Source organism: uncultured Pseudophaeobacter sp. (assembly GCA_905479575.1).
GTDB lineage: Bacteria > Pseudomonadota > Alphaproteobacteria > Rhodobacterales > Rhodobacteraceae > Pseudophaeobacter.
On the sequence record CAJQNB010000064.1, the window covers coordinates 1 to 56,339 of the forward strand.

56 protein-coding genes and 1 pseudogene (1 of these 57 running past the window's edge) are annotated in these 56,339 nt (G+C 58.7%); 19 read left to right on the forward strand and 38 right to left on the reverse strand.

Features of this window, described 5'->3' with window-relative positions; translation table 11 throughout:
- The 10 genes from radA to QZ268_RS15825 all read left to right on the forward strand — a co-directional run.
- On the forward strand, positions 1–1,087 hold a 1,087-nt coding region (radA, locus tag QZ268_RS15780), incomplete at its 5' end, for a DNA repair protein RadA (protein ID WP_295454542.1).
- 39 nt (positions 1,088–1,126) lie between these two features.
- On the forward strand, positions 1,127–1,681 hold the full coding sequence (locus QZ268_RS15785; protein ID WP_295454544.1) for a CvpA family protein: 555 nt from the start codon (positions 1,127–1,129) through the stop codon (positions 1,679–1,681).
- 392 nt (positions 1,682–2,073) lie between these two features.
- Positions 2,074–2,775, forward strand: a complete 702-nt coding sequence (locus tag QZ268_RS15790) for a Hint domain-containing protein (RefSeq protein WP_295454546.1) — start codon at positions 2,074–2,076, stop codon at positions 2,773–2,775.
- A gap of 338 nt (positions 2,776–3,113) precedes the next feature.
- Positions 3,114–4,634: an amidophosphoribosyltransferase gene (gene purF, locus QZ268_RS15795; RefSeq protein WP_295454547.1), complete on the forward strand. Its 1,521-nt coding sequence runs from the start codon at positions 3,114–3,116 to the stop codon at positions 4,632–4,634.
- A 224-nt stretch (positions 4,635–4,858) separates the two neighbouring features.
- Complete coding sequence (locus QZ268_RS15800) at positions 4,859–5,401, forward strand: DUF2199 domain-containing protein (RefSeq protein WP_295454549.1); 543 nt, start codon at positions 4,859–4,861, stop codon at positions 5,399–5,401.
- A gap of 331 nt (positions 5,402–5,732) precedes the next feature.
- Entirely contained in the window at positions 5,733–5,999 is a 267-nt protein-coding gene (locus QZ268_RS15805; RefSeq protein ID WP_295454551.1) for a hypothetical protein, read from the forward strand.
- Between the two features lie 112 nt (positions 6,000–6,111).
- The gene (locus QZ268_RS15810; RefSeq protein WP_295454553.1) at positions 6,112–6,756 is read left to right on the forward strand and encodes an SDR family NAD(P)-dependent oxidoreductase; all 645 of its coding nucleotides are present in this window, start codon (positions 6,112–6,114) and stop codon (positions 6,754–6,756) included.
- A gap of 337 nt (positions 6,757–7,093) precedes the next feature.
- Positions 7,094–7,876 (forward strand): 5'/3'-nucleotidase SurE, encoded by a 783-nt coding sequence (gene surE / locus QZ268_RS15815; RefSeq protein WP_295454555.1) that lies wholly within the window; start codon positions 7,094–7,096, stop codon positions 7,874–7,876.
- Positions 7,873–8,520, forward strand: a complete 648-nt coding sequence (locus QZ268_RS15820) for a protein-L-isoaspartate(D-aspartate) O-methyltransferase (protein ID WP_027239780.1) — start codon at positions 7,873–7,875, stop codon at positions 8,518–8,520. The genes surE and QZ268_RS15820 overlap by 4 nt, the downstream gene beginning before the upstream one ends.
- Before the next feature lie 137 nt (positions 8,521–8,657).
- Entirely contained in the window at positions 8,658–9,881 is a 1,224-nt protein-coding gene (locus QZ268_RS15825) for a peptidoglycan DD-metalloendopeptidase family protein (RefSeq protein ID WP_295454557.1), read from the forward strand.
- Between the two features lie 125 nt (positions 9,882–10,006).
- On the opposite strand, the gene QZ268_RS15830 is transcribed toward QZ268_RS15825, so the two are convergent.
- The 4 genes from QZ268_RS15830 to QZ268_RS15845 form a co-directional block, all read right to left on the reverse strand.
- Positions 10,007–10,852 (reverse strand): ATP-binding protein, encoded by an 846-nt coding sequence (locus tag QZ268_RS15830; protein ID WP_295454559.1) that lies wholly within the window; start codon positions 10,850–10,852, stop codon positions 10,007–10,009.
- A gap of 205 nt (positions 10,853–11,057) precedes the next feature.
- The gene (locus QZ268_RS15835; RefSeq protein ID WP_295454560.1) at positions 11,058–12,002 is read right to left on the reverse strand and encodes a twin-arginine translocase subunit TatC; all 945 of its coding nucleotides are present in this window, start codon (positions 12,000–12,002) and stop codon (positions 11,058–11,060) included.
- On the reverse strand, positions 11,999–12,511 hold the full coding sequence (tatB, locus tag QZ268_RS15840) for a Sec-independent protein translocase protein TatB (RefSeq protein WP_295454562.1): 513 nt from the start codon (positions 12,509–12,511) through the stop codon (positions 11,999–12,001). Before tatB ends, QZ268_RS15835 begins: the two co-directional genes overlap by 4 nt.
- Positions 12,512–12,517: 6 nt before the next feature.
- A complete protein-coding gene (locus tag QZ268_RS15845) occupies positions 12,518–12,733 on the reverse strand; it encodes a twin-arginine translocase TatA/TatE family subunit (protein WP_295454564.1) in 216 nt (71 codons plus the stop codon).
- A gap of 220 nt (positions 12,734–12,953) precedes the next feature.
- On the opposite strand from QZ268_RS15845, the gene QZ268_RS15850 reads away from it, so the two are divergent.
- The gene (locus tag QZ268_RS15850) at positions 12,954–13,265 is read left to right on the forward strand and encodes a hypothetical protein (protein WP_295454566.1); all 312 of its coding nucleotides are present in this window, start codon (positions 12,954–12,956) and stop codon (positions 13,263–13,265) included.
- Positions 13,266–13,334: 69 nt separating this feature from the next.
- Positions 13,335–14,015: a YafY family protein gene (locus QZ268_RS15855; protein WP_295454567.1), complete on the forward strand. Its 681-nt coding sequence runs from the start codon at positions 13,335–13,337 to the stop codon at positions 14,013–14,015.
- Positions 14,016–14,069: 54 nt separating this feature from the next.
- On the opposite strand, the gene QZ268_RS15860 is transcribed toward QZ268_RS15855, so the two are convergent.
- The 4 genes and pseudogenes from QZ268_RS15860 to QZ268_RS15875 all read right to left on the reverse strand — a co-directional run bounded on the left by QZ268_RS15860 (position 14,070) and on the right by QZ268_RS15875 (position 18,413).
- A complete protein-coding gene (locus tag QZ268_RS15860) occupies positions 14,070–15,197 on the reverse strand; it encodes an ABC transporter ATP-binding protein (protein WP_295454569.1) in 1,128 nt (375 codons plus the stop codon).
- Between the two features lie 75 nt (positions 15,198–15,272).
- Positions 15,273–16,322 carry a methyltransferase domain-containing protein gene (locus QZ268_RS15865; protein WP_295454571.1) on the reverse strand — a complete coding sequence of 350 codons (1,050 nt, stop codon included), beginning with the start codon at positions 16,320–16,322 and terminating at the stop codon, positions 15,273–15,275.
- A 157-nt stretch (positions 16,323–16,479) separates the two neighbouring features.
- A pseudogene (locus QZ268_RS15870) lies at positions 16,480–17,598 on the reverse strand (hypothetical protein).
- A 35-nt stretch (positions 17,599–17,633) separates the two neighbouring features.
- Positions 17,634–18,413, reverse strand: a complete 780-nt coding sequence (locus QZ268_RS15875; protein ID WP_295454572.1) for an SDR family oxidoreductase — start codon at positions 18,411–18,413, stop codon at positions 17,634–17,636.
- A 309-nt stretch (positions 18,414–18,722) separates the two neighbouring features.
- On the opposite strand from QZ268_RS15875, the gene QZ268_RS15880 reads away from it, so the two are divergent.
- A complete protein-coding gene (locus QZ268_RS15880; protein ID WP_295454573.1) occupies positions 18,723–19,733 on the forward strand; it encodes a Hint domain-containing protein in 1,011 nt (336 codons plus the stop codon).
- 39 nt (positions 19,734–19,772) lie between these two features.
- On the opposite strand, the gene QZ268_RS15885 is transcribed toward QZ268_RS15880, so the two are convergent.
- Positions 19,773–21,383: a PAS domain-containing sensor histidine kinase gene (locus tag QZ268_RS15885; protein ID WP_295454574.1), complete on the reverse strand. Its 1,611-nt coding sequence runs from the start codon at positions 21,381–21,383 to the stop codon at positions 19,773–19,775.
- A 281-nt stretch (positions 21,384–21,664) separates the two neighbouring features.
- Here QZ268_RS15885 and QZ268_RS15890 point away from each other — a divergent pair, with 281 nt between their 5' ends.
- From QZ268_RS15890 to QZ268_RS15910, 5 genes are all read left to right on the forward strand, one after another.
- Complete coding sequence (locus QZ268_RS15890) at positions 21,665–23,272, forward strand: peptide chain release factor 3 (RefSeq protein WP_295454575.1); 1,608 nt, start codon at positions 21,665–21,667, stop codon at positions 23,270–23,272.
- 141 nt (positions 23,273–23,413) lie between these two features.
- Complete coding sequence (locus QZ268_RS15895; protein WP_295454577.1) at positions 23,414–24,154, forward strand: hypothetical protein; 741 nt, start codon at positions 23,414–23,416, stop codon at positions 24,152–24,154.
- Positions 24,155–24,156: 2 nt separating this feature from the next.
- On the forward strand, positions 24,157–25,125 hold the full coding sequence (locus tag QZ268_RS15900; protein WP_295454624.1) for a glycosyltransferase family 2 protein: 969 nt from the start codon (positions 24,157–24,159) through the stop codon (positions 25,123–25,125).
- 277 nt (positions 25,126–25,402) lie between these two features.
- On the forward strand, positions 25,403–27,037 hold the full coding sequence (locus QZ268_RS15905; RefSeq protein ID WP_295454579.1) for a DEAD/DEAH box helicase: 1,635 nt from the start codon (positions 25,403–25,405) through the stop codon (positions 27,035–27,037).
- 184 nt (positions 27,038–27,221) lie between these two features.
- Positions 27,222–27,395, forward strand: coding sequence for an RSP_7527 family protein (locus QZ268_RS15910; protein ID WP_295454580.1), 174 nt, complete (start codon positions 27,222–27,224; stop codon positions 27,393–27,395).
- Positions 27,396–27,508: 113 nt separating this feature from the next.
- On the opposite strand, the gene QZ268_RS15915 is transcribed toward QZ268_RS15910, so the two are convergent.
- From QZ268_RS15915 to QZ268_RS16055, 29 genes are all read right to left on the reverse strand, one after another.
- The gene (locus QZ268_RS15915; RefSeq protein WP_295454582.1) at positions 27,509–29,179 is read right to left on the reverse strand and encodes a ribonuclease J; all 1,671 of its coding nucleotides are present in this window, start codon (positions 29,177–29,179) and stop codon (positions 27,509–27,511) included.
- A complete protein-coding gene (locus QZ268_RS15920) occupies positions 29,176–29,958 on the reverse strand; it encodes a type III pantothenate kinase (RefSeq protein ID WP_295454584.1) in 783 nt (260 codons plus the stop codon). Before QZ268_RS15920 ends, QZ268_RS15915 begins: the two co-directional genes overlap by 4 nt.
- Positions 29,959–29,973: 15 nt before the next feature.
- Positions 29,974–30,723, reverse strand: coding sequence for a biotin--[acetyl-CoA-carboxylase] ligase (locus tag QZ268_RS15925; RefSeq protein WP_295454585.1), 750 nt, complete (start codon positions 30,721–30,723; stop codon positions 29,974–29,976).
- A 71-nt stretch (positions 30,724–30,794) separates the two neighbouring features.
- The gene (gene nuoN / locus QZ268_RS15930) at positions 30,795–32,234 is read right to left on the reverse strand and encodes an NADH-quinone oxidoreductase subunit NuoN (RefSeq protein WP_295454587.1); all 1,440 of its coding nucleotides are present in this window, start codon (positions 32,232–32,234) and stop codon (positions 30,795–30,797) included.
- Positions 32,235–32,248: 14 nt separating this feature from the next.
- A complete protein-coding gene (locus tag QZ268_RS15935; RefSeq protein WP_295454589.1) occupies positions 32,249–33,796 on the reverse strand; it encodes an NADH-quinone oxidoreductase subunit M in 1,548 nt (515 codons plus the stop codon).
- Positions 33,796–35,910, reverse strand: a complete 2,115-nt coding sequence (gene nuoL / locus QZ268_RS15940; RefSeq protein ID WP_295454590.1) for an NADH-quinone oxidoreductase subunit L — start codon at positions 35,908–35,910, stop codon at positions 33,796–33,798. Before nuoL ends, QZ268_RS15935 begins: the two co-directional genes overlap by 1 nt.
- A gap of 6 nt (positions 35,911–35,916) precedes the next feature.
- A complete protein-coding gene (gene nuoK, locus QZ268_RS15945) occupies positions 35,917–36,222 on the reverse strand; it encodes an NADH-quinone oxidoreductase subunit NuoK (RefSeq protein WP_009808916.1) in 306 nt (101 codons plus the stop codon).
- Positions 36,219–36,764, reverse strand: a complete 546-nt coding sequence (locus QZ268_RS15950; protein ID WP_295454594.1) for a hypothetical protein — start codon at positions 36,762–36,764, stop codon at positions 36,219–36,221. The genes nuoK and QZ268_RS15950 overlap by 4 nt, the downstream gene beginning before the upstream one ends.
- Positions 36,761–37,363, reverse strand: coding sequence for an NADH-quinone oxidoreductase subunit J (locus tag QZ268_RS15955; protein WP_232400523.1), 603 nt, complete (start codon positions 37,361–37,363; stop codon positions 36,761–36,763). The genes QZ268_RS15950 and QZ268_RS15955 overlap by 4 nt, the downstream gene beginning before the upstream one ends.
- Positions 37,360–37,791 (reverse strand): carboxymuconolactone decarboxylase family protein, encoded by a 432-nt coding sequence (locus tag QZ268_RS15960; RefSeq protein ID WP_295454596.1) that lies wholly within the window; start codon positions 37,789–37,791, stop codon positions 37,360–37,362. Before QZ268_RS15960 ends, QZ268_RS15955 begins: the two co-directional genes overlap by 4 nt.
- A complete protein-coding gene (gene nuoI / locus QZ268_RS15965) occupies positions 37,788–38,285 on the reverse strand; it encodes an NADH-quinone oxidoreductase subunit NuoI (RefSeq protein ID WP_295454598.1) in 498 nt (165 codons plus the stop codon). Before nuoI ends, QZ268_RS15960 begins: the two co-directional genes overlap by 4 nt.
- A 2-nt stretch (positions 38,286–38,287) precedes the next feature.
- A complete protein-coding gene (gene nuoH / locus QZ268_RS15970; protein ID WP_009808922.1) occupies positions 38,288–39,325 on the reverse strand; it encodes an NADH-quinone oxidoreductase subunit NuoH in 1,038 nt (345 codons plus the stop codon).
- Positions 39,326–39,331: 6 nt separating this feature from the next.
- Positions 39,332–39,691, reverse strand: coding sequence for a hypothetical protein (locus QZ268_RS15975; RefSeq protein WP_295454626.1), 360 nt, complete (start codon positions 39,689–39,691; stop codon positions 39,332–39,334).
- A 23-nt stretch (positions 39,692–39,714) separates the two neighbouring features.
- Positions 39,715–41,745: an NADH-quinone oxidoreductase subunit NuoG gene (nuoG, locus tag QZ268_RS15980; RefSeq protein ID WP_295454599.1), complete on the reverse strand. Its 2,031-nt coding sequence runs from the start codon at positions 41,743–41,745 to the stop codon at positions 39,715–39,717.
- 3 nt (positions 41,746–41,748) lie between these two features.
- Positions 41,749–42,108 carry a DUF5333 domain-containing protein gene (locus QZ268_RS15985; RefSeq protein ID WP_295454628.1) on the reverse strand — a complete coding sequence of 120 codons (360 nt, stop codon included), beginning with the start codon at positions 42,106–42,108 and terminating at the stop codon, positions 41,749–41,751.
- Between the two features lie 167 nt (positions 42,109–42,275).
- On the reverse strand, positions 42,276–42,620 hold the full coding sequence (locus tag QZ268_RS15990) for a hypothetical protein (RefSeq protein WP_295454601.1): 345 nt from the start codon (positions 42,618–42,620) through the stop codon (positions 42,276–42,278).
- Between the two features lie 20 nt (positions 42,621–42,640).
- Positions 42,641–43,939 carry an NADH-quinone oxidoreductase subunit NuoF gene (gene nuoF, locus QZ268_RS15995; protein ID WP_295454603.1) on the reverse strand — a complete coding sequence of 433 codons (1,299 nt, stop codon included), beginning with the start codon at positions 43,937–43,939 and terminating at the stop codon, positions 42,641–42,643.
- Between the two features lie 6 nt (positions 43,940–43,945).
- Entirely contained in the window at positions 43,946–44,185 is a 240-nt protein-coding gene (locus QZ268_RS16000) for a DUF5337 domain-containing protein (protein ID WP_295454605.1), read from the reverse strand.
- Positions 44,186–44,236: 51 nt separating this feature from the next.
- Positions 44,237–45,406: an NADH-quinone oxidoreductase subunit E gene (locus tag QZ268_RS16005; RefSeq protein ID WP_295454606.1), complete on the reverse strand. Its 1,170-nt coding sequence runs from the start codon at positions 45,404–45,406 to the stop codon at positions 44,237–44,239.
- A complete protein-coding gene (locus QZ268_RS16010; RefSeq protein WP_295454608.1) occupies positions 45,406–46,617 on the reverse strand; it encodes an NADH-quinone oxidoreductase subunit D in 1,212 nt (403 codons plus the stop codon). The genes QZ268_RS16005 and QZ268_RS16010 overlap by 1 nt, the downstream gene beginning before the upstream one ends.
- The gene (locus tag QZ268_RS16015; protein ID WP_295454610.1) at positions 46,617–47,222 is read right to left on the reverse strand and encodes an NADH-quinone oxidoreductase subunit C; all 606 of its coding nucleotides are present in this window, start codon (positions 47,220–47,222) and stop codon (positions 46,617–46,619) included. The genes QZ268_RS16010 and QZ268_RS16015 overlap by 1 nt, the downstream gene beginning before the upstream one ends.
- 23 nt (positions 47,223–47,245) lie before the next feature.
- The gene (locus QZ268_RS16020; protein WP_027239745.1) at positions 47,246–47,779 is read right to left on the reverse strand and encodes an NADH-quinone oxidoreductase subunit B; all 534 of its coding nucleotides are present in this window, start codon (positions 47,777–47,779) and stop codon (positions 47,246–47,248) included.
- On the reverse strand, positions 47,770–48,135 hold the full coding sequence (locus QZ268_RS16025; protein ID WP_027239744.1) for an NADH-quinone oxidoreductase subunit A: 366 nt from the start codon (positions 48,133–48,135) through the stop codon (positions 47,770–47,772). Before QZ268_RS16025 ends, QZ268_RS16020 begins: the two co-directional genes overlap by 10 nt.
- Before the next feature lie 335 nt (positions 48,136–48,470).
- Positions 48,471–49,253: a crotonase/enoyl-CoA hydratase family protein gene (locus QZ268_RS16030; RefSeq protein WP_295454612.1), complete on the reverse strand. Its 783-nt coding sequence runs from the start codon at positions 49,251–49,253 to the stop codon at positions 48,471–48,473.
- 49 nt (positions 49,254–49,302) lie between these two features.
- Positions 49,303–50,160: a hydroxymethylglutaryl-CoA lyase gene (locus tag QZ268_RS16035; RefSeq protein WP_295454613.1), complete on the reverse strand. Its 858-nt coding sequence runs from the start codon at positions 50,158–50,160 to the stop codon at positions 49,303–49,305.
- A 62-nt stretch (positions 50,161–50,222) separates the two neighbouring features.
- Positions 50,223–52,166, reverse strand: a complete 1,944-nt coding sequence (locus QZ268_RS16040; protein WP_295454614.1) for an acetyl/propionyl/methylcrotonyl-CoA carboxylase subunit alpha — start codon at positions 52,164–52,166, stop codon at positions 50,223–50,225.
- An 86-nt stretch (positions 52,167–52,252) separates the two neighbouring features.
- Entirely contained in the window at positions 52,253–53,857 is a 1,605-nt protein-coding gene (locus QZ268_RS16045; protein WP_295454616.1) for a carboxyl transferase domain-containing protein, read from the reverse strand.
- A 13-nt stretch (positions 53,858–53,870) separates the two neighbouring features.
- Positions 53,871–54,143 (reverse strand): hypothetical protein, encoded by a 273-nt coding sequence (locus tag QZ268_RS16050; protein ID WP_295454618.1) that lies wholly within the window; start codon positions 54,141–54,143, stop codon positions 53,871–53,873.
- A 191-nt stretch (positions 54,144–54,334) separates the two neighbouring features.
- On the reverse strand, positions 54,335–55,903 hold the full coding sequence (locus QZ268_RS16055; protein ID WP_295454620.1) for an AMP-binding protein: 1,569 nt from the start codon (positions 55,901–55,903) through the stop codon (positions 54,335–54,337).
- A gap of 146 nt (positions 55,904–56,049) precedes the next feature.
- Here QZ268_RS16055 and QZ268_RS16060 point away from each other — a divergent pair, with 146 nt between their 5' ends.
- Positions 56,050–56,339: the 5' end (the start) of an OmpW family outer membrane protein gene (locus tag QZ268_RS16060; protein WP_295454622.1), read on the forward strand. It continues 313 nt past the right edge of the window; the window shows 290 of its 603 coding nt (coding positions 1–290); it begins with the start codon at positions 56,050–56,052; its stop codon lies off the right edge, out of view.

The window sequence follows — 56,339 nt, forward strand, 5'->3', positions numbered from 1 at the left end:
CGGCGGTGATCCCGGCATAGGCAAATCCACCATTTTACTGCAAGTCACGGGACGATTGGCGGCGCTCGGTCTGAAAACCGCCTATATCTCCGGCGAAGAATCAACAGGGCAAGTGCAAAGACGGGCCAAGCGGTTAGGGCTTTCCGGTAATCCGGTGTCTTTGGCGGCGGAAACGTCTCTTGGGCCTATACTGGATGCCTTGATGAAGAACCGCCCGGACGTGGTGGTTATCGACTCTATCCAAACCCTTTGGACAGATCAGCTCGGCGCCGCGCCCGGTACTGTGGCGCAAGTAAGGGCCTGCGCGCAGGAATTGACCCGATTTGCCAAGAAGACCGGGGCCTGCGTTATTCTGGTTGGTCACGTCACCAAGGACGGCCAGATTGCCGGGCCTCGGGTTGTGGAACATATGGTCGACACGGTGCTCTATTTTGAAGGCGAGCGGGGGCATCAGTTCCGCATTCTTCGGGCAGTGAAAAACCGCTTTGGCCCGGCGGATGAGATTGGCGTCTTTGAAATGACCGGCTGCGGCCTGGCCGAGGTCACCAATCCTTCGGCGCTGTTCCTGTCGGACCGCGGCGAGCCGTCAGCTGGTTCTGTCGTCTTTGCCGGCATTGAAGGCACCCGCCCGGTTCTGGTCGAAATGCAGGCGCTGGTGGCGCCCTCGCCCCATTCGCAGCCGCGCCGCGCCGTGGTGGGCTGGGACAGTTCCCGCCTGGCGATGATTCTTGCCGTGCTAGAAGCGCGGTGTGGCATTCCTTTTGCCGGGTTGGATGTCTATCTCAATGTGGCGGGTGGGATGAAAATCACCGAACCCGCAGCCGACCTGGCGGTGGCAGCTGCCCTGCTCAGCGCCCGTGAAGATGTCGCCCTGCCCGCAGATACCGCTGTTTTTGGAGAAATATCGCTGTCTGGGGCCCTTCGTCCGGCCCCACAGACCGAAAACCGGTTGAAAGAGGCGCAAAAACTTGGTTTCACCTCTGCAATAGCTCCAAGTGGTGGCAAATCCATTTCGATCAAGGGTCTTGGCCTGCGCCGAGCCTCAGATCTGGCGGGATTTGTTGGCGAATTCTTTGGAGCCGGCTAGAGTTGCCGAAATTTTATCGCAGGCTAACGGGCGAGGGTTATGGAAGGTTTCACTATTATTGACGGGGTTGTGGCCCTGGTCATCGTATTATCGGCGCTTCTGGCCTATTCGCGTGGCTTTGTCCGCGAAGCTATGGCCATTGCGGGCTGGATCGCAGCCGGCATCCTTGCCTTTATGTTCGCCCCTCAGGTCGAACCGCTGATGGCAGAGATCCCGGTTGTTGGCGAATTCATCTCTGACAGTTGCGAACTCTCGATCATTGCCGCCTTTGCCGCCGTGTTTGCGGTGGCGCTGATTGTGGTGTCCTTCTTCACGCCACTGTTCTCATCGCTGGTCCAGCGATCTGCGCTTGGCGGCTTGGACCAGGGGGCCGGTTTCTTCTTTGGCGTCTTGCGTGGCATCCTGCTCGTGGCGATTGCCTTTTTCCTCTATAATGTGGTGATGACCGGGCAGAGCTTTACAATTGTTGACGAGAGCCGCTCGGCGGTGGTGTTTGAACAGATGATTGGCAAGATCGAAGACCGCAATCCTGAGCAGGCCCTCGGCTGGGTGACCCAGCAGTACGAGGCCTTGATCGGCTCTTGCGGCAGCTAACACCTGATCTGTTTACCAAGGTAAACCAGCATGATTTTGAAAGGGCGCCTTATTGGCGCCCTTTTTCTATGGTGCTGCAAAGACTTCACAGCTTTATCCACAGACCACCCAACGACAGGTTAATGCCTCCGGTTAACCTTTAACCTTTTGTTAACCATTAAGAATCATTTTTTCTGGTCGCATTTTGAAACTTCGAATTTTCGTGATTTTCTTAAAAAATCCTCAAGCAGCCCCACTCAATGGTTAACAAAGGCGCAAAAAACGCGCTTTTGTTGCGAAAAATGGGGGCAAGAACGGAATTGGCCGCACCCCTGCCCCATTTCCGTCCCAATTCGAGGGCCAGATAGGATCAACAAAACGAACAGGCACTCTCGCTCAGAAGGATCGACACCATGCTCCTGGATCATTTCAACACTTTCGCCGATTATCAGCCGGTTGGCCTTTTGTTGGATTTCCCAATGGTGCGTCCCGAACCAGAGGTTCAGGCGCCGCAGCGGAGCAAGACTGGTGGCTTTCTGCCGCAGACACTGGTGGAAACCGATCGCGGCTTTGTGCAGGCCCGGGACGTTAAGCCAGGCGATATGGTCTACACCTTCGACGGTGGCTGCCAGGAAGTCGAGACCGTTCGCCACGCGGTGCCCCGTCTGACCACAATGATGCATGTTCCTGCCGGAGCCCTGGGCAATGACTGTGACCTGCAACTTCCAGCCGATCAAATGGTCGCGCTTGAAATCGACGCAGCCGAGCGCCTGTTTGGTCTGCCCCTGGTTCTGGTGAAACTGATTTCCCTAGCCGGCCACAAAGGTATCAAAGCCCTGAGCCCAGAACGCCTGGGCCGGATCCACATTGAATGCGCCGAAGAAGAGTTGATCTGGGCCGAAAGCGGCATGTTGATCCAGGCCGGAACAGGCGGGCCGGATGGTGCTTTCAAAGAGCTGTCCCTGGCGGAAACCCGTCAGATCCTGGCCAGCGATGAGGGCCGCGCACTAGCCCTGACCGGTGTTCAAGAAGAAGAAGCCGAGTTCCCTGACCTGCTGAAGGATCTGCTGGCTGGGTCAAAGACCGCCCCCAACACCGCGCCAAAGGCTGCCTGAGCAGACCCTTTCCCAAAGTTTTCCTCCCCCCCTCGGGCGGCCTTGTCACAAAAGGGTCGCCCATTTTCTTGTCTGCAGTGGCGCTGCTGCTGGGCACGAGCCTTGCCCGTTCTTGGCCGCAGCCGGTCCGCAGCAACTCCCCACGGTTGTGATGGGGCATAAAAACTCCCTCATTGCTGACAAAACTGTTCCCAACACCAAGAAAATGACGCAGAAAAATCCATGCTTTCTTCTGTATTCTACGGCCTATCCAAGCTAGGAAGCCTGCAGCAGTATCCAGGCTGGGACCTGGTCTGCAGCAACCGACAGCAACGCTACAGCGAAATTGGAGTCATTCAATGTGCGGGATTTTGGGGATCGCAAGCCGACAGCACGAGGTTTTTGCGGAACTTTATGATGGGTTGCTCATGCTGCAACACCGCGGCCAGGATGCATCGGGCATTGTGACCTACACGGGCGAGTTCTTTCGCGAGAGCAAAGCCAACGGTCTGGTCAAAGATGTATTCAATGCCTCCGATGCAGAGACCCTGCGCGGCAAGGTGGGCATCGGACATGTAAGATACCCCACGGCGGGGTCACTCAGCGCCTCTGAGGCGCAGCCCTTTTTCGTCAATGCGCCCTATGGTATCTATCTGGTTCACAACGGAAATATTACAAATACAGCAGAGCAGCGTGACAAGGTAACAGCCAAATACAGCCGCCATCTGCGCACCACCTCGGATTCCGAAATCCTGCTCAATGTGCTGGCTGACAAGATCTCTGACAGCATCAAGGTCAATGGCACGGTCGACCCGATCCGCAATCTTTTTGCCGGGGTGAAAATGACCATGGAGCGCATTCAGGGCGCCTATTCGGTGATCTGCATGGTCGCAGGTGTCGGCATGCTGGCCTTCCGCGACCCCCACGGTATTCGCCCCCTGTCCATTGCCCGCCGTGAGGCCGAAGGCGACGGCGATGACTACGCCTTTGCCTCTGAGGACGTGGCTTTTGGCATCAACGGCTTTGAAAAACTGCGCGATGTGGCCCCTGGCGAGGCGATTCTCATTGATCTGGACGGCAATATGCACAGCTTCCAGGCGGTCGAAGGCACCCTGACCCCCTGTATCTTTGAATATGTCTATCTGGCGCGTCCCGATTCGATGCTGGATGGTATTTCGGTCTATAAAACCCAGCTGCGCATGGGGCAGACGCTGGCAAAACAGATCATCGAGGCCGACCTGGAAATCGACTGCATCATCCCGGTGCCGGATTCCGCCCGCCCCGTGGCGCTGGAAGTGGCCAACTCCATGGGCATTCGTTACCGCGAAGGTCTGGTAAAGAATCGCTACATCGGGCGGACTTTCATCATGCCCGGTCAGGCAGAGCGGCAAAAATCGGTCCGCCGCAAGCTGAACGCCATTCCGCTGGAGATGAAGGGGCTGAATATCATGCTCATTGATGATTCCATCGTGCGCGGCAACACCATCCAGAAGATCGTCCAGATGTGCCGCGATGCCGGCGCCAAGAAGGTCTATATCGCCTCTGCCTCGCCACCGGTTAAATACCCCAATGTCTATGGCATCGACATGCCTACCAAGCATGAGCTGATCGCAGACGGGCGCAGCACCGAAGAAATTCGCGAAGAGCTGGGCGCCGATGCGCTTATTTATCAGCGGCTTGAAGATCTGGTTTGGGCAGCCAAAGAGGGCAACAAGGACATCGACACCTTTGATTGCTCTTGTTTTGACGGCCAATATGTCACCGGCAGTGTCTCAAACGACTACCTGGATTCGCTCGAAAGCAGCGGCCGGGTGAGCAAAAAGATCCAAGACATGCCAGCCCCCGGAGAATCCTGGAACAGCATGAAATTGGCAACCTGAACCAAAAGATCCCCCTGCAGGTGCCGGGCCTCGCCTCTCTGGTGACGCCCGGCAGCTGTGCCATCACACGAGGGGTTTGAACTTGCCGGCTAAGCAGGATATGAGAGCCCCAACGTCATAGGGAGAGGCGCTGATCACACAGATCGGCGCCTCTCCTGTGTTTTGCTACCTGCTCTGTTCGAGCTCTACGAAAGACCCGCCACTTGGACGCACATCTTGCCAGAATGCTGACTTCCTCGCGCCAGTGTCGCTGCTGCGGCGCGACCTTTGCGCAATTGCTCAGCCTCAGCTGCGACCGACCAGACCAGTGTCCCGAAGACCTAGTGGTACAGGATAATTCGGCGGTTCTGGCGCAGACCGGTGATGTGCTCACCGATGACTTTTGCCGCATTGGGGATCTGCGGTTTGTCCGGGCGGTTCTGGCGATCCCTCTGGCCGACAGCGATGGGCAGGAGTTCATTTTGGGCACCTGGGCCAATCTCGGGGTTGAAGATTTTGACGCCTACCTCGACCTGTTGGACATGCAGGAGACCGAAAGCCTTGGCAGTCGGCCGGCCTGGCTGGCCAATGCTATCCCGCCCGACAACGGCACCCCCGTTGCCTGCATGCTGCATATGCGCCCCGAGGGCCAATATCCTGAACTACAGGTGTCAGAGCCCAACAACCCGCTCGCTCCCCTGCAAAACCAGGGCGCGCAGCTGGAAGAGTTGTTTGAGCTGCTCCATACCTATGGCCATGATCTGGCCTCTCTGGTCTATGATTCCTGACCGACATCCGGCCAGCCCTGACCTGGGTTACACCAAGCGCTTTCAAGAGGGCTGCGGCCTGTGATCCAGACCAGCCCTGCCCCTGCAGGCCTGTCGGCAAAAGCCCGCCCGTTTTCCACCCCCTTAGCATGGCTTTGCCGATAGTCCGCTCCGCAGGATCGGCCCACTCAAATTTGCCCCTCGCCCCCAGCGGCGGCAGCCCATATCTGCGCTTAGATCCCTTTCACGGCGTGGTTCTCCCCCCTCGTCACCAGTGCCCGGCCCTCAGGCTTGTCGGCCTCCCTCCTGTTATCGTCGCTGCCCCCCGCAGCTGCGCCATAAAAAGTAAGACATGACACAAACCAGCCCAGAAACGCCTTCACGCGTTGCCAAAGAAGCCACCCAGACCAATATGATTGCATCCAGAGGCCTCAGCCTGCTTGGCCTCTTTGGGGTCGAAAATGATCTACAGGCCATGGTGCGCCTGCCCAGCGGTCGGGTAAAGACCATCAAAACCGGCAGCCGGCTGGTCCAGGGCCGCGTGCTGGGGATTGATCCGGGCGGCATTGTCCTGGAAAAATCTGGCCGCAGTAGCCGGATCGAAATGCCCGGCGGTTGAGCACTTGATCCGGGGCGGTCAGCGCCCTTCCCATGCGACGCATCCATAATCCAGGCGGCTCCTCCAAGATGGAGACTTGACCCCCTGCCTCAAGCGGATCAAAAGACGGCCCATGACACAGAAAATCGCTCTTATCACCGGCGCATCTCGCGGCCTGGGGGCTGCCCTGGCCGAAGCCTTGGCGCCAACGCATCATATCGTCGCTGTTGCGCGCACTACCGGTGCGCTTGAGGAGCTTGATGATCGCATCAAGGCGCTGGGTGGGTCGGCTACATTGGCGCCGATGGATATTACCCAGCCCGCAGCCATGGCAACCCTGTGCCGTGGGATCCATGATCGCTGGGGACAGCTGGATCTTTGGCTGCACACGGCGATCCATGCTGCTCCGCTCAGCCCGGCGCCTTCCGTCGGAGAAAAGGACTGGGCAAAATCCATCGCGGTCAATGCCACAGCGCCTTCGATCCTTATTCCCTATGTGGCCCCCCTGTTGGGACGCAGCGGTCAGGCGGTGTTTTTTGATGATCCCCGTGCGGGCGAAAAGTTCTTTGGCACCTACGGCGCCAGCAAGGCAGCCCAAATGGCGCTGGCACGCAGCTGGCAGGCTGAAACAGTCAAAACCGGACCGGTGGTGAAGATACTGCAGCCGCAGCCAATGCCCACCGCCCTGCGCGCCCGCTTCTTCCCTGGTGAGGACCGCGCACCGCTGGCCGACATCCACGCCGAAGCCGCACGCCTGCTCACGGATATTCAGGGCTAGGCCAGCTCAACAAAACCACAACGCCCCAGCGCAGCGCCCAACCCTTTGGCGGCGCGGGGGTATTGCCCAACATTACCGCCTCCCATCAGGCCAACGCCAGTTTTCAACCGCAGGCGCAGCCTGCCGGGCCCAAGGGGAGAGGGGCTTTGCACAAGCCCCGATCTGCGCGGGAGCCCCCCCTTTTTTTGTCGTTGAAGGTTTGCATTTGGCCTATCCCCGGCCAAACCTGTGGCACAGCTACCAGATCCGCCGCAGCTTCCGGTCTCCTGACGAGCCGAAACACTTGCCCCCAATTGTACCAATGCCTATTCAGATCTCAACAGCTGCGGGGGATTTTATGCGCATTCTCATCACCAATGACGACGGCATCAGTGCACCTGGGCTTGTCGTGCTTGAACAGATCGCTCAGGATCTCGCCGGACCTGATGGCGAAGTCTGGACCGTAGCGCCTGCCTTTGAACAATCAGGCGTTGGCCATTGCATCAGCTATACGCGCCCCTCCATGCTCAGTCAGCTGGGGCCGCGGCGCTATGCTGCCGAAGGCTCCCCTGCCGATTGCGTTCTGGCCGGTATCCATGTGGCAATGAAGGACAACCGCCCGGATCTGGTGCTTTCCGGCGTGAACCGTGGCAACAACTCGGCTGAAAATGCGCTCTACTCAGGCACCCTGGGCGGAGCGATGGAAGCCGCCTTACAGGGCATTCCCGCCATCGGGTTGTCGCAGTATTTTGGCCCTCATAACAAAGATCTCGATGATCCCTTTGAGGCCGCAGCCCAACACGGGGCAGAGGTTGTGCGCAAGGTCCTGGCAGCAGAGCCACAGGACCAGCAAGATTACCGGCTGTTTTATAATATCAACTTCCCCCCCGTTCCCGCCGACGCGGTCAAAGGCACCCGGGTGGTGCGCCAGGGTTTCCGCCGTGGCACTCACTTTTCAGCCGAAGAGCAGCTTTCTCCAAACGGGCGCCGCTACCTGTGGATCCGTGGCGGTGATCAGCACATTCAGACCGCGCCTGATAGCGACGCCAGCGTCAACCTGAATGGCTATGTCTCGGTGACCCCAATGCGCGCCGATCTGACCGCCCATGATATGTTATATGCGTTCACAGGAATCGAATGACCAGCCCCGACCCCGAGACAAAGATGCAGTTTCTGTTTGCCCTGCGCTCGCGCGGGGTGACCGACAGCCGGGTGCTGGAGGCCATGGAGCAGATTGACCGGGGTCCCTTTGTCCGCGGCATCTTTTCCGAACGCGCCTATGAGGACACGCCGCTGCCGATTGCCTGCGGCCAGACCATCTCTCAGCCTTCGGTGGTTGGCCTGATGACCCAGGCCCTGCAGGTCTCGCCACGCGACACCGTGCTGGAGGTCGGCACTGGCTCGGGATATCAGGCCGCCATTCTGGCGAAGCTGGCCCGGCGGGTCTATACCATCGACCGCCATGCCCGCCTGGTGCGCGAAGCCCGAATGATTTTTGATGCCCTGCAGCTGCCAAATGTGACCTCGCTGGTGGGGGATGGCAGTTTTGGCCTGCCCGATCAGGCGCCTTTTGACCGGATCATTGTCACTGCCGCTGCCGAAGATCCCCCCGGCCCCTTGCTGGCGCAGCTCAAACCCGGCGGTATCATGGTTGTTCCCGTCGGCCAGTCCGACACGGTGCAGACCCTGATCAGGGTGCGCAAATCCGAAGACGGTCTCGATTATGATGAACTGCGGCCCGTCCGGTTTGTTCCCCTGCTGGAAGGATTGGGCAAAGAAGCCTAAATTCAGGCAAACTGGCGCCGATTGCCCCCTGAGCTGCAGAAAACCATTGACCTGCAGTCGCGCAGCAGCACAAGAGGCCATAAAACCGGCAAAGATCCGGCGCGTTTAAAAACACGACACGAAATGAGGATAGCATGATGACAGGCAGCCCTTCTAGCAGCGCCAGACTTCGATTCGCGGGTCGACGCATGGCGCTTGCCTCGCTTCCTGTGCTGGCTCTTCTTGCCGGATGTGATGGACCGCTGGATTATGATCTGCGCGGACAGATCGGCGGCTTCAACACCACCGCCGCAGCCCAGACCGCCACCACCCATCGCCCGGCGGCGGATGCCCGTGGCTTGATCACCTATCCCTCCTACCAGGTTGCGGTGGCAGAGCGCGGCGACACGGTCTCGGATGTGGCCACCCGCATTGGTCTGCCCGTGGGGGAAATTTCCCGGTTCAATGGCATGCAACCCGGGGACACCCTGCGCAAGGGCGAAATCATCGCCCTGCCCCGGCGCGCCCCGGACAGCCTGCCTGCCGCAGACGGCAGCACGTCGCCTGGCGGTGTCGACATTGCCTCCCTTGCAGGCAGCGCCATTGATGCATCCCCGACAACCTCGCCCAATCCCGGCTCGGTGACCACCACCGACCTGCAACCCACAGCGCCGGAGCGCCCTGCCGCCGTTCAGGCAGGCCCCGAACCCGTGCGCCACAAGGTGGTGCGCGGTGAAACTGCCTATACGATCTCCCGGCTCTATCAGGTGCCGGTCAAATCTCTGGCAGAATGGAACGGTTTGGGCAGCGATTTTGCCATTCGCGAGGGCCAACACTTGCTGATCCCGCTCAAAGACCAGCAGCGTTCCCGCACCCCGGTGGTCCCGGCCACCACCGCCCCCGGCGAGGGCAGCGCCACGCCAACGCCGCCAAGTGCAACCAAGCCGCTGCCCGAGGAAGACCTGGCACCCGCCAATGTGGCCTCCCAAAACCTGCCCACCGTTGATGTACCAGCCCCCAGCCGCGCCAGCCAAAGCGCCATGGCCTACCCGGTTCAGGGGAAAATCGTGCAGACCTACGCCCAGGGGCGCAACGACGGGATCGACATCGCCGCCGCCTCAGGCGCACCGGTAAAGGCGGCTGAATCCGGCACCGTTGCCGCCATCACCAAGGATTCTAAAAACATCCCGATCATTGTCATCCGCCATGATCCGCAATTGCTAACCATCTATGCAAATGTCGACAAAATTCTGGTCAGCAAAGGCGACCGGGTAAAGCGCGGCCAGACCATAGCCAACCTGCAAGAGATCGAAGGCGCAACCCTGCATTTTGAGGTCCGCAACGGCTATGACAGCCTCGACCCACTGCCCTATCTAAACTAACTGCCCCCTGATCCGCAGTGCGGGCGGTTTCCCGAACAGGTCACCTGCCAAAAAAACAAAGCTCCAGCCGTGCTTAGACAGGGCTGGAGCTTTGACTGTGCGGTCTTTTTGGTCTTGCTCCGCCGCTACCCGGTCAAGGCAACCCCGTGACGCCCCGCCAAATCGGTGAAAAACTGCCAGGCCACCCGGCCAGAGCGCGCCCCGCGTGTCGCCTGCCATTCAATGGCTTCGGCGCGCATGGCCTCGGCGTCGACCGTCACACCATAGGCGCTGCAATAGCCTGAAATCATGGCAAGATATTCATCCTGATCGCAGGGGTGAAAGCCCAGCCACAGCCCAAAGCGATCAGACAGCGACACCTTCTCCTCCACCGCCTCCGAAGGATTGATGGCGCTGGAACGCTCATTTTCGATCATGTCGCGCGGCATCAAATGGCGCCGGTTAGACGTGGCAAAGAACACCACATTGTCAGGCCGCCCCTCAATGCCCCCATCCAGCACTGCCTTCAGGCTTTTGTAGTGCTGGTCATCATGGCTAAAGGACAGGTCATCACAAAACAGGATAAACCGGTACGGCGCCTGGCGCAGGTGGTTCAGCAACCGCGCCACCGAAGGCAGATCTTCACGCTGCAACTCCACCAACTTGAGATCGCCGTGATCCGGCAACAACGCCCCGTGGATGGCCTTTACCAGGCTGGACTTCCCCATGCCCCGCGCCCCCCACAACAAGGCGTTATTGGCCGCCTCGCCGCGGGCAAAACGACGGGTGTTTTCCAACAGGGTATCGCGGGCGCGTTCAATACCAACCAGCAGATCAAGATCCACCCGGTTCACCCGCTCAACCGGCTGCAGCCGGTCGGGGGCGACATGCCAGACAAAGGCCGAAGCCGTGCCAAAATCCGGTGCTGCCAGAGGCGCCGGAGACATCCGCTCCAGAGCATCAGCAATGCGTGTCAGTGTTTTTTCGTCCATGTCCTGCCTCCGTCAATAGCTGCGGTTTTGAAAGCACGTTCCTTCATTGGCGGCAAGTGGCTCTGTCGCCTGCGCCGGGTATTGCGCAAACCCACCCCTTCTGTCTCGAGAGCTCAGCGCCTAATCTTGCAGCCTCCAATCCGGCACAAAAAAGGGCGCGCCAGTTCTCACCAGCGCGCCCCTTATCTGTCAAACCATTGCGGCCCTACTTGTCTTCATCCTCGTCGAACTCAGCCATCAAAGGATCATCATACTCATCATCATAATAGCCCTCTGCCCGCAGCTTCTCTTCGCGCTTGGCCTCAACCCGGCGCACCAGGAAGATCGAGATCTCATAGAGACCATAGACCACCACAAAGAGGATCAACTGAGTGATCACATCCGGCGGTGTCACCAGCGCGGCCAGCACCAGAATGGCAACAACCGCATATTTGCGCATCGCCCCCAGCCCATCAGAACTGACCAGGCCAGCCTTCCCCATCAGGGTCAGCAACACCGGCAACTGAAAGCACAGGCCAAAGGCCATGATGAATTTCAGGGTGATATCCAGGCTCTCATTCACCTTGCCAAAGAAGGTGATTTTGACCCCATCCGTGGTGGCAGGCACGACAGCTGTATCGACGTTTACGCCATCCGGCAGGGTTACAGCCACATCTCCAGCCGCCTTGGAAATCAGGTTGGCAAAGATCGAGCTGACATCCGCAAAGCCGAGGAAAAACTGCATCGCCAGGGGGGTCACCACCAGTTGGGCAAAGGTCGCGCCCAACAGGAACATGAAAGGCGAGGCAACCAGAAAGGGCAGAAACGCGCCTTTTTCCGTCTTATAAAGGCCCGGCGCCACAAACCGCCACAGCTGGTAGCCGATCATCGGAAAGGACAGCGCAAAGCCAAAGACCATGGAAATCCGAAACAGGGTGAACAGATATTCCTGCGGCGAGGTATATTGCAACGTCGGCGAAGGATCACCCAGCGCCCGCAGGGTCTGTTCGATCGGCTGCACCAGGAATTGCAGGATCGGCTCGGCCACGACAAAGGCCAGGATGACCCCTACCGCAAAGGCGAGCACCGACCGGATCAAGCGGGTCCGCAGCTCGGCCAGATGCTCGATCAGCGGGGCGGTTGAGTCTTCAACCTCTTCGCTATGGCTCATGTTTTGGCCTCACTTCCGTCAGAGGGTGCCACTGCTGGCTCGGCGCTGCTTGGCTGTTCCGGCGCGCGATCCACCGCGGCTTCTGCCGCTTCGGCATGGGCCAGGGCTTCGGTTGCTTCCTGTGCCTTGCGTTCGGCTGCGGCACGCGCGGTTGCGGCTTGAATTTTCTTGGCGTCCTTGGCCCGTTCAGCAGCCAGTTTCCCGGTTTCTGACTCCGGTTTGTAAGAGGTCGGATCAATGGATCTTGCCATATCCTGCGCCGCCTCTTTCACCCCGTCCATAGCCGAACCAACAGGATTGGTCGCAGCCTTCAGCCCCTTGGCCACATCCCGCACGCCGCTTTCGTCAGCAGCGTCGTTCATCGCAGAGCTGAACTCGCGCGCCATGCCCTTGGCCTTGCCCACAAACCTGCCGACATTTCGAAACATCACCGGCAGGTCCTTGGGCCCGACGACAATCAGCGCCACGACGCCAATAACCAGTAGTTCGGTCAACCCAAGATCAAACATCGGCGCTTACGCCTTGTCTTTGTCAGCTTCGGGGGTCACGTCCTTGGCTTCAGTGGCCGCATCTTCTTCCAGCTCGGCGGAGCCTTCACTGACGCCTTTTTTGAACGATGTAATGCCCTTGCCGACTTCGCCCATCAGCGAGCTGATTTTACCGCGACCAAACAGCACCAGAACCACAACAGCGATGAGCAGGATGCCTGGAAGACCAATATTGTTAAGCATGTGAATCTCTCCTTCACTTTGCCAATGCGCAGTGCATCGGCTGACTATTCCTCTGACCACAGGTCTACGCAGCTCCTGTGTCGGCGCAAAGAGCCCGCAGCCGCTTTGCCCCCGGTGCAGGATGCAAAAACAGTTTTTTTCAGTCACAGGCAAACACAACTGACAGGTTTATGTCAGTTGCCCCTTGTTAGAGACCCCACATCAACAAAAGGAGTTTGATATGACACAACACGTCGCCGAAACCGTCACCTTTACCCTCAATGAAGGCGTCACGCCTGAGCAATTCGTCCAGCTGAGCAAGGCCAGCGAGGGCTTTGTGCGCGCCAATCCCGGCTTTGTCTTTCGCCGCCTCAGCTGTGGCAGCGACGGCTCCTGGACCGACACGGTGATCTGGAAAGACATGCAAACCGCGCTGGAGGTGGCGGATAGTTTTGGCAAACAGGATTTTGCCCCGGCCCTGATGGCAGCGATTGCGCCAGACAGCGTCTCCATTCGCCATGAAACCATTCTCTGGACCCTGATGCCAAACTGATCTGGAACTGTTTCTGGTGGGGGCCGCCTGTCTTGACGCGGCCCCCACCTCTGCGCCAAGGGTAGTCCCATGCGCCGCACCGACCGTCTTTTTGAAATCATCCAGATCCTGCGCGATGGCAAACTCCATCGCGCCCAGGATATTGCCGCGCAGCTAGAGGTCTCCACCCGCACTATCTACCGCGATATGGACACGCTGGTGGCCTCTGGTGTGCCGGTGGAGGGAGAGCGCGGTGTCGGCTATCTGGTGCGCGAACAGATTACCCTGCCGCCCCTGACCCTCACCCCGGCAGAGCTGGAAGCCCTGAACCTTGGCATGGCCATCGTGGCAGAGGCGGCGGATGCGGATCTGAAAGCCGCGGCACAGGCCCTGGCCGCCAAGGTCGATGCGGTTTTGCCAACCGAGGTGATTGCCGAGGCCGACGCCTGGAAATTTGCCGTCTACCCCTTTGCCGATGTGGCCCGTGGCTTTGCCCATATGCCCACCCTGCGCGCCGCGATCAAATCCCGGCAAAAGCTGGCGCTGCGGTATCGCCGCCTTGATGGCACCCTGACGGATCGCACCATCCGGCCGCTGCATATGGAGTATTGGGGGCGTGTCTGGACCCTGACGGCCTGGTGCGAGACACGCGGTGATTTCCGGGTGTTTCGCGTTGATCTGATCGAAGAGGTGCGCGCCCTGCCCGAACTGTTCCTGGATGAACCCGGAAAAACCCTGGCGGATTACGACCCCCACCGCGACAAGAGCTGAAGCCAGATCTCGACGATTCTTAACGGGTCTTGCCTTGGCTGATCTTGCCTTGGCTCAGGCAGGGAAAACGAAACAGCGGTTGCGCGGCACGGTTAGCCACATCACCCGGCCCACCTCTGGCAGGAACACCCGTGGCACCGTCACCTTAAGCACCGATCCATCATAGTCCATCTGGAATTCCACCAGGCTTTCATGGCCAAGATAGCGCGCCCGTTTCACCACAGCGCGGGCTGGTACACCGTCGGTGGCGGTGGGCAGCGGTCCCCTGCCAGCGCGGTCAAAATCGATCCGAACATGTTGCGGGCGAAAGACAATTTCCACATCCGTGCGATCTGCGATGCCCGGCGCCAGGAATTGACCAAAGGGCGTATCGGCTAACGCTCCGTTAACTTGTGACTTCAACACATTGATATCACTAAAGAACGCGACTGATGCCTTGTCGCTGGGGCGGGTATAGACATTATATGGCGCGCCCTGCTGGACAATCTTGCCACCACGCATCAGCGCGATCTCATCCGCCATTCGCATGGCCTCTTCCGGCTCATGGGTGACCAGCAAAACGGCGGTGTCTTCTTCTTTCAGCAGGGTCAGCGTCTCGTCGCGGATGCCATCACGCAACCGGTTGTCCAGCCCAGAAAAAGGCTCATCCATCAGCATGATGCGCGGACGTGGTGCCAGCGCCCGCGCCAAGGCGACACGCTGCTGCTCCCCGCCGGACAGCTGGTGAGGATAGTCGTCAATGAACCGCGTCAGCGATACCTTTTGCAGCAACTCCTCGACCCGGAGGCGTTTTTCATCCTTGCTGCCCTTCAGCCCAAAGGCGACGTTATCGGCGACGCTGAGATGGGGAAACAAGGCAAAGTCCTGAAACATCAGGCCAATCTCTCGCCGCTCTGGGGGAACCCTAAATACCGTGTCGCAGATCAGCTTGCCATCCACGTAGATCTCGCCGCTGTCCTGCATCTCAACCCCGGCGATCATCCGCAGGGTGGTGGACTTACCGCAGCCCGAAGGCCCAAGCAGGCAGGTCACCTGCCCCGCCTGAATCTGCAAGGACACATCATCCACCACCGCGCGGCCATCAAAATAGCGATGGATATTGCGGATCTCCAGCCGCGGATGCGACTTAGGCCCAGTCGCAACGGACTGGGAACCCTGAGAGTGGGGGGATGCTGTGCTCATGCGGCCTCGCAAGCTGCGCCGGTTAACGAACGGCTTTAGCGGCAAATACCAACCAGGCGCGCGCCGCGCAAGTGCTCAGCAGCAGGCCGCGGCTGTGCCTTCGGGATCCAACCCAGTAAAGGGAGAATTGCCACCGCAGCCTGCAAAGATACCGTAGTGATTGGAGAAATCACCAATAAAGTCAAAATGCGGTTCCAGCCGCGTGTCCTTGAGCATCATCCAGGTATTGCCGCAGACCGGAAAGACCTTCCCCGCCTCGATCACGTGATGATCATCCAAACGCAGGGCATGGGGCGCATGGGGAATTGTGCCTTTATAGATCACCGCCTGGCCGTAGTCTTCGCAGTCAGTTTCCAACGCCGGCAACTTGAACAACCGATAGGTCGCCGACAGGAAGCTGAGCGGCGCCACGCGGGCTTCCAGCTTGGGGTTTTCTATGGTCAGGGGCCGCGCCGTCACCATGCGCGGGTCATTGAATCCCGCTCCCTTGGCCAGGGTCAGGAAATCATTCCAATACAGCGCCCCGGACAAACATTCCCCGTAGAGCACCTCATCCCGAGCCATGGCTTCGGGCACCCGGCGGTCAGCATAGACATCGGAGAAATACATCTCTCCGCCGTCTTTCAGTAGATGATAGGCGCCACGCAGCACCGCGGCCTTATCCGTGGCCAGATTAATCACGCAGTTGGAAACGATAATATCAAAAGAGCCCGGCTCCAGGTCCAGCTCTTCCAGTGTTTCGATAAACCCGTGGTGGAACTCCACGTTTGAGCTGTCATGGCCAAAGGCCTCGGCGTGGAAATCCTGATGGCGGCGGGCCACATCCAGTTGCGCCGGGGTCATATCCACACCGACAACCCGGCCCCTAGGCCCCACCATTTTTGACAGCGCATAGACATCGCGCCCGGCCCCACAGCCAAGATCCAGAATACGCGCGCCTTCCAGCGCCTCAGGCGCGATCAAGCCGCAGCCATAGTAGCGCGTCAGCACCTCATCGTGGATCTGCGACAGCACCTCTTTGACGTGATCCGGGATGTCATCCGGGGTGCAGCAGGCATTGGTCTGCAAATCCTCGCTGCCCTGGAGCACTTCGCCATAGTAGTTCTGCACGGATTCATGGGACATCGGGGGCTTCTCCAAAGTGGCGCGTTCTTAGCAATCAGCCCGGACAGGTCTTCCAGAGCCACTCTCCGGGCTATCTTGCCCGGTCGCCGCCGACAAGAGTGCGGGCGCATTGCTAACAAATCTGTGACAGAAGGTGAGCATCAGGACGTTAGGGGTATCATGGCGTCAGCTCAAAGCTGTCCTGCGCGGCGACGCGGCCATTGACCAGAACCTCGACCTCATGCCTGCCGGGATGCAGCTTAAACGTCGTGGCGTCGCCCTTTAGCCGATGTCGTTTTGTCAACGTCACAGGAGACCCTTTTAACTCAGTCTGTTTGAGCTTGAACACCTTTTGCGAGGCTTTTCCCGTAGCCCGCGGGAAACGCACCCGGTAGTCGACCAGAACCGGCAAATCACCGGGCGCAGAGAGGGTTACCTCAAAGTTCAGGACATCGCCTATTTTAACTTTTTTTGTTTCAATTCATACACTTACAGTGACTTCTGCATCCGGGTCATACCCCAATACCCGCAGGGCGCGCGGGTGGCCTGATTTCACCAATCCACGGCAGGCATGGGCGGTCAACCAGCTGAGTTCTTTGTCCTGCTGCTGCCCCAACGCGCGCCAATCTTGCAGCACATCCAAAACCAGATCCGGGTCTTTCTTGCTGATATCATTCAAATGATTGGCCACGGATCGGGTCACATAGCGGGTCGGGTCGCTGTGCAGCTGTTGCAAAAGCGGTAGCGGGGTACGCAGATCCAGGGAAACTCCCTGTCCCCAGGGCAGACGCGGCCGGGTGCCTTCGCTCACCAGGCGGCGGACATGGTAGCTGGGATGACTGGCCCAGTCCTGCATACGTGTCAGTGTCAAATCAGGATGTTCGTTTAAAAACGGTCGGATAGCCCATTCCATTGAGAAACGTTGCGTAACCTCCCCCAACAGGTCCAGCGCCAGTTCCGGGTCACTCTCCAGCCCGCGTGCGACAATGAACTCCCCCAGGGGTGCAAAAATGAAATCGCCAAAGTCATCATCGGTCTTGCTGGGGTCCAGCGGAGGTGGCAAGGCGCGCAGGATATGTGGCGCCACCTCAGAAAGCGGCCCTTGCAGATGCTGCCCCAACACCTCGGCGATCCAGCTGATGCGGGCCTTCAGCTCTAGCGGCAAAAGCCCCGCCATGACCTCGACTTCAAAGTGATCAGGTTTAAAACCCGGCACCGCCTCGGCAAAAAGACCCGCCAGATAGCGGGTCTTCTCGATGTTGAACAATTGGTCCTTCAGGGAAAACCCGCTGGCCATGGACATACTCCAAAAATGTTCGGTAATGTAAATTATTACAGGGTTGCGTTGGTTGAACCGCCATCAAGAAGGATGTTTTGTCCAACGATAAAACCAGCGTGTTGCGAACACAGGAAGGCGCAGGTGGCACCAAATTCCGTGCGCGATCCATAGCGCCCGGCCGGAATGGTTGCGGCGCGCTGCGCCTTGGCTTCTTCCATGGTGATGCCCTGCTGGGCGCTGACACCGCTATCCAGCGAGACCGCACGATCGGTGGCATGAATGCCGGGCAGCAGGTTGTTGATGCAAACCCCGCTGCCAGCCACCTGACGCGCGGTGCCCGCCACATAGCCTGTCAGACCGGCACGGGCCGAATTGGACAGACCCAGCACAGCAATGGGGGCTTTGACTGATTGCGAGGTGATGTTCACCACCCGTCCCCAGCCCCGGTCCATCATCCCAGGGAGGAGCGCCTTCATCAGGGCGATAGGCGCCAGCATATTGGCGTCCAGAGCCTTGATAAAGTCGTCACGCTCCCAGTCCGACCACAGGCCGGGAGGCGGCCCACCAGCATTGGTCACTAAAATATCGATATCCGTGGCCGCAGCCAGCAGCTTTGCCTGACCTTCGCTGGTGGTGACATCCGCCACCACGGTTTCAACCTCAACGCCGTAAGCGTCGCGGATCGATTGCGCTGCCTGCACCAGTGCCTCTTCGCCCCGTGCGTTCATCACCAGGTTGACGCCCGCTTCCGCCAGCGCCTCAGCGCAGCCCAGTCCCAGACCTTTGCTGCTGGCACAGACCAATGCTCGTTTTCCCGCGATTCCTAGATCCATTCCTTACCTCCAATGGGTCATTCTTGTGATTTGGCACAGAGTGCACTGCCCCCCCGTCAATGGCCAGCCCTGAAACGCGCAACAGGTCGGCGCTTGGCGACTGTTTGACTGGCAGGTTAACTGGCAGAGTTTGGGGCGCTAAACTGGGCGTCAGAAAGGCCACGCTTTGCAAAATTAACGCCTTGTCAGGAATTCTGCCCGTAATTGTCGGTATCATGCCATAATTCACTGCTAGACCCGCTATGCAGTCCCCGGGCATCCGACGATGTCCACGCCCTGCACCGCATCAGACCAACCACCGGAGCTCCCGTGTCCACACCAGATCGCGCCATCCAATCGATCCCGGCCTATCCCGCTGACCAGTTTCAGGTGGAGATTGGGGCCAATATGGGCGACGGCCTGAGCGTCATGGATGAGCTGATCCTGGATGACATCTACCAGCTGTCCCCGACGGCTCATGCCAAACGGTTGGGATTGGCCAGCGGTGCGGACGGCAGTTTTTACATCGCCCAGGATACCGAACTCGGCATGGCGGGCGCCCAGCTGCATCTGGACTGTGTTGTAACCTTGATGCCGAACGCAGGTAACAACATTGAGGCCCTGGTCATGGTCGAAGTCGACCATGAGGGGCTGATCGCGGCGATTTATCTGGTGCCTATGGCGCCAATGGGCATCCAGCAAAGCTATACGCTGGTGCGCGCCGAACAAGACAGCGCCCGGCGCAAACTGGCACAGATGGCCTGCGTTTCCTTTACCCGCGGCACCCGGATCACCATGGCCACCGGCGCGCAAAAACCAATCGAGGATCTGAAACCCGGAGACCGCATCCTGACCCGCGATGAAGGCGTGCAAGAGCTGCGCTGGATCGGCCAGACCACCTCGCGCGCTGTCGGGCGCATGGCGCCGGTGCTGATCCGCGCCGGGGTTTTGAACAATGCCGCCGACCTGTTGGTCAGCCCCGACCATCGTCTGATGGTCTATCAACGCCATGATGAATTGGGCACCGGCAGCCCCGAATTGCTGGTACGGGCGCGGAATCTGGTCAATGGCGACAGCGTAGTGGTGCAGGATGGCGGCTTTGTCGACTATTTCCAGCTGCTGTTTGATCGCCATCACATTGTCTACGCCGAGGGCATCGCCGCCGAGAGCCTGTTTCTGGACCCGATGACCCAATCAGCCCTTCCGGATGAGATCCTGGATCGCATCTCCCCTACCTTAGAAATTGGCCAGCGCCGCGACGCCCATGGTATCGAGGTACAAAAATCCCTGCTCGACCGCCCCGACGCCGTCAGCCTGCTGAAACGCGCTTCCCTGCGGTAGCCAGGCCTTGTGCCCCAACCTCGCCGAGCCCATGGGTCTTCAGTCAAGAGCGCTAAGGTACGCCAGCAACTCAGATTTCCGAAATGGTTTGGTCAGAAAGCCATCCATTCCCGCCTCGTAACAGGCTTTTACATCGCTTTTCTGTGCGTTTGCCGTCAGCGCAACAATCTTACAGTTCGCGCGACCGGTGTCTGTCTCGTGTTGCCGGATCCGGCGGGCCGCTTCAAGACCGCCCATAACAGGCATGGAAAGATCCATTAGGATCAGGTCGAACTCCTCCGCGACATAGGTCTCGTAGGCCACTGTGCCGTTCTCCGCAAAACGAGCCTTCGCACCAAATTTCTGCAGCATTTTTTCCACGACCAACTGATTGGTCTTGTTGTCTTCCGCCACAAGGATCTTCATGCGACGCAACCGCTCTAAGGTTTCCGTCTCCGAAACAGCAACGGCACTGGCGGGGCCACCGCCAAGCTGATTTTGCGGCGCTCCCTGCTTCCCGGCCTCCGCTGCCTTGGCTCCATCGGCTTCAGGCGCGAGGTCCAGCCACACGGTAAAACACGATCCCTGCCCCGGAGCGGATTTGACAGCAATCTCTCCCCCCATGCGCTCCAACAGGGCCTGCGAAATGGCAAGGCCCAGCCCCGTCCCCTCGGCCTGTGCTTTGAGCGTTCCCTTGGCTTGTTCGAAGGCCGAGAAAATGGAGGCAAGCTTGCTTTCTTCAATGCCGCATCCGGTGTCAGAAACCGCAAACCGCAAAGGCCCCATTGACGCACTCAGATCATAGTCAACCGTGAGCGAGATATGCCCTTGGTCGGTGAATTTGATCGCGTTGCCAATCAGATTCAACAATATTTGGCGGATCTTACTGGCGTCGCCGATGAATGTGGAAGGCAGTGTGTCAGGGTAATCTACAAGAAAGCCAAGCCCCTTGTAGGAAGTCTTGCCGGACAAGAGCACCCTGATTTCTTCAATAAGATCACGCAGTGAAAAGGGCTGAGCGTTGAGGGAGACCTTTTTTGCCTTGATCTTAGCAAAATCGAGAACTTCATTGATCATGTCCAGCAACGCTGTGGTGGAACTGAAAATCGTATCGGCAAAGAGGCTTTGCTCGTCGTCCAGCTTGGTTTCCTTCAGCAGCTCACAGAGACCCAGAATTCCATTCATCGGCGTTCTGATCTCATGGCTCATTTCTGCCAGGAATCTCTCCTTGGCCTGGCCCGCTTCCTCCGCTTTTTCCTTGGCAATCTTGGTCAGCTCCAAAGCAGCGTCTCGTTCGCGCTCCGATGTTACATCCGCAGATGACCCGACAAGATGGGTCAGTTTACCAGCGGCATCAAACACCGGGGTCATTGTTGTGCGAATGTAAAATGTCTTGTGAACAGACGGCAAATTGATCTCGTAGGTGGCTTCCTGTCCAGATCGCACCACCTCCAAATGATGCGCCAGCGCACGTTCTCCGGTGGAGCCACCAAATATTTCCACAGCTGTCTTGCCAAGCCAGCTATCCCGGGAAAGCTTTGCAATCGCCCGAGAACGCTTATTCATCGCCACATATCGGGGTATGCCGTCGTCACCGACTTCCAACACAATCACGGCCATGCCAACAGCATCCAACAATGAATAGATGTCGCAGGCTTGAAGTCGTTTCACTCGCTATTTCCTCTGAACACAGGAACACTGACCTACACTCTAGACAGCAAATTTTCCTTTAATAGTAATCATTTTACACATCAACTCTAACCAAAACTGAAAAGGGGTCTCGACACAGGCTCCTGTCTGCCAGATGGCGCCGTACCGCGCTGACCGCCAGAATGGGCAAAACGAATGCCAGGACCACTTTAGCAAAGGTACAGGGCGCATACGAGAGGGGCCGGCAATGTCTGCGGCTGTTTTCCTTGCCTCCCCCCCGGTTTCTGGCTAGAGGCAATGCCATGTTGGATACCGCTGCAAACCGCCCAGACCTGCCGCCCGAAATCGCGCGGCGCCGCACCTTTGCGATCATCTCGCACCCGGATGCGGGCAAAACCACGCTGACTGAAAAGTTCCTGCTTTATGGTGGTGCTATCCAGATGGCCGGACAGGTGCGGGCCAAAGGCGAAGCCCGGCGGACCCGCTCGGATTTCATGCAGATGGAAAAGGACCGCGGGATTTCAGTTTCCGCCTCGGCGATGTCTTTTGATTTTGATGGCTACCGCTTCAATCTGGTGGACACTCCCGGTCACTCTGACTTTTCCGAAGACACCTACCGTACGCTGACGGCGGTGGATGCGGCCGTGATGGTGATTGATGGCGCCAAGGGCGTTGAAAGCCAGACACAAAAACTGTTTGAAGTTTGCCGTCTGCGTGACCTGCCGATCCTGACCTTCTGTAACAAGATGGACCGTGAAAGCCGCGACACCTTTGAGATCATTGACGAGATTCAGGAAAACCTGGCAATTGACGTAACCCCGGCAGCCTGGCCCATCGGAGTGGGACGTGATTTCATCGGCTGTTATGACATGCTGCGCGATCGGCTGGAACTGATGGATCGCGCCGATCGTAACAAGGTGGCCGAAAGCATCGCCATCGAGGGCCTGGATGACCCCAAGCTGGCGGAACATGTGCCCGCACATCTGCTGGAAAAGCTGCTGGAAGAGGTCGAGATGGCCCGCGAGCTGCTGCCCAAACTGGACCCGCAGGCGGTGCTCGAAGGTCACATGACGCCGATCTGGTTTGGCTCGGCGATCAACTCCTTTGGCGTCAAAGAACTGATGGACGGAATCGGCGCCTATGGGCCCGAACCCCAGGTGCAAACCGCGCAGCCGCGCAAAATTGCCCCCGAAGAGAAAAAAGTCACCGGCTTTGTCTTTAAGGTGCAGGCCAATATGGATCCCAAGCACCGCGATAGGGTGGCCTTTGTGCGTATGGCCTCAGGCCATTTCAAACGCGGCATGAAGCTGACCCATGTGCGCACCAAAAAGCCGATGGCGATCTCTAACCCGGTGCTGTTTCTCGCCTCGGACCGTGAACTGGCCGAAGAGGCCTGGGCCGGCGACATCATCGGCATTCCCAACCACGGCCAGCTGCGCATTGGCGACACCTTGACCGAAGGCGAAGCATTGCGGGTCTCGGGTATTCCCTCCTTTGCGCCGGAGCTTCTGCAAGGCGTGCGCGCGGGCGACCCGATGAAGGCCAAGCACCTGGAAAAGGCGCTGATGCAATTTGCCGAAGAAGGCGCCGCCAAGGTCTTTAAGCCCTCGATTGGTTCGGGCTTTATTGTCGGCGTGGTTGGCGCGTTGCAGTTTGAAGTGCTCGCCAGCCGGATTGAGATGGAATATGGCCTGCCCGTGCGGTTTGACAACTCCCAGTTCACCTCGGCTCGCTGGGTCAGCGGTAACAAGCAAGCACTTGATAAGTTTACCGAAACCAACAAACAGCACATCGCTTATGACCATGACGGCGATATCGTCTATTTGACCCGCTTGCAGTGGGATATCGACCGGGCCGAACGCGACTACCCCGATCTGAAACTCACAGCCACCAAGGAAATGATGGTCTGATCCCATCACTCACCCGGAGGGGGTGTTGACCGCCCCCTCGCCTCTTCCCTTGGGGTTCACTTCGCCTATTGCCTTGCGATACCGGAATTTTCTCAGCTATGTTGCCGCCAAGAAACCTTGGTTTGTGCGGTGACTTGAAGTATGGAATTTGACAGCGAGTTGTATCCCGGAGGGTTCTTTAGCCTGATGAAACGGCTTGAGAAAAGGGAGCACCCGTTTCTGCAACCTGAACAATCCCTTCCAAAGGCTGATGTGGAATTTGCCGCCCTTTGGCGCCAGACCATCCCGGAAGACATCGCAGACCCGGACGTGACCACCCAGTATGACCCAGAGCACAAACTGCAGCAATTGCGGTATGAAATGCGCGGTCAATCCGAGATCTTTGCCCTGCATGCCTTTTTGATTGCAATCCTGCGGCGCCGTCCGACTTCAGAACTCGCCCGCCAGCTTTTTCTACGCCTCTGGAGCGAAGATGGGGCTAAACTGGCGAAGGAACTGGCCCCCCGCTGGCTGATCTCTGCCGCCACAACCTTTGCCGACCATGGGGCTACTACTGACCAACGTCTAGGAGGACAGGGGCTGGCGCTACTCTTTGACCTCATCAAGCTCCACGATAGTGAACGCCGCCTGTCAGGTCGTCTCAATAGCTCGGGGTTTCCTCGTATCAAAGGTCGTTCGAAGGACGATCTTGCCTTTGACCTCGAGGGCTATTCCCTGCGCCGCGGTGATATGGACAAGAATATTTTGGCCCGCCTGTGGCGGCATGGAGAGAACGACCAGGTCATCGCCCCGCTCTGCCAGCGGATGCTTGGCGATCTCGTACGGGAGCCCCGCACGGTCTTTGCCCGCATTCAACGCTACAAAAATCGTCGCGCCTCCTGATGATGACGCCAACCGAAAAATGGGGCCTTGTCAGCACCATCAAGGCCCCCGCCGAAGATATCCTGACCTTTGCTGCCTACCACCTTGAGATCGGGGCGCACCGACTGTTCATCTACCTGGACAGCCCTTGCCCCGAGGCCCGTGCGCTGCTGAAAGCCCATCCAAAGATCCGGGTGTTTGATTGCGATGATGCCTCCTGGTGGCAACGGCGCAAAAAAACCGGCAGGCCGGAAAAACATCAGGCGCGGCAAAGCCTGAATGCCACGCGCGCCTATCGGCGTCAGGCCGGGGATCTGGACTGGCTGGCCCATATTGACGTCGACGAGTTCCTCTGGGCGGACAGGCCTATCGGTGAGATCCTGAACGCCCTGCCAGCCACCACGCTCTGCGCCCGTGCCCGCCCCATCGAGGCGCTGGCGGGTGACGGCACCGCCTTCAAAGGCCACATTCCCAGCGGCCCGGAGCAAGGCGGCACGGTTGGCCGCATCTACCCGAGGTATGGCGAGCATCTGAAGGGCGGATTTCTCAGCCATGTTCAGGGCAAAATCTTTGTACGCACCGGGATGGCCAATATTTCTCTGCGCATTCACAATGTTTTTCAAAAAGACCCGGCGGCGGGCAAGGATATTGAAAATCCCGGCGCACAGGAGCTGCCTGAGGTTGACCTGTGCCACCTCCATGCACCGGATTGGCAACATTGGCTCGCCCACTACCGGTTCCGCCTCTCGCAAGGCTCCTACCGCGCCGGGCTGTCCCCGGCGCGCCCCCTTGATCGCGGCGGCCTGTCCAAACATGACTTGATGACCATGATCGAAGCCGAAGAGGGTGAAGCCGGTTTGCGCGCATTCTATGACGAGATTTGCAACGATAGCCCCGCGCTACGGGCGCGGCTGGAGGCAGAGGGGCTGCTGCGGATCCGGGATCTGAACCTGGCGGCCTGTCGCCGCAAGCACTTCCCCGCGTTTCCCTAACCCGCTGCAACGCTATCAGGGTAATAGCCCCCTCGCCCCCTATCTGTCAGATGCCCCATCAGGTGCCCCAGCAGGCGCGCCTGCCCGCTGGCACACGGCATGGTCAGCGCTTTCATGCCAAGTGTCCAAGCTCTTAAACACAGGCAATAATTGACCGCTCGACTAGATTTTGCTATGTCCCCCTCAAAGTTGGATGTTGTCACACCGCATGTCTTTGCGGACCCAGCTTTGTCAAAACACGCGCGGGCCAAATCAGTGTCCGCATAAACGGACGCATATGACAAAATTTACCGATCTGAATCTGAACCCAAAGGTCCTCAAAGCTATCGAAGAGGCCGGGTACGAATCCCCCACCCCCATCCAGGCAGGTGCTATTCCGCCCGCGCTTGAAGGTCGTGATGTGCTGGGCATTGCCCAAACCGGCACCGGCAAAACCGCCTCTTTTACCCTGCCAATGATCACCATGCTGGCCCGTGGTCGTGCCCGTGCCCGCATGCCGCGCAGCCTGGTTTTGTGCCCCACGCGGGAACTGGCCGCGCAGGTGGCTGAGAATTTCGACACATATACCAAGCACTTGAAGCTCACCAAGGCGCTGCTTATCGGCGGCGTCAGCTTTAAAGAGCAGGACCAGCTGATCGACAAAGGCGTCGATGTTCTGATTGCCACCCCTGGCCGTCTGCTGGATCATTTTGAGCGCGGCAAGCTGTTGCTGACCGGCGTGCAGATCATGGTTGTTGATGAAGCGGACCGGATGCTCGACATGGGCTTTATTCCGGATATCGAGCGGATCTTCTCGCTCACGCCCTTTACCCGGCAGACCCTGTTCTTCTCGGCCACCATGGCGCCAGAGATCGAGCGGATCACCAATACCTTCCTGTCAGCGCCAGAGCGAATCGAAGTGGCCCGTCAGGCCAGCGCCTCTGAAACCATCGAGCAGCAGGTCGTTTTGTTCAAAGCCTCGCGCAAAGACCGTGAAGCCAGCGAAAAACGCACCGCTCTGCGGGCGCTGATCGACGGCGAAGGCGACAAGCTGACCAACGCGATTGTTTTCTGCAACCGGAAAACCGATGTAGATATCGTCGCCAAGTCGCTGAAGAAATACGGCTATGACGCCGCTCCGATCCATGGCGATCTGGACCAGAGCCAGCGCACCAAGACCCTTGATGGGTTCCGCGACGGGCAGCTGCGTATTCTTGTTGCTTCCGATGTGGCTGCGCGAGGGCTTGATGTGCCAAGCGTCAGCCATGTGTACAACTTTGACGTCCCCGGACATCCCGAAGACTATGTCCACCGGATTGGCCGGACCGGGCGCGCGGGCCGCGAAGGCAAGGCGATCACCATCTGCTCTAGCCGGGACGAAAAGGCGCTTGCCGCTGTTGAATCCCTGTTGCAGAAGGAAATTACCCGGTTGGAGAACCCGGTGAAAAAGGCAGAGCCTGCCAAACGCAGCTCCGCCAAGAAAGCCGCTGAAACACCTGCCAAATCAGAGACAAACGCCCGGGGTAAATCCTCTCGCGGCAAAGCCTCTGCTGACACAGCCGCGCCAGAAGCGGTCGCAACCGAGACGACACAAGCGGATGCAGCAGCCGTGGCCGATCAGCCCGACGCAGGTAAGTCTGAGACAGCGCAGTCCGATAAGCGCAAATCCGACTCGCGCCAGGCAGAGGGTAACAAGTCCGAAGGGCGCTCTCGCTCGTCCAATCGCGCATCGAGCAAAAAGACCGAAGAGGCCCCTGCCCAGTCGAGCTCTTCCCAGTCAACCTCTTCCCAGTCGAGCGCTTCGAACTCCAAATCCAACCGCGGACGTGGTGGCAAACAGGGCGGGCGTCGTGATGACCGCACAGTTGTCGGCATGGGCGATCACATGCCCAGCTTTATCGCTCTCTCCTTTGACGAGCGCCGCGCTGGCTAGTCCATCACCTGCCACAGAGACATGACTAGAACGGTCGCTCCGCCTGGAGCGGCCGTTTTTCTTTGCCGCTTGGTCTAGGTCTGCACAGCTGGCATGGCGGAAATGCTTCTTTGATTAATGTAATCGGGGGCAAACCCCACTACATGGGCGATATCCGTACGCAAAACATAGACTGAGAAATACAATGACCGACGCCCAGCCAGTGATCCTCACCGCCGCAGAAATTCAAGCCATCGAAGCCCGCGCCCATGAAATGCGCGCTCAGGCCTTGGCGGAGTGCATTTGTGCCCTGGGCCGGGGCATCAGCCGTGCAGCTCACAAGCTTTCTGCACTGCTACACCGCCCCCGTGCAGCCTGAGAGAGCCGCAAGAGATATCAAATTACCCCAGTGACTTTTTCTGTCACCACTCACGAAAAAACGCCCCGGCAGATCCTGCCGAGGCGTTTTTTTTGTCATAATACTCTGTGCGCTTAGCGCATCCGGCTGATCACCACGGTGACCTCTGGTTTTTTGCCGATCTCGTTCTGGCAAGACTGACGGGCTATCCGGCGCAGCTCGCCTTCCAGCTTGTCATCGTCTTTCAGGGTCTTGGCCCCGGCCCGCATCAGGAATTGGTTCAGATCCTCTTCCAGCACCTCTGTCAGCGCCGCATTGGAGCTACCATTGTCCGTCAGGCCCTTGATGTCACACCAGGGCTCGCCCAGGGGCTCGTCCTCTTCGTCAAGGATCAGCGTGACAACCAGATGCCCGTTCAAAGCCATGCGGATACGATCGCGAATGACACCGTCCATGGCGCCAATTTTGATCGAGCCATCCAGATAGGTACGACCAGTGTCGATATATTCCAGCACCGAGGGACGGTTGCCCGACAGGTTCAGCATCATGCCGTTGACGGCAACGATACTGGGAATGCCCTTGGCCTCGCCCAGGCGGGCGTGCTGACGCAGGTGGCGGTGTTCGCCGTGCATGGGCACCAGCATCGCCGGTTGCAGCAGGTCATGCAGCGCTTCCAGGTCAGGACCATTGGCATGGCCGGACACGTGGTAAAGGCCCGAACTGTCGTCCACAACATCCACACCACGTTCCGAGAACTGGTTGATGATGCGGATCACACCGCGCTCGTTGCCGGGGATAGTTTTAGAAGAGAACAGGAAGAGATCGCCCTCTTTCAGCTCCAGCCCGCGATATTTGCCCCGCGCCATCTGCGCCGAGGCGGCCCGGCGTTCGCCCTGGCTGCCAGTGGTGATCAGCATCAGGTTATTGCGCGGCATATCCTTGGCTTCTTCCGGAGAATAGACCGTTGGGAAATTCTTCAGAACGCCGGTTTCCTTGGCGGCTTCGACCATGCGCAGCATCGCCCGCCCCAACAGCACAACCGAACGCCCTGCCCGAGTACCGGCATCTGCCAGGGTCTTTACCCGCGCCACGTTGGAGGCAAAGGTAGTGGCGGCCACCATGCCCTTGGCCTCGCCAATCAGGCGGGTGATTTCATCTGGCAGATCAGATTCCGAGCGACCCGGTGTTTTAGAGAACACATTGGTCGAATCGCAAATCAGCGCCTTGATGCCAGGTTTGGCGATCTCAGCCCACATCTCAGGATCAAAGGCTTCGCCCACCAGTGGGGTGCGGTCCAGTTTGAAGTCGCCTGTATGCACTACGCGGCCATCGGGGCTATCGATCACCAAACCTGCACTTTCGGGGATCGAATGCGCCATCGGGGCAAAGCCCACGGTGAAGGGACCCAGTTTGGTCACTTCGGGCCAGGCACCGACGGTTTTCACCACCAGCGGGTCATGGCCACGCTCTTCCATCTTGCGCCGGGCCAGATTGGCGGTGAAGGCGCGGGCATAGACCGGCACGTTCAGCTGGCTATAGAGATGCGATACCGCCCCGATATGGTCTTCGTGACCATGGGTGATAAAAATCGCTTCCAGCTGGTCGACGCGCTCGCGCAGCCAGCTGATGTCAGGCATGATCAGGTCAACACCGGGGGTGCTGTCCATATCCGGGAAAGCAACGCCCAGATCCACCAGGATCAGTCGCTCTTTGCCGGGTTTGCCATAGCCGTAAACATAGGCATTCATGCCAATTTCGCCCGCCCCGCCAAGGGGAAGGTAGATCAGTCGTTCATCAGTGCTCATTCAGGAGTACCGTTATCCTTATTGTATTTATGAATGATCTGGAGCCCATGCATGGTGAGATCATCCTCATATGCGTCGAACAGATCAGCAGCTTGCTGGAAAAGAGGCGCCAGCCCGCCTGTTGAAATAATCTTCATTGGAACGTCACGTTCGGCCTTAATCTGGGCGCAGATTTCGCGCACCAAGCCGACGTAGCCCCAAAACACACCCGATTGCATACAGGCCACCGTATTGGTGCCAATGACATGCTCGGGCTTGGAAATGTCCACATGTGGCAGCGCCGCCGCAGCCTGGTGCAGCGCCTCAAGGCTGAGGTTCACCCCAGGCGCAATAACCCCCCCGACATAGGCCCCATCTTCAGCCACCACATCAAAGGTTGTCGCCGTGCCAAAATCAACCATCACCAGATTGCCACCGTAGTGGTCAAAACCGGCCACCGTATTGACCAATCTGTCCGGACCCACCGCCGTGCCCTCGTCCACTCGCACATCCACCGGCAACAGGCAATCGGATTTTCCCACAACCAGCGGGCGGGTGTTGTAATAGCGATCCGCCAGCACACGCAGATTGAACACTACGCGCGGCACGGTGGAAGAGATAATCACATCGGTAATATCTGTTTTGATGCCCTGAGCCTGAATCAGCGTGTTGAGCCAGACAAAATACTGATCCGCCGTGCGGCGCCAGTCTGTCGCTGTGCGCCAGGTTCCAATGAACCGTTCGCCATCCCAGATCGAGAAGACGGTATTGGTATTGCCACAATCAACAGCCAGAAGCATGGGAGGCCCTTACGGTCAGAAAAAGATTTCAGCGGCAGGGATACAGACCCGGCCTTTGGCGCTGTTTAAGACAAGGTTACCCTCCGCGTCTACCGTCTCGAAGGTTCCGGTTGTCTCAGACTTGTTAGTACGTGCGGTAATAACCTCACCCAACTTGGCAGCGCGGGCCAGCCAGGCCGTGCGGATGGGGTCAAACCCATAGGTGGTGAACTGGTGTTCATAGCGGGCATAGGCCAGCGCCAAGGCGTTGAGAAAATCCTCTGGCGTGACCTGCACCCCGGTTTCAGACAGCAGCGACACCGGCCAGACCGCACCAGGATCCAGCCATTCCCTCATCGGGGTTTCCACCAGATTGACACCAATGCCAATGGCCAGATGGCTGAGCCCCTGGCCTGCCCCGGCGCTCTCCAGCAGGATCCCTGACAGTTTGCCACCGTTGAGCAACACATCATTGGGCCATTTCAACGCCAGCCCCTCGGTGCGCCCCGTCAGCGCCTCGCAGGCATCATAAACCGCCAGCGCGGCCACAAAGCTGCGCAGGGCCACCACCTGGGGAGGCTCGGTTGGGCGCATCACCAGGGTGGCGGCAAAATTGCCTTGTGGTTCTTTCCAGGCGCGACCACGACGCCCGCGCCCCTTGGTCTGACGTTTGGCCAGTATCCATTCAGGTCCTGAGAGATCCGCAGCGATCCGCGCCGCCTCATCCAGGGTGCTGTCCACCTCGTCAAGGATGCGCTTACCGTAGCCTTCGGGCCAATCCATCATCGTGCCATTCCTTCAAAAGCCAAAAGGCCCGGTCCAACGAACCAGGCCTTTTGTCAGAGATGTAAAGCTGGTCAGTTGACCAAAGCCGCGGCCGCCGCGGCCGCGACGCCATCGACACCAAACATATTGATGATCCCCAGAACCATCACCGCAGCAGAGCCCATGAGGAAAGTCCAGAGCACTGGCGAGCTGCTGCGATCCAGGTCTTCGGCCTCGTCACCGAAATACATGAAATAGACGATACGCAGGTAATAGAAGGCACCAATAACCGAGGCTACAACACCGGCAATTGCCAGCCAGGCCAGATCGGCCTCATAGGCGGCACGCAGCACATACAGCTTGCCAAAGAAGCCCAGCATCGGCGGCACACCCGCCAACGAGAACATCAGGATCAGCACCGCCAGCGCCTTGCCAGGCTCGCGGCGGGAGTACTGGTTCAGCGCACCGATATCGGTGATCGGTTTGCCGTCTTTTTGCAGCATCAGGATAAAGGCAAAGGTGCCGATATTCATCGAGACATAGATTGCCATATAGACCAGCATGGCCTCAACACCCAGCACGGTGCCCGCAGCCAGCCCCATCAGGGCATAGCCCATATGGGCAATCGAGGAATAGGCCATCAGACGCTTGATATCGCGCTGACCAATCGCAGCCACGGCGCCGACAAACATCGACAGCACGGACAGCACCGCGACAACCTGGCTCCAGTCGGCAACCGCATGGCCAAAGGCGTCATGCATCACCCGGGCAAACAGGCCCATGGCGGCAACCTTGGGGGCTGAGGCAAAGAAGGCCGTGACCGGCGTAGGCGCGCCCTCATAGACGTCAGGCGTCCACATATGGAACGGCACTGCGGAAACTTTGAAGCCAAGGCCCGAGATCAGCAAAACCAGACCAAAGAGCAGACCAACAGAAACTTCGCCATGCTGGGCAACTTCGATGATGCCAGAGAATTTGGTGGTGCCGGCAAAGCCATAGACCAACGATGCCCCATAGAGCAGCAGGCCAGAGGACAGCGCGCCAAGAACAAAATACTTCAGGCCGGCCTCGGTGGATTTGACACTGTCGCGGCGCATCGAGGCGACCACATAGAGCGCCAGAGATTGCAGCTCCAGCCCCATGTACAGCGACATCAGATCACCGGCGGAAACCATCATCATCATGCCGACGGCGCTCAGGGCAACCAGAATGGGGTATTCAAAGCGCAGCATGCCACGACGGGACATATACTCCTGCCCCATGACCAGAACCGCCGCAGCCGCCAGCAGGATCACAACCTTGGCAAAACGGGCAAAACCGTCATCGACAAACATGCCGCCAAAGGCTGTGTTCGCCTCGCTGCCGCTGGTGCCAATCCAGATGGCCAGGGCCACCATCAGACCAGATGTGGACCAGATCAGCGTCGAGGCCAGCTTGTCCTTACCGGTGTAGACCGCGCCCAAAAGCGCCGCCATTGCGTAAAGTGCCAGGATAATCTCTGGCAGAATTACGGAGAGATCAGCTTGGATCATCTGCCCATGCTCCCTTAGTGCGACGCAGTCTGGGCAACGGCGGAGATGTCCGCAGCAGCCAGAGACTGGTTGAAGTTAGCGATCAACGCCTCAGTCGAGGGACTGATGATATCGGTGACCAGCGAAGGATAGACGCCCAGCAGGATGGTCATCACCACCAGCGGCGCAAAGATAAACCGCTCGCGCGCATCCATGTCCTGGATTGTCTTCAGGCTGCCCTTGATCAGGTCACCAAAGACCACCCGACGATAAAGCCACAGCGCATAAGCCGCCGAGAAGATCACCCCCGAGGCCGCAACAGCTGCCACCCAGGTGTTTTTCTGGAAGGTGCCCATCAGGGTGAGGAATTCACCGACAAAACCCGATGTACCCGGCAGGCCGACGTTGCCCATGGTAAAGAACATAAAGACCAGCGCATAGGCGGGCATACGCACCACCAGGCCACCATAGGCACCGATCTCACGGGTGTGCATGCGGTCATAGATAACGCCCACGCACAGGAACAAGGCTGCCGAGATAAAGCCGTGGCTCAGCATCTGGAAGATCGCACCATCGACGCCCTGCTGGTTGGCCGCAAAGATCCCCATGGTGACAAAGCCCATATGTGCGACAGATGAATAGGCGATCAGCTTTTTCATGTCTTCCTGCACCATCGCCACCAGCGAGGTATAGACCACCGCAATGGCTGACATCCACAGGATCACATCGGTCATCACATCCGCCCCCACCGGGAACATCGGCAAAGAGAACCGCAGGAAGCCATAGCCGCCCATCTTGAGCAGGATCGCCGCCAGCACCACAGACCCGGCGGTCGGCGCCTGCACGTGGGCATCGGGCAGCCAGGTGTGCACCGGCCACATGGGCATTTTCACCGCAAAGGAGGCAAAGAAGGCCAGGAACATCAGGGTCTGCATGCCGCCAACCACATGAATGCCCAGCACGTCAAAGCTTGCAGCGGAGAAACTGTGGGTCAGCAGGGTCTCGATATCCGTGGTGCCCGCATCCGCATACATCGCCACCATAGCCACCAGCATCAGCACCGAGCCAAGGAAGGTATAGAGGAAGAACTTGAAGGAAGCGTAGATCCGATCCTTGCCGCCCCAGATGCCAATGATCAGGAACATCGGAATGAGGCCTGCCTCAAAGAACATGTAAAACAGCACCAGATCCAGCGCCATAAAGACACCCAGCATCAGGGTCTCCAGCAGCAGGAAGGCGATCATGTATTCCTTGACGCGGGTCGTGACTTTCCAGCTGGCCAGAATGGTCAGCGGCATCACAAAGGTGGTGAGCATCACAAACAGCACCGAGATGCCATCGACGCCCATTTTGTACTGCAGGCCAAAGACCCAGTCACGTTCTTCCACAAATTGAAAGCCAGTATTGGTCGGGTCAAACTGGGTATAGATGCCAAGGCTCACCAGAAAGGTCAGCGAGGTGGCCATAAGGGCCAGCCATTTGGCATTGCGTTGCGCCGCTTCATCCTCGCCACGCATGAGCAGCGCCATGACGGCAGCCGCTACAGCAGGGATGAAAGTGACAATTGATAGAAGGTTGTCCATCAGTGGGCTCCTCCGCCGATCGACATCCAGGTGATCAGGGCTGCGATGCCCAGCACCATCCAGAAGGCATAGGTAAAGATGAAACCGGACTGCGCGCGACCGGCAAGTTTGGTGAAGAAGGGAACAATCCCCATGGCGACGCCATTAAGGAAGCCATCAATGACATTGCCGTCGCCCCGCTTCCAGAAGAAGCGCCCCAAGGCCAGGGCCGGTTTGACAAAGATCGCGTCATACAGCTCGTCAAAGTACCACTTGTTCTTGAGGAACAGGTAGAGCGGCTGGAAGTTATTGGCCAAACGACCCGGCAGGCTGGGGTTCACGATGTAGAACAGGATCGCCAGCAATAGCCCCAGAGACATCGCAATAAAGGGCGAAACCTTGACCCATTTTGGCGCCGCATGGGCCTGTTCCAACACATGGTTGTCTGGCGCGAAATACAGCGCCCCCTCGCCTGGCTGGCCCGCAAAGGCAACGTGATGTTCGCCCGCTGCAGCCTCGCCGTGGCCGGTATCAGCAGCTGCGTGACTGTCAGCCTCACCGTGGCCTTCAGCGGCAGCGCCATGGTCATCTGCAGCAGCCTCGGCCACAGGAATACCATAGAATTTGCCAACCTGATCCGCATGACCAAAGAAGGAGTTGTACCAGATCATCCCCGAGAATACCGCCCCCAGCGACAGAACGCCCAGAGGGATCAGCATGGTCATCGGGCTTTCATGGGCGTGGTCATGGGTGTGCTTGTCACCACGTGCTTTGCCAAAGAAGGTCAGGAACATTAGGCGCCAGCTGTAGAACGAGGTCATAAAGGCGGCAATCACCAGCATCCAGAAGCCATAGTTGGACCCACCGGCAAAGGCGCTTTCAATGATTGCATCCTTGGACAGGAAGCCGGCAAAACCAATATGGGTGAGCGGGATACCAACACCGGTAATGGCCAAGGTGCCGATCATCATCGCCCAATAGGTATAGGGGATTTTTTTGCGCAGGCCGCCGTAGTTCATCATGTCCTGCTCGTGGTGCATGGCATGGATGACCGACCCGGCGCCCAGGAACAACATCGCCTTAAAGAAGGCATGCGTAAACAGGTGGAACATCGACGCCGAATACATGCCAACGCCAGCAGCCACAAACATGTAGCCCAGCTGCGAACAGGTGGAATAGGCAATGACGCGTTTGATGTCGGTCTGAACCAGACCAACCGTGGCGGCAAAGAAGGCCGTGGTGGCGCCCAGCACAGTGATGAACATGGTGGCCTGCGGCGCAAACTCCATCAGCGGCGACATGCGACAAACCAGGAAGACACCTGCCGTCACCATGGTCGCAGCGTGGATCAGCGCCGACACAGGGGTTGGGCCTTCCATTGCGTCCGGAAGCCAGGTGTGCAGGATCAGCTGCGCCGATTTACCCATAGCACCGATGAACAGCAGCATCGCCAGCAGGTTGGCCGCATCCCATTCCGCCCAAAGGAAGGAGATCGAATGACCGGAAACCTTAGTTGGGATATCCGCAAAGATCTCTGTAAAGCTGATGCTGTCGGTCATCAGGAACAAACCAAAGATCCCCAGCGCAAAGCCAAAGTCGCCAACCCGGTTGACGATAAAGGCTTTCATCGCCGCAGCATTTGCGCTTGGCTTGCGGTAGTAAAACCCGATCAACAGGTAGGAGGCAACGCCCACACCTTCCCAGCCAAAGAACATCTGCAGCAGGTTATCCGAGGTCACCAGCATCAGCATGGCAAAGGTAAAGAAGGACAGATAGGCAAAGAAGCGCGGCTTGTAGCTCTCGCCGTCTTTCCACTGTGGATCGTGATCCATGTAGCCAAAGCTGTAGAGATGCACGAGGCTGGAGACCGTGGTCACCACGATCAGCATCAAGGCTGTGAGGCGGTCAAGACGGATACCCCAGGAGGTATCCAGGCTGCCGCTCTGGACCCAGGTCAGGATCTCGATCGAGCGGGTGACGCCGTCAAAGCTGATAAAGACAATCCACGACAGCAGGGCCGACAGGAACAACAGGCCCGTCGCCGTCACCATGGCGGCTTTTTCGCCGATGTATTTGTGACCAAAGCCACAAATCAGCGCGCCCACCAGAGGGGCAAAGAGGAGGATGGTTTCCATGATGCTTTAGCCCTTCATCATATTGATGTCTTCCACGGCGATGGTGCCGCGGTTACGGAAGAAGCAGACCAGGATCGCCAGACCAATGGCAGCCTCGGCGGCGGCTACGGTCAGCACGAACAGGGTAAAGACCTGCCCCACCAGATCCCCAAGGAAGCTGGAGAAGGCCACAAGGTTGATATTCACGGCCAAGAGCATCAATTCGATGCTCATCAGCAGGATGATCACGTTCTTGCGGTTCAAAAAGAGCCCGAAGATGCCAATGACGAACAAGGTCGCCGCAACGGTAAGATAATGTTCAATGCCGATCATGACTTGGCTCCTGGCGTGTCGGGGTAGAAAAGGCTGCAACCGCAAAAGGGATCAAACGCACGCGCCACCGGTTTGGAAGTCAACCAGTTTTTGAAGCTGCGGGAATGATCAATGCCATTCTTGATGGCCGTCTGTTCCAGATTTTCAACAGTGCTGTTTGCGGAAAATACAATGGGACCCTCTGGAGGCTGTAGAGATTTAACAGATGTTTTCTCTCCATAGCAGCAGGAATCGCTTTCAAGCCCTTCCAAAATGACAAGCTCTTTGGTCGTGCAGTTTGCGACAATAGCGCTTTCTTCATACGCGCAGCCGTGGTCTCCAAACCGAACGAGTTGGGCGATATTCCCTTGACCTAGGTTGAGTGCCTCTTCGCCTCGACCAAAGCCCATGCGCCCCTTCCCCGCATTGGTAAAGCTACAATCCGGATTCGTCTGAACACCGCTTAACCGCATGACCAATGAATTAGGCACAGGATCACATGCAGCAGCCGAAACAGGCGCAAAAACAAGCAAACCCATCATTAAAGACAAGGTGGTTTTCATAGCCCCTGCCCCGGTTTGATGTCTTTCAGTTCCATTGCCTTGGCCGGGTCGCGTGACATTTGCAGCATCACGTCCTGGCGTTTGACATCTTTACGATGGCGCAGGGTCAGGGTGATGGCGCCGATCATGGCAACCAGCAGGATCAGACCCGACAGCTGGAACAGAAGGAAATATTGGTCATAGATGATAAGGCCCAGGGCCTCGGTGTTGTGCCGGTCGGTCGGGATCGGCTGCGCCAGTTGTTCGGCGGCACCATGGGCGCTTTCCCAGGAGCCATAGGCCATCACGAACTGCATCAGGATGACCAGACCGATCAGCAAGGCGAGCGGCATGTACTGCGCCATCTCGGCCTTCAATGCAGCAAAGTCCACATCCAGCATCATCACCACAAAGAGGAACAGCACCGCGACTGCGCCCACGTAGACGATGACCAGCAGCATGGCGACGAATTCCGCCCCCAGCAGCACAAACAACCCGGCCGAAGAGATAAAGGCCAGGATCAGCCACAGCACCGAATGCACCGGCTGGCGGCTGATCACAGTGAACAGCCCGCCGGTGATGGCGCTGATGGCGAAGAGGTAGAAGGCAAAAACGCTCATGTCTCATCGTCCTTTTTGTCGGCCATAACGTCCTGCGCCAATTCCAGCGCCCGGTTCATGGCCGGTATGCCGGCAAAAACCGACATCTGTCCGATCGTTTCAACGATCTCTTGTTTCTTTGCACCCGCCTCTACAGCGTGGCGTACGGTTTGGCGCACAGCGGAATCCGCCTGCGCGCCCTGACAGGTCAACCCGGCCAATGTGAGCAAAAGCCGGGTCTTGGCATCCAGGCCATCCTTGTTGATGGTCTTGCCAAACATCATCTCCATGACCTCTTTGGGCATGGTCGGCCACAGGGCCTCGAACCCTTTCATGGACATGGGGTCCAGACCCGCCGCCAGATCCGGGTTCATGGCCTTGACCATCTCCTGGTACTGGGCCTGCGCCTGGGCCATCATGGCCTCGAATGGGTTCTTTGCATCAGTCATCGGTACGGCGCGTCGATTTCTAGGTTGCGGGCAATCTCGGCTTCCCAACGTTCGCCATTCGCCAACAGCTTGTCCTTGTCATAGAACAGCTCCTCGCGGGTCTCGGTGGCGAATTCAAAGTTGGGGCCTTCGACAATGGCATCCACCGGGCAGGCTTCCTGGCAGAACCCACAGTAGATGCATTTGGTCATGTCGATGTCATAACGCGTGGTGCGCCGCGAGCCATCTTCGCGGGGTTCCGCATCAATGGTGATCGCCTGTGCCGGGCAGACCGCTTCACACAGCTTGCAGGCAATGCACCGCTCCTCCCCATTGGGATAACGCCGCAGGGCGTGTTCCCCACGAAAACGCGGGCTGAGCGGCCCCTTTTCATGGGGGTAGTTGATGGTCGCCTTGGGGGCAAAGAAGTACTTCATCCCCAGTTTGAAGCCGACCCAGAAATCCTGCAGCAGGAAATATTTGGCGGCGCGGGTGTAATCGACTTGGTTTGTCATGATTAGGCTCCCACGGTCCAGCGGGCAAAGATGCCCCAGAACCAGTCAAATTTGGCAGCAAAGGCAACAAAGACCACCCAGAACAGCGAGAAGGGCAGAAACACCTTCCAACCAAGGCGCATCAGCTGGTCATAGCGGTAGCGCGGGGTGATGGCTTTTACCATTGCAAAGAGGAAGAAGAAGAAGGCCATCTTGCCAACCATCCACAGCACCCCATCGGGCAGGCCGGGAATGGGCGACAGCCAACCACCAAAGAACAGCAGCGAGGTCAGGGCGCACATCAGGAAGATGGAGATATACTCCCCCGCCATAAACAGCAGGAAGGGCGTGGCCGAATACTCCACCTGATAGCCTGCCACCAGTTCTGATTCAGCTTCGGGCAGATCGAACGGTGGGCGGTTGGTTTCCGCCAGGCAGGAGATGAAGAACAAAAACACCATGGGGAAATGCGGCAGCCAGTACCAGTTGAAAAGGCCTGCGTTGCCATCCTGTGCCCGCACGATATCGCCAAAGTTCATCGAGCCGGTGGAAATGATCACCCCAACGATGATCAGACCAATGGAGACCTCATAAGAAATCATCTGCGCTGCGGAACGCAGGGCGCCGAGGAAGGGGTATTTCGAGTTCGAAGCCCAGCCGCCCATGATGACGCCGTAGACTTCGAGGCTGGAAACCGCAAAGACGTAGAGGATCGCCACGTTGATGTTGGACAGGACCCAGCCATCGTTGAAGGGGATCACCGCCCAGGCCACCATGGCCAGTACAAAGGAGGTCAGCGGCGCCATGATAAAGACGGTGCGATCGGCGCCCGCCGGGATTACCACCTCTTTGACCACATATTTCAGCGCGTCCGCCACCGATTGCAGGATGCCAAAGACACCCACAACATTGGGGCCACGGCGCATCTGCACAGCCGCCCAGATCTTCCGGTCCCCGTAGACGAGGAACAGAAGGGAGATCATCACAAAGGCAACAACTGCAAGCACTTGCGCCAATATCAGTACAGCAATGCCGCCTGGGGTGTTAAAGAATTCAGCCATAGGTCCTCACACCGTAGGTATTCCGTTTGCCTCGCAATTTGCCACCACGACTTCTGCGTCGATGGTGCGCAATCCGCGCGGTAGGGAGGGTGAAATCGTGTAGACCGCATCGGCCGTCTGATTGCCACCCTCTTGTTTCATTGTTGTGCGCACGTGGCGCGCAAACCCGTATCCCCGGATCAGCGCATATTGTGCCGCTGCACATTCGGCGTAGTCATCCACATCCGAACCCGAGCGGGCACCAGACATGGTCACATGAAATTGCACCAGATCGCCCTCCAGCAAACTGGTCAGAACCCCGTTGTAATCAGGGTCGAACCCGTCAGCTGATCCGCCGGGAACCGGGGCACAGCCCGCCAGCGTCAAAGACGATATGAGTGCCACGCGGATCACTCTGCCGCAATCTTCTCGGCCCGGCGAGCCTTGGCGTTTGCCGACAGCTCAGCCATCACCTGCGATGACCGGGCAATCGGGTTGGTCAGGTAGAAATCCTTGACCGCAGGCAAGAAGGCCGCCTTGCCCATAGGCTCCAGCTCCAGTGCCGCGCCTTCGTTTTCGATAACCTGGTCAACCTTTGCCAGATGCGGCACCTCGGCCACCAGGGCCTGGCGCAGCTGCGCCAGTGAATCATATGCCAGCTTGGCGTCCAGTTCGGCGCTGAGCGCCCGCAGGATGGCCCAGTTTTCCTTTGCTTCGCCAGGCGCAAAGCCCGCGCGCAGGGCCAGCTGTGGACGCCCCTCGGTGTTTACAAACAGACCACTTTCTTCGGTATAGGCCGCCCCTGGCAGGATCACATCAGCGCGGTGTGCACCCCGGTCCCCGTGGCTGCCCTGATAGATCACAAAGGCACCACCGTTTTCAAAGCTGTCGATTTCGACTTCGTCAGCGCCAAGGTTGTAGATCACATCGGCGCCATCAATGGCCGCAGCCATGCCGCCTTCGGTCACCGCGCCAATGTCCATGGCACCAACCCGCGATGCGGCAGTGTGGAGCACCATCAGCTTGGAACCGGTATCAGCTGCGAATTTCTGCGCATGGGCCAGAACCGCCAGACCGTCGGCTTCGCGCAACGCGCCCTGCCCGACAATGACCAGGGTTTCTTTGCCTAAAGCACTGGAATGATCGGCGCTGTGCAAGGCGTCCAGAGCGGCGCGATCGCCGCCAAGGTGGGTGTAGTCATAGGTCAGATCCACAGCTTCACCAACCAGTCCAACAGTTGCCCCGTTGATCCAGGCCTGACGGATACGCGCATTCAGCACCGGCGCTTCATTACGTGGATCTGTCCCGATCAGCATGATCGCCTTGGCACTGTCGATATCTTCGATGGTCGCGGTGCCGACATAGCCCGCCCGGTTGCCAATTGGCAGGCGCGCATTGTCAGTGCGGCATTCAACCTGACCGCCCTGCCCCTCGACCAGTTGTTTCAGGGCAAAGGCAGCCTCGACCGGGGCCAGATCCCCAATCAGGCCAGCGACTTTCTTGCCCTTCATCGCGGTGGCAGCGGCGGTCAGGGCCTCTGGCCAGGTGGCGGGTTTGAGTTTGCCGTCTACCCGCACATAGGGGCGATCCAGACGCTGACGACGCAGGCCATCCCAGACAAAACGCGTCTTGTCGGAAATCCACTCTTCGTTCACGGCGTCATTGTTGCGCGGCAGGATCCGCATCACTTCGCGGCCCTTGGTATCGACCCGGATGTTGGAGCCAAGCGCATCCATCACGTCGATGGTTTCGGTCTTGGTCAGCTCCCATGGGCGGGCACTAAAGGCATAGGGTTTTGAGGTCAGCGCCCCAACCGGACACAAATCAATGATATTGCCCTGCAGATTGCTGTCCAATGTCTCGTTCAGGTAGCTGGTGATCTCAGCATCTTCACCGCGACCCGTCTGCCCCATCTGGCTAATCCCGGCCACCTCGGAGGTGAAGCGCACACAACGGGTGCAGCTGATGCAACGGGTCATCGCGGTCGAAACAAGTGGCCCAAGGTTCAGGTCATCCACCGCCCGTTTGGGCTCACGGAAGCGTGAAAAATCAACACCATAAGCCATGGCCTGATCCTGCAGATCACATTCGCCGCCCTGATCACAGATCGGGCAATCCAGCGGATGGTTGATCAGCATGAATTCCATCACGCCTTCGCGGGCTTTCTTGACCATAGGTGAATTGGTCTTGACCTGTGGCGCCTGACCTTCGGGACCGGGGCGCAGATCGCGCACCTGCATCGCGCAAGAGGCCGCAGGCTTGGGCGGGCCGCCGACGACCTCTACCAGACACATGCGGCAGTTGCCGGCAATCGACAGGCGCTCGTGGTAGCAAAAACGCGGGATTTCCACCCCGGCCTCTTCGCAGGCCTGGATCAGGGTCATTGCCCCGTCCACCTCTACCTCGGTTCCGTCGATGTTGATCTTGCGGAGGTCAGACATGGTCTATTTCGCCCTCAGTAACGCGCCGATCGCGCTGTTTTTCTGTATTTCCGCACGACCAAACGCGCAGAATGTTTCTGGATCTTCATAGGACACGCCGCTCTTGCTGAGCAGCTGTTCGCCCTTTGCCCGCATCCGGGCCTTTTCTGCGTCGGATTCGATGTAGGCCCGGATTTCGCTATCCGCATAGCCCAGCGAATTGGCATGGGAACGCAGCCGACGCAGCTCTCCGATGCCCTTAAACAGCCGGGCCCCCAGACTGTCGCAATGATCTGCGACCTCCTTGGCCATGGCCACGGCAAACAGCGGGTCTTCGATTTCGGGAATCTCCCGCAATGATGGCTTTGCCGCCGCCGTAGTCATGGGAAACAGAACCGCCGCTGCAAAAAACAGCGGGGCAAGCAGGGTTGGTTTGTCTTGGCCACGTGTCATGGAGCTCTCCTGTGTGTTGGAGAGGCCAAAACACCAAGACCCGGTCACGTTATGCAATAACGCTCCGGCCATTTGGCCAGGATATGCCAACAATCCGCTCACGGGTTGCATGTCCCCCGCAGCAAAGCATTGTCACCGTCGCGCGGTAATGGAACCTCTGGATTGTCCAGATCAATCTCCCAGTCAATCCTGGAGGTGCCATAGTTTTCGATGCAATAAGTGGTGCCTGCATAGCGCATGGCCTCACGTGCGCCCAAAGGCGAGGCCGCAACATCGTAGACTTCGGCTTCAAAAAGCGCCCGCGAGACCTTTTTGTCCACAACAGAGGCCTTGGTGCGGAAGGCGACGCCATCAAATACCGGGCGGGAGTCCTTATCGCTGCAGCCAGCCAAAAGCCCAACTGACACAACAGCAGCCGCCAGTAATTTGAGATCCACACTCATCATCCGTCCCCTACCCATATTCATTCAGCGGCGATGGCGCTTTTACGGCCGGTTTTTTGCGCCTTGATGCGATCTTCGATTTCCTCGCGGAAATTGCGGATCAGGCCCTGGATGGGCCAGGCGGCCGCATCGCCCAGGGCGCAGATGGTATGGCCTTCGACCTGTTTGGTCACATCCCACAGCATGTCGATCTCTTCCAGGTCGGCTTCGCCTTTGACCAGACGGTCCATCACCCGCATCATCCAGCCAGTGCCTTCGCGGCAGGGCGTACACTGGCCGCAGCTTTCGTGTTTGTAGAACTTGGCCAGACGCCAGATCGCCTTGATGATATCGGTCTGTTTGTCCATCACGATGACCGCAGCGGTTCCCAGCCCCGAGCCCAGCTCGCCGCGCAGGTAATCAAAATCCATGATCGCATCGCGCATGTTCTCACCGCGCACACAAGGCACGGAAGAACCACCGGGGATCACCGCCAGCAGATTGTCCCAACCGCCGCGAATGCCACCGCAGTGTTTCTCGATCAGCTCTTCAAAAGAAATCGACATGGCTTCTTCAACCACACAGGGGTTGTTGACGTGGCCGGAAATCGCAAACAGTTTGGTGCCCGCATTGTTGGGGCGGCCAAAGCCCGCAAACCAATCCGCGCCACGGCGCAGGATGGTGGGCACAACGGCGATGCTTTCTACATTGTTCACCGTGGTGGGGCAGCCATACAGACCCGCGCCGGCCGGGAAAGGCGGCTTCATCCGGGGCATGCCCTTTTTGCCTTCGAGGCTTTCGATCAGAGCGGTTTCTTCGCCGCAGATATAGGCGCCGGCGCCGTGGTGCAGGAAGACGTCAAAATCCCAGCCGGATCCGGCTGCGTTTTTGCCCAAAAGCCCCTTGTCGTAGCATTCGTCAATCGCCGCCTGCAGCGCCTCGCGCTCGCGGATATATTCGCCGCGCAGGTAGATGTAGCAGGTATGGGCCTGCATGGCGAAGCTGGCGATCAGCGCACCCTCGATCAGCGTATGCGGATCGTGGCGCATGATTTCGCGGTCCTTGCAGGTGCCGGGTTCGGATTCATCGGCGTTGATCACCAGGTACGAAGGGCGACCGTCACTCTCTTTCGGCATGAAGGACCATTTGAGGCCGGTGGGGAAACCCGCACCACCACGGCCGCGCAGGCCTGAATCCTTCATGGTCTGGATAATCCAGTCACGGCCCTTGTCGATGATCCCCGATGTGCCATCCCAATGGCCCCGCGCCTGGGCACCTTTTAGGGTGCGCTCATGCATACCGTAGAGGTTGGTAAAGATCCGGTCCTGGTCCTTCAGCATGTCTGCCTACCCTTGGTTTTCGTTTTTACTGGCCTGACGCATGCGCCAGAGTTGCAATATGTTGACCAATGCATAGATCAGCCCCGCAAGCGCGGCAAAATCAAACAAAATCGCGTAACGGCCAGGCATTCCAATTGCCGGGCCTATGATCATGGTCAAGGCCAACCAGGCCAGCATGGTTCCGGCAATCACCAATGAGATGTGCCGCCCCTTTGCTGCGATCGCCCTATCCAGATCAACGCTCATTCAGGTCCTCATATTTGTTTCCTGTCCGCCCCAACAGGGCAGCCAGGTGGATTATTCGTCGTCGTAACGGCCGTCTTTTTTGGCCTTCTTGGCAAAGTCGGTCTCATCCCCGGCGGCCAGCGAAGCAGCCTGCGCGATCCAACCATCCCGTTCGATACGACCTTTGAATTTCAAGCGGCTATCAACCCAGGCCACTTCGGCCGCGCCCCAACCGGCAATCTGATCAAAGTGGAAAAAGCCCAGATCGTTCAGGGTCTGCTCCAGCTTGGGACCAACACCCTTCAGCAGTTTCAGATCATCCGGCAGGCCACCGCGCGCTTCTTTCAGCGTCTCAGGTTCCACCTCAGCAACCTCAGCAGCGGCAGCTGGTTTGGCTGCAGGCGCTTTTGCAGGCGCGGATTTTGCTGCAGGGGCAGGCTTTTTCGCCTCTTCAACCTGTTTGGCAACCGGCTTGGGCGCTTCAGGGGCTTTGGGAGGCTGATCGGCGGCTGCACGACCGGCAACCACGCCATCCTTGCCAACCCAAGGGGTCAGCAAAGGCACTTCGTCGCCCTGGATGCGTTTGACGCTGTCGCCAATATCCATCGCCAGCTGCGCCGAAGCGTTATACTGCGTTTTGCCGCTGTCATATTCGGAAAGCGAGGTCAGACCGGACTGCGGCTCGGCGGCGTAGCGGCCATTTTGTGGCCCGGGCACAACGGTCTTGCCAGCGGCCAGATCATCCAGCATCTGGGCAAAGCCCTCTGCGGTGAGATCCTCAAAGTAGTCCTTGCCGATCTGCGCCATCGGCGCATTGGTGCAGGCGCCCAGGCATTCCACCTCTTCCCAGCTGAATTTGCCATCCGCAGACAGGGTATGCGGTTTTGCCGCGATCTTGTCCTTGCAGACCGCGATCAGATCCTCGGCGCCGCAGATCATACAAGACAGGGTGCCACAGATCTGCACATGGGCCACCGATCCGGTGGGCTGCATCTGAAACATGAAGTAGAACGAGGTGACTTCCAGCACCCGGATATAGGCCATACCCAGCATATCGGCGATATATTCAATCGCCGGCTTGGAGACCCAGCCTTCCTGCTCCTGTGCCCGCCACAACAGCGGAATCACAGCCGAGGCCTGACGGCCTTCGGGGAATTTGGTCAATTGCGCCTCGGCCCATTTCTGGTTCGCGGGCGTGAAAGCAAAACTTTCGGGCTGTTCTGAATGAAGGCGACGAAGCATTAGCGGTCAATCTCTCCAAATACGACGTCCATGGTGCCGATGATGGCAGCGACGTCGGCCAGCTGGTGGCCTTTTGCAACGTGGTCCATGGCTTGCAGATGCAGGAAACCCGGCGCGCGGATCTTGCTGCGGTAGGGTTTGTTCGACCCATCTGCCACCAGATAGACGCCAAATTCGCCTTTGGGGGCTTCGACGGCGGCATAGACCTCACCGGCGGGCACATGGAAGCCTTCGGTGTAGAGTTTGAAATGGTGAATGAGGCTCTCCATCGAGGTCTTCATGTCACCGCGTTTCGGTGGGCTCAGCTTGCCCCGTGCCATCACATCGCCGGTGGCTTCACGCAGTTTGGCGATGGCCTGACGGATGATCGACAGGGACTGGCGCATCTCTTCCATGCGGACCAGATAACGATCATAGCAGTCGCCGTTCTTGCCCACAGGGATCTGGAACTCAAACTCGTCATAACATTCATAGGGCTGGGCGCGGCGCAGATCCCAGGCCATGCCTGAGCCACGCACCATGACACCAGAGAAGCCCCAGTCGAGGATCTCTTGCTCTGTGACCACGCCAATGTCGCAGTTTCGCTGTTTGAAAATCCGGTTTTCGGTCAGCAATCCGTCGATATCGGCCAGAACTTTGGGGAATTCCAACGCCCAGAGGTCGATATCGTCCAGCAGATCATCGGGAATGTCCTGATGCACGCCGCCGGGACGGAAATAGGCCGCGTGCAGACGGGCACCGCAGGCGCGCTCGTAAAACACCATCAGCTTTTCGCGCTCTTCAAAGCCCCAGAGCGGCGGCGTCAGCGCGCCCACGTCCATGGCCTGAGTGGTGACGTTCAGCAGGTGGTTCAGAATGCGGCCGATCTCGGAATACAAAACCCGGATCAACGAGCCACGGCGCGGCACTTCTACGCCGGTGAGTTTCTCAATCGCCAGACACCAGGCATGTTCCTGGTTCATCGGCGCCACATAGTCGAGCCGGTCAAAATACGGCAGGTTCTGCAGATAGGTGCGGCTTTCCATCAGCTTTTCGGTGCCACGGTGCAGCAGACCGATATGGGGATCGCAGCGTTCCACGATCTCGCCGTCCAGCTCCAGCACCAGACGCAACACGCCGTGGGCCGCCGGGTGTTGCGGGCCAAAGTTGATGTTAAAGTTACGGATCTTCTGTTCGCCCGTCTGGGCGTCGTCGAATTTGGAGCCGTCCATTATTTTGCCCCCTCTTTTTCATCACCGGGCAGGATGTATTCGGCACCCTCCCAGGGAGACATGAAATCAAACTGACGGTATTCCTGCACCAGGCTCACCGGTTCATAGACAACGCGCTTTTCGGCCTCGTCATAACGGACCTCGGTATAGCCCGTGGTGGGGAAATCCTTGCGCAGGGGATAACCGCGAAAACCATAGTCGGTGAGAATGCGGCGCAGGTCCGGGTGGCCCGAGAACAGGATACCAAACATGTCGAAAACTTCGCGCTCAAACCAATTGGCGGAGGGGTGCACATCGACAATCGAGGGCACCATATCGTCTTCGCGCACCGAAACCCGCAGGCGAATGCGCTGGTTTTGGTACATCGACAGGAAATGATAGACCACATCAAAGCGTTTACCACGTTCGGGGTAATCCACCGCAGTGATATCCACCAGCGAAGAAAACTTGCAGGTGCTGTCGGTTTTCAGAAACTCAACCAGACCATTGATATTGGCCGGGGCCACATCAACGGTCAATTCATCAAAAGCGATATCCCAGGACAATACACAGTCAGGGCGTTTGGCTGCGATCTGAGTACCAAGTTCTTGCAGTGCTTCAGTCATTTATGTCTCTCCAGCCAGATCGCTTAGCGCACCAGGGTGCCGGTACGGCGGATTTTGCGCTGCAACTGCATCAGCCCATAAAGCAGGGCCTCAGCGGTGGGCGGGCAGCCCGGCACGTAGATATCAACTGGCACAATACGGTCACAGCCGCGCACAACCGAGTAGCTGTAGTGATAATATCCACCACCATTGGCGCAGGACCCCATCGAGATCACATAGCGTGGCTCGGGCATCTGGTCGTAGACCTTGCGCAGCGCTGGCGCCATTTTGTTGGTCAGGGTGCCGGCAACAATCATCACATCGGACTGGCGTGGGGAAGCCCGCGGGGCAATGCCAAATCGTTCCGCATCGTAGCGCGGCATCGAGGTATGCATCATCTCAACCGCGCAGCAGGCCAGACCAAAGGTCATCCAGTGCAGCGACCCGGTGCGTGCCCAGTTGATAATATCCTCCGTCGAGGTCAGCAGAAATCCCTTGTCCTGCAGCTCGGCGTTCAGCGCCTGGGTAGCAACTTCCTTGTCGATCCCAGCGGTGTTTGCTCCGGTCATCACTCCCATTCCAGAGCTCCCTTTTTCCACTCATAGGCAAAACCAATGGTCAGAACTGCCAGAAACACCATCATCGACCAGAAACCAGTATCGCTCATATCCTTGAAGCCAACGGCCCAGGGAAACAGGAAGGCAATTTCCAAATCAAAAATGATGAAAAGAATCGACACCAGATAAAATCGCACATCAAATTTCATCCGGGCGTCATCAAAAGCGTTGAAACCGCACTCATAGGCGCTGACTTTTTCCGGGTCAGGATTGCGAACAGCCAGTACAACTGCCGCCAGAATAAGAACAATTCCCAGGCCGACTGCGACGACCAAAAACACCAAGATCGGGAGGTATTCCCGCAACATCTCTTCCACGAGTGGCTCCTTTCCGAGCGCGCGGCTTCTCGCGCGCCGTCAATTGGCGTGTTGACTTGCGCATGTGTCTACTCCCACCCCCCCCTATCGTCAACCAAACCAATGGTGAAGAAAGTGGCTTTCTGTACAAGTCGCGACCCTGCGGCATCACTTAACGCTATTTGGGCCAGCAGGGGTTAATTTCTTATTATTTCCATAAGGAAAGGCGCCATGATTTCTCACGGCGCCCTGAAAACTGACATTCAAAATACTGGTTAACGCCGCCCCTAGGCGGCTTGGCTCTGCTCTGCTGCGGACCTGCAACAGACAGGCCTCTGCCCAGGTTCACTCCAGGTTCACCCCTGCCAACGGGGCTTACGCTTGTCAAAGAAGGCGCCGATGCCCTCTGAGGCCTCATCGCCTTCCCAGCGGCTGACCAGAGCGTCGATTGTCATGTCGATGGTCTCGTCATCCAGTCGTGGCCCCAGATCGCGGGTCAGTTTCTTTGCAGCCGCCACTGCGCCCGGAGCACAAGCCATATAAGGCAACACCTCGGCCTCGACCGCCGCCGCCAGATCCGCAGCGGGAACCGCCTTGGCCAAAAGCCCCAGCTCCACGGCTTCGGCAGCACCAAACAGGCGCGACGACATAAAGACCCGACGGGCGCGCGATTCTCCCATCCGCGCCACCACATAGGGGCCGATGGTGGCCGGGATCAAACCCAGCTTGGTCTCTGTCAGGCCCATCTTCAGATGATCGACACCAATGGCCACATCACAGACCGACGCCATGCCAACGCCGCCGCCAAAGGCATTGCCCTGGATGGCACCGATCAAGGGCTTTGGCAGCGTGTTCAGTATCTGCAGCATTTCTGCCAGAACCCGCGCCTCGGCGCCACGGGTGGCGGCATCTGCCTGCATCTGCTGCTGCATCCAGCCCAGATCGCCCCCGGCACAAAAACTTTTGCCTGCACCCGTCAGCACAACAACGCGCACATCGTCATCCAAGGCCAGTTGCTGCGCCGCCAATTTCAGCTCCTGCAGCATCTCGCCAGACATCGCATTGTGCTTTTCCGGACGGTTCAACGTCATGGTGGCAACGCCACGCGCGTCCTGTTCGATCAATACTGTCTTATACATTCTCAGTCCCTCTACCCTCTTCCCTCTGGCCCATGGTCTTAGACCCACATTAGCTGTCGCTGCGCATGGCCTGTGCCATCTCAGCCGCTTCAACCAGGACATCCCGGTCCAGGCCCGTCTCATAGCCGAGCCCCACCAGATGGTCCTGCACGGCCTCGGTGGCAACATTGCCTGCAGCGCCTGGCGCATAGGGGCACCCGCCCAGGCCACCTACCGCCGCATCAAACACCCGAACCCCCTGCGCCAGAGAAGCCTCGATATTGTCCAAGGCGCGTCCAGACGTGTCGTGATAATGGCCGGCCAGATGGCTGACCGGCACCCGTTTCGTTACGGCAGACAGCATTTTGCTGATGGTTTCTGGCGTGCCCTGCCCGATGGTGTCGCCCAGTGACACCTCATAGCAGCCCAGCAGATGCAGCGTTTCAGCCACCAAAGCCACCTGATGCGGATCCGTTGGTCCGTCAAACGGGCAATCAGTGACACAGGACACATAGCCCCGCACCGGCAGCTTGATGGCTGCGGCGGCCTGCAGAATGGGCTTGAACCGTTCAATACTCTCGGTGATGGAGGCATTGATATTGGCACGGGAAAATCCCTCCGAGGCCGAGGCAAACACCGCGATTTCATCCGCCCCTGCCGCTACCGCATCCGTGTAGCCACGCATATTGGGCGTCAGAGCCGCATAAGACACGCCCGGCGCACGGCTGATCCCGGCCAGAACCTCACCGCTGCCTGCCATCTGTGGCACCCATTTCGGCGACACAAAGCTGGCCACTTCTATGCGGCGAAAGCCGGCCTGGGACAGGCAGTCCACCAAAGCGATTTTCTCTGCCACCGGGATGGCGCGCTTTTCATTCTGCAGCCCGTCGCGCGGCCCCATCTCGAAGATCTCGACAGATTGGCTCATGGCGGATCCTTCCCTCTTCATCTTTCCAAAATAGTCAAACGGCCCAATCAGCAGCCCGCGCCTCAGTCCTCTTCCAGGCGCACCAGGGCCGCCCCAGCCTCAACCTGATCGCCACCCGCAGCCAGCACCTCAGCGACAACGCCGTCGCGCGCTGCCAGCAGCGAATGCTCCATCTTCATCGCTTCCAGAATGGCCAGTCGGTCGCCCTCTTTCACCACATCGCCAGCCTTGGCAAAAACCGCTTTCACCAGCCCCGGCATCGGCGCCACGATCACATTGAGATCGCCGCCGGCAGTGGCATCGCGGTCCAGCGGGTCGATCACCTCAAAGACGTGACCATATCCATCGAACACGGTGATTGTATTGCCCGCCTGGGCCATCGGAGGCAAACGATCACTGCTCAGCACCCATGTGCCGTCAGTGCAATAAGCGCAGATCTGATCCTCGGGATGGTCCGGAAACTCCCAGATCTGAAAGTCAGGCCCATCCACCTGGACCGTGGCCTCAAAGACCTCGCCCTGATAGCTGAGATGCACCGAGCGGCGCAGGTCGGACCACAGGGTAAAGCCAGCTGTGCTATCCAGGTCCACCAGGCCCAAGGCCTGCATTCCTGCCGCAGCCTTGTGTTCAAATTTCACCTGCGGCACCTGCACCAGCTGGTCCAGATCCCGTGCAATGAGCCCCGTGTCCACATCGCCGGCAGCAAACCCATCATGTGTCGCCAGCGCGCCCAGGAATGCCAGGTTGGTGACCGTGCCGCCCACCTCAGTCGCCGCCAGCGCCTGGGACAGGCGCGACAGGGCGATTTCGCGCGTCGGCCCATGCACAATCACCTTGGAGATCATCGGATCATACCAAGGGCTAATGGTATCGCCCGCCCGCACACCGCTGTCGGCCCGGCAATTGGCGGGGAATTTGAGATGGGTCAGGGTGCCGGTGGCAGGCAAAAAGCCTTTTGGCACATCCTCGGCATAGAGCCGCGCCTCAAAGGCATGGCCGTTGATCGACAGCTCATCTTGCTGTTTCGGCAGGCTCTCCCCTGCGGCGACGCGCAGCTGCCACTCCACCAGATCGACGCCGGTGATCAGCTCTGATACCGGGTGTTCCACCTGCAGGCGGGTGTTCATTTCCATGAACCAGAATCCATCGGCGCGCAGACCGTTGCTGCCATCGACGATGAACTCCACCGTCCCAGCGCCCTTGTAGCCGATGGCCTCGGCGGCGCGCACGCCTGCCTCGCCCATTGCGGCGCGCATTTCATCCGTCATTCCCGGCGCCGGGGCTTCCTCGATCACCTTTTGATGGCGGCGCTGCAGGGAACAGTCACGTTCAAACAGATGTACAGCCCGGGTGCCATCGCCAAAGACCTGGATTTCGATATGGCGCGGTTGCTGGATGTATTTTTCGATCAAGACATCCGGATTGCCAAAGGCGGTTGTCGCCTCGCCCTGGGCACTGGCCAGCGCCTCGGCAAACTCGGCAGGTGCTTCGACCAGGCGCATGCCTTTGCCGCCACCGCCGGCGACCGCCTTGATCAGCACAGGATAGCCAATCTTGTCGGCCTCGCCTTTCAGGAAATCCGCATCCTGGTTGCTGCCGTGATAGCCAGGCACAACCGGCACGCCAGCCTGTTCCATCAGCACCTTGGCGGCGTCTTTGAGACCCATTTTGCGGATCGCATCAGCGGAAGGGCCGATAAAGGCAAGGCCAGCCGCCTGCACCGCATCAACAAATTCAGGATTCTCCGACAGGAAACCATACCCCGGGTGGATCGCCTGGGCGCCGGTGGCCTTGGCCATGGCAATGATCTCGTCGCCCAACAGATAACTGTCGGCTGGGGCCGGACCATGGCCGATGTGGCAGGCTTCATCCGCCATGGCCACATGTTTCGCGGCGCGGTCCGCATCAGAATAGACGGCCACGGTTTTGACACCCATGGCGCGGGCGGTTTCCATCACCCGGCAGGCGATCTCGCCGCGGTTGGCAATCAGAATTTTATCAAACATGGGGTTGGGTCCTTTGTTTGGAAGGTCGGTCCGGGGGCGCTGCCCCCGGACCCCCGAGGTATTTTGGAAAGATGAAAGACGCGCGCTTACATGCGGAAGACGCCAAAGCGTGTTTCGTCGATCTCGGCATTGAGAGCGGCACGCAGGGACAGGGCCAGCACATCGCGGCTTTTGCGCGGGTCGATGATACCGTCGTCCCAGAGCCGCGCCGAGGCATAAAGCGGGTGGCTTTGCTCTTCGAACATATCGATTGTTGGCTGTTTGAACTGCGCTTCTTCATCCGCTGACCAGCTGCCGCCCTGACGTTCGATAGCGTCCCGTTTTACTGTTGCCAGCACGCCTGCGGCCTGTTCGCCCCCCATCACTGAGATGCGGGAATTGGGCCAGGTCCACAGGAAACGGGGCTGATAGGCCCGTCCTGCCATGCCGTAGTTGCCCGCGCCAAAAGAGCCGCCTACCAGCATGGTGATCTTGGGAACATTGGTGGAGGCCACGGCGGTGACCATTTTGGCGCCATGGCGGGCAATGCCTTCGTTCTCATATTTGCGGCCCACCATAAAGCCGGTGATGTTTTGCAAAAAGACCAGCGGGATTTTGCGTTGCGAGCAGAGCTCGACAAAATGCGCGCCCTTCTGCGCCGCTTCAGAGAACAGCACGCCATTGTTGGCGATGATCCCCACGGGGCAGCCTTTGACATGGGCAAAACCGGTGACCAGAGTTTCCCCGTAGCGCGGTTTGAACTCGTCAAAGCGCGAACCATCCACCAGCCGGGCGATGACTTCGCGGATGTCATAGGGGGTACGCAGATCGCCGGGCACCACGCCGAGGATCTCTGCCGGGTCATAGGCTGGCTCTTCGGGGGAGGCCCAGTTTACGGTTTGCGGCTTGGTGATATTGAGCGACTGCACCGCGCGGCGTGCCAGGGCCAGGGCGTGGGCGTCATCTTCGGCCAGGTAGTCGGCAACACCGGACAGGCGGGTGTGCACATCGCCACCGCCGAGATCTTCAGCCGAGACCACTTCGCCAGTGGCGGCTTTGACCAGAGGGGGGCCCGCTAGGAAGATGGTTCCCTGTTCTTTGACGATGATGGTGACATCGGACATCGCAGGCACATAGGCGCCCCCGGCGGTACAGGAGCCCATGACCACGGCGATTTGCGGGATGCCCTTGGCGGACATACGCGCCTGATTGTAAAAGATACGGCCAAAGTGGTCGCGGTCCGGGAAAACCTCATCCTGCTGCGGCAGGTTGGCACCGCCGCTGTCCACCAGATAGATGCAAGGCAGGCAGTTTTCCTCGGCAATCTCTTGCGCCCGCAGGTGTTTTTTCACCGTCATCGGGAAATAGGTGCCGCCCTTTACGGTGGCATCGTTGCAGACCACCATGACCTCTTGGCCATGCACCCGCCCGATACCGGCGATGACACCTGCAGCCGGGGCCGCGTTGTCATACATGTTATGGGCGGCTGTCGCTCCGATCTCGAGGAAGGGCGAGCCTGGATCCAGTAGGTTCGCCACCCGGCGGCGTGGCAGCATTTTGCCCCGGCCCTCATGGCGAGCGCGGGATTTTTCACCACCGCCCAGGCGGGCGGCCTCTGCCGCGTCGTCGATCTGGCCAAGCGCCTCAAGATGCGCAGCCTGATTGGCCTTAAAGGCTTCGGAGGAAGGCATTGCCTTGGATTTGAGTTTCATATTTGCGTCCTTCTCACCTGTTACGGTTTGATTGGTGGCGTTCAACCACGCGGAGTTTGAACCATTTCAAAAGCGCCGTTTGATAAGCGCAGAGTTCGGTGGCATTCAGGCCTGCAACCTGAGTCGTGGAGCAATCCGCCTGCGGCCACAGATCGGCAAATGCAGACGGGGCTTCAGCCTGCTCGGAGGCCTCACGATAGGTGCTTTCAATACGAGCGCCGTCCTGTTCCAGCCAGGAGGTCACATCAGCGAGACAATCTCCCTCAGACTGGATCTCCCGACCCATGTTGCAAAGTTCCCTCGCTTTAGAAACACAAAGCTGGAGCATTGGAGTTTGCAGAGGAACATCGAGGGTACGACTGCTGCAGGCCACGAGATACCCCTCAGTATCAAAACCCGGGCTTGGGTGCCTGTCCGCCGCTGCCAAGATGGGGGCCGGAACCAGTGCCAGGGCGGCAACACAGGATTGAAGGATTCTCATGCCCCGACCTCCCCAGCAGCCCTTGCTTTCAGCTCCTTGCGAATGACCTTGCCGGTCACGGTCATCGGCAGGGCCTCCAGAAAGGTGATTTCGCGGGGGTAGGAATACTGGGCCAGACGGTGCTTCACGTAGTCCTGCAGCTCTTTTTCGCTGGCGACGGCGCCGTCTTTCAGCACCACATAGGCTTTGACGATCTCGGTGCGCAGAGGATCGGGCTTGCCGACAACGCCCACGGTCGCGACGCTGGGGTGGGTCATCAGGCAGTCTTCGATCTCGGCAGGGCCGATGCGATAGCCAGCTGAGGTGATCACGTCATCCTCGCGGCCGACAAAACGCAGGAAGTCGCCCTCCCAGATGCCGCGATCGCCCGTTACCAGCCAGTCGCCGTGAAACTTCGCGGCTGTCTCATCGGGCCGGTTCCAATACTCCAGCATCATCGAGGCAGAGCCGCGCCGCACAGCGACATCGCCTTCTGCGCTGGTTGGTTTGCCCGCGGAATCAAGCACCGCCAATTGATGCCCCGGCACGGCCTTGCCGATGCAACCGGGACGCGGCGGGTAGTCGACACCACAGGAGGAAGCCACCATGTTACATTCGGTTTGGCCGTAGAACTCATTGATGGTCACGCCAAAGCTCGACTGGCCCCAAGCGAGCATCTCTGCGCCCAGGGGCTCTCCGCCAGACGCAACCGAGCGCAGGCCGTCGAGCCCCTGCCCCGCTGCTTTCAACATGCGCAGCGCTGTGGGGGGGAAGAACACATTGCGCACCTCGCCACGGCGCACCAGATCGGCGCAGGCCTCAGGGGTGAATTTGTCGAGCCGGGCGGCAACAACGGGCACCCCCAGCGCCAGACCCGGCATCAGGACGTCGAACAGCCCGCCAATCCAGGCCCAATCCGCCGGGGTCCACAGACAATCCCCTGGCTGGCCCAAATCATCATGGCTGATCGCCACGCCGGGCAAATGCCCGGTCAGCACCCGATGCCCATGCAGCGCGCCTTTGGGGCTGCCAGTCGTCCCGGAGGTATAGATCAAAATGGCCGGAGTGTCGGGCTTGGTCTGCGCAAAGGCCACCGCCTGCCCCGGCAGGGACACCTGATCTACCATCACCGCCTCGGCCAGATCACCCAGCAGCTCCGCGCCTTCGGGATCCGTCAACACAAAGGACACCCCTGCATCCCCTGCCCGCGAGGCCAGAGCGTCGCGTTTGAACAATTTGAAAAGCGGCACCGAAATGGCCCCCAGCTTCCAGATCGCCAGATGCGCGGCGGCGCACCAGGGGGATTGGCTCAGCAGAACGCCTACCCGGTCACCGGGCTGAATACGAGTCAGCAGGTAGCGCGCCAGCCCATCGACCATCTCAGCCAGGTCCCCATAGCTGATATCTCGCCGCTCAGCCCCGGTGAGATCAATCAGCGCCAGGGCGGCAGGGTCCTGCGCCAGGGCCTGCGCCGCCATATTCAACTGGTCCGGCAAGCGCCAAGACCCATCCGCAGCCAGTCCAATTGCGGCCAGTCGATCCGCGGCCGGTCCAGTTCCGGCCTGTGCAAAAGCTGTTTTTGTCATGTGACATTCCCAAAATGCATAGCCGATATGCTTATTCCCCCTGTGTTTCCAAAGGGAAAGCGACCGCCTCTTTGATCCAGATCAGAGCGCGTTTTTGATTTTGGGCGCAGATAGATCGGGTAAATACAAGAAAAGGGACTCTCCCCATGAAACGCTCTGCTTCCATCCTGGCCTTGGCAACAGCCTGCACTGTTCTGGCTGTACCGGCCTTTGCGCAATCGCAAGGTGATTGGACCTTTGGTGTTGGTGTCATCAACGTCAACCCCAAGTCCGACAACGGCACATTGGCTGGTGCCCCAGCGACAATGACCGACGACACGCAGATCTCTTTGACTGCAGAGTATTTCATCCGCGACAACCTCGGTATCGAATTGCTGGCGGCAACTCCGTTTGAGCACGACATCAACATCGGCGGCGCCTTTGCCGGCACCTCCAA

Excerpts from the sequence above, each read along its gene's own strand:
- QZ268_RS15800 (WP_295454549.1), top strand. The coding sequence starts at position 4,859 with ATGCTGACTTCCTCGCGCCAGTGTCGCTGCTGCGGCGCGACCTTTGCG.
- QZ268_RS15830 (WP_295454559.1), bottom strand. The coding sequence starts at position 10,852 with ATGGACGAAAAAACACTGACACGCATTGCTGATGCTCTGGAGCGGATG.
- nuoL (WP_295454590.1), bottom strand. The coding sequence starts at position 35,910 with ATGGAAACCATCCTCCTCTTTGCCCCTCTGGTGGGCGCGCTGATTTGT.
- QZ268_RS16050 (WP_295454618.1), bottom strand. The coding sequence starts at position 54,143 with ATGGGTCGGGAGATCCAGTCTGAGGGAGATTGTCTCGCTGATGTGACC.
- QZ268_RS16000 (WP_295454605.1), bottom strand. The coding sequence starts at position 44,185 with ATGAGCGTTGATCTGGATAGGGCGATCGCAGCAAAGGGGCGGCACATC.
- QZ268_RS15920 (WP_295454584.1), bottom strand. The coding sequence starts at position 29,958 with ATGCTTCTGGCTGTTGATTGTGGCAATACCAATACCGTCTTCTCGATC.
- nuoK (WP_009808916.1), bottom strand. The coding sequence starts at position 36,222 with ATGATCGGCATTGAACATTATCTTACCGTTGCGGCGACCTTGTTCGTC.
- nuoF (WP_295454603.1), bottom strand. The coding sequence starts at position 43,939 with ATGCTGAAGGACCAGGACCGGATCTTTACCAACCTCTACGGTATGCAT.
- QZ268_RS16055 (WP_295454620.1), bottom strand. The coding sequence starts at position 55,903 with ATGACAAAAACAGCTTTTGCACAGGCCGGAACTGGACCGGCCGCGGAT.
- QZ268_RS15850 (WP_295454566.1), top strand. The coding sequence starts at position 12,954 with ATGACACAACACGTCGCCGAAACCGTCACCTTTACCCTCAATGAAGGC.
- QZ268_RS15835 (WP_295454560.1), bottom strand. The coding sequence starts at position 12,002 with ATGAGCCATAGCGAAGAGGTTGAAGACTCAACCGCCCCGCTGATCGAG.
- nuoG (WP_295454599.1), bottom strand. The coding sequence starts at position 41,745 with ATGTCTGACCTCCGCAAGATCAACATCGACGGAACCGAGGTAGAGGTG.
- QZ268_RS15950 (WP_295454594.1), bottom strand. The coding sequence starts at position 36,764 with ATGAAAACCACCTTGTCTTTAATGATGGGTTTGCTTGTTTTTGCGCCT.
- QZ268_RS15985 (WP_295454628.1), bottom strand. The coding sequence starts at position 42,108 with ATGACTACGGCGGCGGCAAAGCCATCATTGCGGGAGATTCCCGAAATC.
- nuoH (WP_009808922.1), bottom strand. The coding sequence starts at position 39,325 with ATGGCTGAATTCTTTAACACCCCAGGCGGCATTGCTGTACTGATATTG.
- nuoN (WP_295454587.1), bottom strand. The coding sequence starts at position 32,234 with ATGATCCAAGCTGATCTCTCCGTAATTCTGCCAGAGATTATCCTGGCA.
- QZ268_RS16040 (WP_295454614.1), bottom strand. The coding sequence starts at position 52,166 with ATGTTTGATAAAATTCTGATTGCCAACCGCGGCGAGATCGCCTGCCGG.
- QZ268_RS15865 (WP_295454571.1), bottom strand. The coding sequence starts at position 16,322 with ATGTCCCATGAATCCGTGCAGAACTACTATGGCGAAGTGCTCCAGGGC.
- purF (WP_295454547.1), top strand. The coding sequence starts at position 3,114 with ATGTGCGGGATTTTGGGGATCGCAAGCCGACAGCACGAGGTTTTTGCG.
- QZ268_RS15960 (WP_295454596.1), bottom strand. The coding sequence starts at position 37,791 with ATGACTGATGCAAAGAACCCATTCGAGGCCATGATGGCCCAGGCGCAG.
- QZ268_RS15845 (WP_295454564.1), bottom strand. The coding sequence starts at position 12,733 with ATGCTTAACAATATTGGTCTTCCAGGCATCCTGCTCATCGCTGTTGTG.
- QZ268_RS15810 (WP_295454553.1), top strand. The coding sequence starts at position 6,112 with ATGACACAGAAAATCGCTCTTATCACCGGCGCATCTCGCGGCCTGGGG.
- tatB (WP_295454562.1), bottom strand. The coding sequence starts at position 12,511 with ATGTTTGATCTTGGGTTGACCGAACTACTGGTTATTGGCGTCGTGGCG.
- QZ268_RS16045 (WP_295454616.1), bottom strand. The coding sequence starts at position 53,857 with ATGAAACTCAAATCCAAGGCAATGCCTTCCTCCGAAGCCTTTAAGGCC.
- QZ268_RS15955 (WP_232400523.1), bottom strand. The coding sequence starts at position 37,363 with ATGAGCGTTTTTGCCTTCTACCTCTTCGCCATCAGCGCCATCACCGGC.
- QZ268_RS15825 (WP_295454557.1), top strand. The coding sequence starts at position 8,658 with ATGACAGGCAGCCCTTCTAGCAGCGCCAGACTTCGATTCGCGGGTCGA.
- QZ268_RS15805 (WP_295454551.1), top strand. The coding sequence starts at position 5,733 with ATGACACAAACCAGCCCAGAAACGCCTTCACGCGTTGCCAAAGAAGCC.
- QZ268_RS16035 (WP_295454613.1), bottom strand. The coding sequence starts at position 50,160 with ATGAGCCAATCTGTCGAGATCTTCGAGATGGGGCCGCGCGACGGGCTG.
- QZ268_RS15935 (WP_295454589.1), bottom strand. The coding sequence starts at position 33,796 with ATGGACAACCTTCTATCAATTGTCACTTTCATCCCTGCTGTAGCGGCT.
- QZ268_RS15875 (WP_295454572.1), bottom strand. The coding sequence starts at position 18,413 with ATGGATCTAGGAATCGCGGGAAAACGAGCATTGGTCTGTGCCAGCAGC.
- QZ268_RS15895 (WP_295454577.1), top strand. The coding sequence starts at position 23,414 with ATGGAATTTGACAGCGAGTTGTATCCCGGAGGGTTCTTTAGCCTGATG.
- QZ268_RS15905 (WP_295454579.1), top strand. The coding sequence starts at position 25,403 with ATGACAAAATTTACCGATCTGAATCTGAACCCAAAGGTCCTCAAAGCT.
- nuoI (WP_295454598.1), bottom strand. The coding sequence starts at position 38,285 with ATGACAAACCAAGTCGATTACACCCGCGCCGCCAAATATTTCCTGCTG.
- QZ268_RS15925 (WP_295454585.1), bottom strand. The coding sequence starts at position 30,723 with ATGATGGATTGGCCCGAAGGCTACGGTAAGCGCATCCTTGACGAGGTG.
- QZ268_RS15900 (WP_295454624.1), top strand. The coding sequence starts at position 24,157 with ATGACGCCAACCGAAAAATGGGGCCTTGTCAGCACCATCAAGGCCCCC.
- QZ268_RS15785 (WP_295454544.1), top strand. The coding sequence starts at position 1,127 with ATGGAAGGTTTCACTATTATTGACGGGGTTGTGGCCCTGGTCATCGTA.
- QZ268_RS16015 (WP_295454610.1), bottom strand. The coding sequence starts at position 47,222 with ATGACTGAAGCACTGCAAGAACTTGGTACTCAGATCGCAGCCAAACGC.
- QZ268_RS15915 (WP_295454582.1), bottom strand. The coding sequence starts at position 29,179 with ATGAGCACTGATGAACGACTGATCTACCTTCCCCTTGGCGGGGCGGGC.
- QZ268_RS15790 (WP_295454546.1), top strand. The coding sequence starts at position 2,074 with ATGCTCCTGGATCATTTCAACACTTTCGCCGATTATCAGCCGGTTGGC.
- QZ268_RS15890 (WP_295454575.1), top strand. The coding sequence starts at position 21,665 with ATGTTGGATACCGCTGCAAACCGCCCAGACCTGCCGCCCGAAATCGCG.
- QZ268_RS15990 (WP_295454601.1), bottom strand. The coding sequence starts at position 42,620 with ATGAGTGTGGATCTCAAATTACTGGCGGCTGCTGTTGTGTCAGTTGGG.
- QZ268_RS16010 (WP_295454608.1), bottom strand. The coding sequence starts at position 46,617 with ATGGACGGCTCCAAATTCGACGACGCCCAGACGGGCGAACAGAAGATC.
- QZ268_RS15820 (WP_027239780.1), top strand. The coding sequence starts at position 7,873 with ATGACCAGCCCCGACCCCGAGACAAAGATGCAGTTTCTGTTTGCCCTG.
- QZ268_RS16030 (WP_295454612.1), bottom strand. The coding sequence starts at position 49,253 with ATGTATAAGACAGTATTGATCGAACAGGACGCGCGTGGCGTTGCCACC.
- QZ268_RS16020 (WP_027239745.1), bottom strand. The coding sequence starts at position 47,779 with ATGGGAGTGATGACCGGAGCAAACACCGCTGGGATCGACAAGGAAGTT.
- QZ268_RS15910 (WP_295454580.1), top strand. The coding sequence starts at position 27,222 with ATGACCGACGCCCAGCCAGTGATCCTCACCGCCGCAGAAATTCAAGCC.
- QZ268_RS15860 (WP_295454569.1), bottom strand. The coding sequence starts at position 15,197 with ATGAGCACAGCATCCCCCCACTCTCAGGGTTCCCAGTCCGTTGCGACT.
- surE (WP_295454555.1), top strand. The coding sequence starts at position 7,094 with ATGCGCATTCTCATCACCAATGACGACGGCATCAGTGCACCTGGGCTT.
- QZ268_RS16005 (WP_295454606.1), bottom strand. The coding sequence starts at position 45,406 with ATGCTTCGTCGCCTTCATTCAGAACAGCCCGAAAGTTTTGCTTTCACG.
- QZ268_RS15855 (WP_295454567.1), top strand. The coding sequence starts at position 13,335 with ATGCGCCGCACCGACCGTCTTTTTGAAATCATCCAGATCCTGCGCGAT.